The organism is Streptomyces sp. NPDC058274, assembly GCF_042881375.1.
Taxonomy (GTDB): domain Bacteria; phylum Actinomycetota; class Actinomycetes; order Streptomycetales; family Streptomycetaceae; genus Streptomyces.
In genome coordinates this window covers 1-56,537 of sequence record NZ_JBHVXW010000020.1, presented here as the reverse complement: position 1 = coordinate 56,537, position 56,537 = coordinate 1, and the positions used below count along the sequence as shown (strand labels likewise).

General features: G+C 72.1%; 49 protein-coding genes, 1 rRNA gene and 3 pseudogenes (1 of these 53 running past the window's edge). 15 read left to right on the top strand and 38 right to left on the bottom strand.

The features are described from left to right. Positions 1 to 494 carry the 3' end of a cytochrome c oxidase subunit I gene (ctaD, locus tag ACFVYF_RS30530; protein ID WP_389460524.1) on the top strand. It extends 1,237 nt beyond the left edge of the window, so 494 of the gene's 1,731 nt are visible here — the last part of the coding sequence; its start codon lies off the left edge, out of view; the stop codon is at positions 492 to 494. Here ctaD and ACFVYF_RS30525 read toward each other — a convergent pair. From ACFVYF_RS30525 to ACFVYF_RS30505, 5 genes are all read right to left on the bottom strand, one after another. Next, positions 403 to 1,413, bottom strand: a complete 1,011-nt coding sequence (locus ACFVYF_RS30525) for a helix-turn-helix transcriptional regulator (protein ID WP_389460522.1) — start codon at positions 1,411 to 1,413, stop codon at positions 403 to 405. The genes ctaD and ACFVYF_RS30525 overlap by 92 nt on opposite strands. Positions 1,414 to 1,511: 98 nt before the next feature. Further along, on the bottom strand, positions 1,512 to 2,363 hold the full coding sequence (locus ACFVYF_RS30520; protein WP_389460520.1) for a hypothetical protein: 852 nt from the start codon (positions 2,361 to 2,363) through the stop codon (positions 1,512 to 1,514). Further along, entirely contained in the window at positions 2,363 to 3,631 is a 1,269-nt protein-coding gene (locus tag ACFVYF_RS30515) for a glycosyltransferase family 4 protein (RefSeq protein WP_389460518.1), read from the bottom strand. Before ACFVYF_RS30515 ends, ACFVYF_RS30520 begins: the two co-directional genes overlap by 1 nt. Positions 3,632 to 3,783: 152 nt before the next feature. Continuing rightward, on the bottom strand, positions 3,784 to 5,055 hold the full coding sequence (locus tag ACFVYF_RS30510) for an ABC transporter substrate-binding protein (protein WP_389460516.1): 1,272 nt from the start codon (positions 5,053 to 5,055) through the stop codon (positions 3,784 to 3,786). Between the two features lie 5 nt (positions 5,056 to 5,060). Next, entirely contained in the window at positions 5,061 to 5,645 is a 585-nt protein-coding gene (locus ACFVYF_RS30505; RefSeq protein WP_389460514.1) for a hypothetical protein, read from the bottom strand. 121 nt (positions 5,646 to 5,766) lie between these two features. Here ACFVYF_RS30505 and ACFVYF_RS30500 point away from each other — a divergent pair, with 121 nt between their 5' ends. Genes ACFVYF_RS30500 through ACFVYF_RS30490 form a run of 3 tightly spaced genes read left to right on the top strand, consistent with a single transcriptional unit; the run spans position 5,767 to position 10,021 of the window. Further along, positions 5,767 to 6,249 carry a hypothetical protein gene (locus tag ACFVYF_RS30500; RefSeq protein WP_389460512.1) on the top strand — a complete coding sequence of 161 codons (483 nt, stop codon included), beginning with the start codon at positions 5,767 to 5,769 and terminating at the stop codon, positions 6,247 to 6,249. After that, a complete protein-coding gene (locus ACFVYF_RS30495) occupies positions 6,249 to 9,278 on the top strand; it encodes an ATP-binding cassette domain-containing protein (protein ID WP_389460510.1) in 3,030 nt (1,009 codons plus the stop codon). Before ACFVYF_RS30500 ends, ACFVYF_RS30495 begins: the two co-directional genes overlap by 1 nt. Beyond that, positions 9,275 to 10,021, top strand: coding sequence for an ATP-binding cassette domain-containing protein (locus ACFVYF_RS30490; protein WP_389460509.1), 747 nt, complete (start codon positions 9,275 to 9,277; stop codon positions 10,019 to 10,021). Before ACFVYF_RS30495 ends, ACFVYF_RS30490 begins: the two co-directional genes overlap by 4 nt. Here the strand turns inward: ACFVYF_RS30490 and ACFVYF_RS30485 are convergent. Both ACFVYF_RS30485 and ACFVYF_RS30480 read right to left on the bottom strand, forming a co-directional pair. Beyond that, on the bottom strand, positions 9,909 to 10,586 hold the full coding sequence (locus ACFVYF_RS30485; protein WP_389460507.1) for a transglycosylase family protein: 678 nt from the start codon (positions 10,584 to 10,586) through the stop codon (positions 9,909 to 9,911). The genes ACFVYF_RS30490 and ACFVYF_RS30485 overlap by 113 nt on opposite strands. A gap of 115 nt (positions 10,587 to 10,701) precedes the next feature. Further along, a complete protein-coding gene (locus ACFVYF_RS30480) occupies positions 10,702 to 11,364 on the bottom strand; it encodes a transglycosylase family protein (protein WP_389460505.1) in 663 nt (220 codons plus the stop codon). 539 nt (positions 11,365 to 11,903) lie between these two features. Between ACFVYF_RS30480 and ACFVYF_RS30475 the strand changes: the two genes are divergently transcribed. After that, complete coding sequence (locus tag ACFVYF_RS30475; protein ID WP_389460504.1) at positions 11,904 to 12,677, top strand: hypothetical protein; 774 nt, start codon at positions 11,904 to 11,906, stop codon at positions 12,675 to 12,677. A gap of 181 nt (positions 12,678 to 12,858) precedes the next feature. Beyond that, positions 12,859 to 13,260 carry a hypothetical protein gene (locus ACFVYF_RS30470; RefSeq protein WP_389460502.1) on the top strand — a complete coding sequence of 134 codons (402 nt, stop codon included), beginning with the start codon at positions 12,859 to 12,861 and terminating at the stop codon, positions 13,258 to 13,260. Positions 13,261 to 13,311: 51 nt separating this feature from the next. Here ACFVYF_RS30470 and der read toward each other — a convergent pair whose 3' ends face one another. From der to ACFVYF_RS30440, 6 genes are all read right to left on the bottom strand, one after another. Further along, positions 13,312 to 14,784, bottom strand: a complete 1,473-nt coding sequence (der, locus tag ACFVYF_RS30465) for a ribosome biogenesis GTPase Der (protein ID WP_389460500.1) — start codon at positions 14,782 to 14,784, stop codon at positions 13,312 to 13,314. Positions 14,785 to 14,861: 77 nt separating this feature from the next. Further along, positions 14,862 to 15,593: a lysophospholipid acyltransferase family protein gene (locus ACFVYF_RS30460; RefSeq protein ID WP_389460498.1), complete on the bottom strand. Its 732-nt coding sequence runs from the start codon at positions 15,591 to 15,593 to the stop codon at positions 14,862 to 14,864. Then, on the bottom strand, positions 15,551 to 16,246 hold the full coding sequence (cmk, locus tag ACFVYF_RS30455) for a (d)CMP kinase (RefSeq protein ID WP_389460497.1): 696 nt from the start codon (positions 16,244 to 16,246) through the stop codon (positions 15,551 to 15,553). The genes ACFVYF_RS30460 and cmk overlap by 43 nt, the downstream gene beginning before the upstream one ends. Before the next feature lie 470 nt (positions 16,247 to 16,716). After that, a complete protein-coding gene (locus ACFVYF_RS30450; RefSeq protein ID WP_389460495.1) occupies positions 16,717 to 17,802 on the bottom strand; it encodes a prephenate dehydrogenase in 1,086 nt (361 codons plus the stop codon). Further along, positions 17,799 to 18,161 (bottom strand): chorismate mutase, encoded by a 363-nt coding sequence (aroH, locus tag ACFVYF_RS30445; protein ID WP_054234458.1) that lies wholly within the window; start codon positions 18,159 to 18,161, stop codon positions 17,799 to 17,801. Before aroH ends, ACFVYF_RS30450 begins: the two co-directional genes overlap by 4 nt. A gap of 115 nt (positions 18,162 to 18,276) precedes the next feature. Continuing rightward, on the bottom strand, positions 18,277 to 18,735 hold the full coding sequence (locus ACFVYF_RS30440) for a YidB family protein (RefSeq protein ID WP_389460493.1): 459 nt from the start codon (positions 18,733 to 18,735) through the stop codon (positions 18,277 to 18,279). 194 nt (positions 18,736 to 18,929) lie between these two features. On the opposite strand from ACFVYF_RS30440, the gene ACFVYF_RS30435 reads away from it, so the two are divergent. From ACFVYF_RS30435 to ACFVYF_RS30420, 4 genes and pseudogenes are all read left to right on the top strand, one after another. Continuing rightward, positions 18,930 to 19,586 carry a hypothetical protein gene (locus tag ACFVYF_RS30435; protein ID WP_389460491.1) on the top strand — a complete coding sequence of 219 codons (657 nt, stop codon included), beginning with the start codon at positions 18,930 to 18,932 and terminating at the stop codon, positions 19,584 to 19,586. Positions 19,587 to 19,611: 25 nt separating this feature from the next. Continuing rightward, positions 19,612 to 20,196, top strand: a complete 585-nt coding sequence (locus ACFVYF_RS30430) for a DUF6529 family protein (RefSeq protein WP_389460490.1) — start codon at positions 19,612 to 19,614, stop codon at positions 20,194 to 20,196. After that, entirely contained in the window at positions 20,193 to 20,630 is a 438-nt protein-coding gene (locus ACFVYF_RS30425) for a Rieske (2Fe-2S) protein (protein WP_389460488.1), read from the top strand. The genes ACFVYF_RS30430 and ACFVYF_RS30425 overlap by 4 nt, the downstream gene beginning before the upstream one ends. Before the next feature lie 22 nt (positions 20,631 to 20,652). Beyond that, positions 20,653 to 21,369: pseudogene (locus ACFVYF_RS30420) on the top strand (DNA polymerase beta superfamily protein); the annotation flags it as partial. Here the strand turns inward: ACFVYF_RS30420 and ACFVYF_RS30415 are convergent. The 12 genes and pseudogenes from ACFVYF_RS30415 to ACFVYF_RS30360 all read right to left on the bottom strand — a co-directional run bounded on the left by ACFVYF_RS30415 (position 21,322) and on the right by ACFVYF_RS30360 (position 35,301). Next, positions 21,322 to 22,070: pseudogene (locus ACFVYF_RS30415) on the bottom strand (DNA polymerase beta superfamily protein). The pseudogenes ACFVYF_RS30420 and ACFVYF_RS30415 sit on opposite strands and share 48 nt — an antisense overlap. A gap of 3 nt (positions 22,071 to 22,073) precedes the next feature. Next, positions 22,074 to 23,096, bottom strand: a complete 1,023-nt coding sequence (locus ACFVYF_RS30410; protein WP_389460486.1) for an ADP-ribosylglycohydrolase family protein — start codon at positions 23,094 to 23,096, stop codon at positions 22,074 to 22,076. Further along, positions 23,093 to 23,854: an NUDIX domain-containing protein gene (locus ACFVYF_RS30405; protein ID WP_389460484.1), complete on the bottom strand. Its 762-nt coding sequence runs from the start codon at positions 23,852 to 23,854 to the stop codon at positions 23,093 to 23,095. Before ACFVYF_RS30405 ends, ACFVYF_RS30410 begins: the two co-directional genes overlap by 4 nt. A 337-nt stretch (positions 23,855 to 24,191) precedes the next feature. Then, the gene (locus tag ACFVYF_RS30400) at positions 24,192 to 25,361 is read right to left on the bottom strand and encodes a pseudouridine synthase (RefSeq protein WP_389460482.1); all 1,170 of its coding nucleotides are present in this window, start codon (positions 25,359 to 25,361) and stop codon (positions 24,192 to 24,194) included. Next, positions 25,361 to 26,017, bottom strand: coding sequence for an SMC-Scp complex subunit ScpB (gene scpB / locus ACFVYF_RS30395; RefSeq protein ID WP_389460481.1), 657 nt, complete (start codon positions 26,015 to 26,017; stop codon positions 25,361 to 25,363). Before scpB ends, ACFVYF_RS30400 begins: the two co-directional genes overlap by 1 nt. Further along, the gene (locus ACFVYF_RS30390) at positions 26,014 to 27,219 is read right to left on the bottom strand and encodes a segregation/condensation protein A (RefSeq protein WP_389460479.1); all 1,206 of its coding nucleotides are present in this window, start codon (positions 27,217 to 27,219) and stop codon (positions 26,014 to 26,016) included. Before ACFVYF_RS30390 ends, scpB begins: the two co-directional genes overlap by 4 nt. Positions 27,220 to 27,237: 18 nt before the next feature. Then, positions 27,238 to 27,798: a hypothetical protein gene (locus tag ACFVYF_RS30385; RefSeq protein WP_389460478.1), complete on the bottom strand. Its 561-nt coding sequence runs from the start codon at positions 27,796 to 27,798 to the stop codon at positions 27,238 to 27,240. After that, a complete protein-coding gene (locus ACFVYF_RS30380) occupies positions 27,783 to 28,910 on the bottom strand; it encodes a ParA family protein (RefSeq protein WP_389460476.1) in 1,128 nt (375 codons plus the stop codon). The genes ACFVYF_RS30385 and ACFVYF_RS30380 overlap by 16 nt, the downstream gene beginning before the upstream one ends. A gap of 388 nt (positions 28,911 to 29,298) precedes the next feature. After that, positions 29,299 to 30,423 (bottom strand): alanine dehydrogenase, encoded by a 1,125-nt coding sequence (gene ald, locus ACFVYF_RS30375; protein WP_389460474.1) that lies wholly within the window; start codon positions 30,421 to 30,423, stop codon positions 29,299 to 29,301. Between the two features lie 161 nt (positions 30,424 to 30,584). After that, entirely contained in the window at positions 30,585 to 32,666 is a 2,082-nt protein-coding gene (locus tag ACFVYF_RS30370) for a tetratricopeptide repeat protein (protein WP_389460472.1), read from the bottom strand. 242 nt (positions 32,667 to 32,908) lie between these two features. Beyond that, a complete protein-coding gene (locus tag ACFVYF_RS30365) occupies positions 32,909 to 33,535 on the bottom strand; it encodes an NUDIX domain-containing protein (protein WP_389460471.1) in 627 nt (208 codons plus the stop codon). Positions 33,536 to 33,621: 86 nt separating this feature from the next. Beyond that, a complete protein-coding gene (locus tag ACFVYF_RS30360) occupies positions 33,622 to 35,301 on the bottom strand; it encodes a CTP synthase (protein WP_389460711.1) in 1,680 nt (559 codons plus the stop codon). Between the two features lie 501 nt (positions 35,302 to 35,802). Between ACFVYF_RS30360 and ACFVYF_RS30355 the strand changes: the two genes are divergently transcribed. From ACFVYF_RS30355 to ACFVYF_RS30345, 3 genes are all read left to right on the top strand, one after another. Continuing rightward, positions 35,803 to 37,611, top strand: a complete 1,809-nt coding sequence (locus ACFVYF_RS30355) for a glycoside hydrolase family 15 protein (RefSeq protein WP_389460709.1) — start codon at positions 35,803 to 35,805, stop codon at positions 37,609 to 37,611. A 123-nt stretch (positions 37,612 to 37,734) separates the two neighbouring features. After that, complete coding sequence (locus tag ACFVYF_RS30350) at positions 37,735 to 39,117, top strand: FAD-binding oxidoreductase (protein ID WP_389460469.1); 1,383 nt, start codon at positions 37,735 to 37,737, stop codon at positions 39,115 to 39,117. Positions 39,118 to 39,282: 165 nt separating this feature from the next. Beyond that, on the top strand, positions 39,283 to 40,911 hold the full coding sequence (locus tag ACFVYF_RS30345; RefSeq protein ID WP_389460467.1) for a PucR family transcriptional regulator: 1,629 nt from the start codon (positions 39,283 to 39,285) through the stop codon (positions 40,909 to 40,911). A gap of 10 nt (positions 40,912 to 40,921) precedes the next feature. Here the strand turns inward: ACFVYF_RS30345 and ACFVYF_RS30340 are convergent, their stop codons facing one another. The 6 genes from ACFVYF_RS30340 to ACFVYF_RS30315 form a co-directional block, all read right to left on the bottom strand. After that, positions 40,922 to 42,058 carry a glycosyltransferase family 4 protein gene (locus ACFVYF_RS30340; protein ID WP_389460465.1) on the bottom strand — a complete coding sequence of 379 codons (1,137 nt, stop codon included), beginning with the start codon at positions 42,056 to 42,058 and terminating at the stop codon, positions 40,922 to 40,924. A gap of 337 nt (positions 42,059 to 42,395) precedes the next feature. After that, positions 42,396 to 43,202, bottom strand: a complete 807-nt coding sequence (locus ACFVYF_RS30335) for a hypothetical protein (protein WP_389460707.1) — start codon at positions 43,200 to 43,202, stop codon at positions 42,396 to 42,398. Positions 43,203 to 43,332: 130 nt separating this feature from the next. Further along, positions 43,333 to 45,051, bottom strand: a complete 1,719-nt coding sequence (gene recN / locus ACFVYF_RS30330; protein WP_389460705.1) for a DNA repair protein RecN — start codon at positions 45,049 to 45,051, stop codon at positions 43,333 to 43,335. A 238-nt stretch (positions 45,052 to 45,289) separates the two neighbouring features. Beyond that, positions 45,290 to 46,195, bottom strand: coding sequence for an NAD kinase (locus ACFVYF_RS30325; RefSeq protein ID WP_389460464.1), 906 nt, complete (start codon positions 46,193 to 46,195; stop codon positions 45,290 to 45,292). Then, positions 46,192 to 47,007, bottom strand: a complete 816-nt coding sequence (locus tag ACFVYF_RS30320; RefSeq protein ID WP_389460462.1) for a TlyA family RNA methyltransferase — start codon at positions 47,005 to 47,007, stop codon at positions 46,192 to 46,194. Before ACFVYF_RS30320 ends, ACFVYF_RS30325 begins: the two co-directional genes overlap by 4 nt. Before the next feature lie 7 nt (positions 47,008 to 47,014). Next, positions 47,015 to 47,350, bottom strand: a complete 336-nt coding sequence (locus ACFVYF_RS30315) for a hypothetical protein (RefSeq protein WP_389460460.1) — start codon at positions 47,348 to 47,350, stop codon at positions 47,015 to 47,017. Between the two features lie 42 nt (positions 47,351 to 47,392). Here ACFVYF_RS30315 and ACFVYF_RS30310 point away from each other — a divergent pair, with 42 nt between their 5' ends. Further along, positions 47,393 to 47,740: an SCP2 sterol-binding domain-containing protein gene (locus ACFVYF_RS30310; RefSeq protein WP_389460458.1), complete on the top strand. Its 348-nt coding sequence runs from the start codon at positions 47,393 to 47,395 to the stop codon at positions 47,738 to 47,740. Between the two features lie 123 nt (positions 47,741 to 47,863). Here the strand turns inward: ACFVYF_RS30310 and ACFVYF_RS30305 are convergent, their stop codons facing one another. The 4 genes from ACFVYF_RS30305 to ACFVYF_RS30290 all read right to left on the bottom strand — a co-directional run bounded on the left by ACFVYF_RS30305 (position 47,864) and on the right by ACFVYF_RS30290 (position 52,094). Next, a complete protein-coding gene (locus tag ACFVYF_RS30305) occupies positions 47,864 to 48,784 on the bottom strand; it encodes an ABC transporter ATP-binding protein (protein WP_389460456.1) in 921 nt (306 codons plus the stop codon). Then, the gene (locus ACFVYF_RS30300) at positions 48,781 to 49,824 is read right to left on the bottom strand and encodes a FecCD family ABC transporter permease (protein ID WP_389460454.1); all 1,044 of its coding nucleotides are present in this window, start codon (positions 49,822 to 49,824) and stop codon (positions 48,781 to 48,783) included. Before ACFVYF_RS30300 ends, ACFVYF_RS30305 begins: the two co-directional genes overlap by 4 nt. Then, positions 49,821 to 50,864: a FecCD family ABC transporter permease gene (locus tag ACFVYF_RS30295; RefSeq protein ID WP_389460452.1), complete on the bottom strand. Its 1,044-nt coding sequence runs from the start codon at positions 50,862 to 50,864 to the stop codon at positions 49,821 to 49,823. The genes ACFVYF_RS30300 and ACFVYF_RS30295 overlap by 4 nt, the downstream gene beginning before the upstream one ends. 201 nt (positions 50,865 to 51,065) lie before the next feature. Further along, on the bottom strand, positions 51,066 to 52,094 hold the full coding sequence (locus ACFVYF_RS30290) for an HAD hydrolase-like protein (protein ID WP_389460451.1): 1,029 nt from the start codon (positions 52,092 to 52,094) through the stop codon (positions 51,066 to 51,068). A 72-nt stretch (positions 52,095 to 52,166) separates the two neighbouring features. On the opposite strand from ACFVYF_RS30290, the gene ACFVYF_RS30285 reads away from it, so the two are divergent. After that, positions 52,167 to 53,459, top strand: coding sequence for a DUF1015 domain-containing protein (locus ACFVYF_RS30285; RefSeq protein WP_389460449.1), 1,293 nt, complete (start codon positions 52,167 to 52,169; stop codon positions 53,457 to 53,459). Between the two features lie 113 nt (positions 53,460 to 53,572). On the opposite strand, the gene ACFVYF_RS30280 is transcribed toward ACFVYF_RS30285, so the two are convergent. From ACFVYF_RS30280 to rrf, 3 genes and pseudogenes are all read right to left on the bottom strand, one after another. Beyond that, on the bottom strand, positions 53,573 to 54,481 hold the full coding sequence (locus ACFVYF_RS30280; protein ID WP_389460703.1) for a hypothetical protein: 909 nt from the start codon (positions 54,479 to 54,481) through the stop codon (positions 53,573 to 53,575). 150 nt (positions 54,482 to 54,631) lie between these two features. Continuing rightward, positions 54,632 to 55,576, bottom strand: a pseudogene (locus tag ACFVYF_RS30275) (hypothetical protein); the annotation flags it as partial. Between the two features lie 635 nt (positions 55,577 to 56,211). Further along, positions 56,212 to 56,328 (bottom strand): 5S ribosomal RNA (rrf, locus tag ACFVYF_RS30270). Positions 56,329 to 56,537 lie beyond the last annotated feature (209 nt).

The following is a 56,537-nucleotide window of genomic DNA, read 5'->3' as shown; positions in this document are numbered from 1 at the left end:
CGAAATTCACCGGCAAGATGCTCGACGAACGGCTCGGGAAGATCCATTTCTGGACGCTGTTCGTGGGGTTCCACACGACGTTCCTGGTGCAGCACTGGCTGGGCGCCGAGGGCATGCCGCGCCGTTACGCGGACTATCTGGCCGCCGACGGTTTCACGGCGCTCAACACCGTCTCGACCATCGGCGCCTTCCTGCTCGGCATCTCGACGCTGCCGTTCCTCTACAACGTCTGGAAGACGGCCAAGTACGGCACGAAGGTCGACGTGGACGACCCCTGGGGCTTCGGACGGTCCCTGGAGTGGGCGACCTCGTGCCCGCCGCCGCGGCACAACTTCGTCACACTGCCCCGGATCCGCTCCGAGGCCCCGGCGTTCGACCTGCACCATCCGGAGTTCGCGGCGATCACTCCGCCGCAGACCCGCTCCGGCCAGGAGAAGAGCCCGCAGATCCGCTTCGGTCAAGAGCGTTCGTCAGACGGTCCCGGGCCGTCCTGATCGCGTCGATGAGCCCGGCCGGCTCAAGCACCTCGAACTCGAAGCCCATCAGCATCACGTGAATCACCATCACGTCCAGGCTCGCCGCCCCCGTGCGCAGCAGGCAGCTCCGCTCGCCCTCCGCCTCCAGCGTGCCGGCGGAGGGCGAGACGCGGTCTGCCGCCTTCTGGAGCGGCACATGCAGCCGGATCACCGCGTGCGAGGCGTACGCGCGCGTGGAGACACCTCGGGAGACATAGGCGGCCAAATCCTCGGCGGGTGGTGTACGGGGCGCGAAGCGGGGTCCGTGCGGCGGCGTCGGCGTGATGCGGTCCACCCGGAACGTACGCCAGTCGTCGCGGTCGACGTCCCAGGCGACCAGGTACCAGCGGCGCTCGGAGCACACCAGGCGGTGCGGCTCGGCGGTGCGCCGGGTCGACGAGCCGCCGTGGTCGCGGTACTCGAAGCGCATCCGCTCGAAGTCCCGGCAGGCGTTGGCGAGTTCGGTGAGCACCTCGGGGTCCACGGCGGACGGCTGAGCGGCGCGCAGCATCGGCACCGTGAAGTCGTTCAGGGCGCCCACGCGGCGGCGCAGCCGGTGGGGCAGGACCTGTTCGAGCTTGGCGAGGGCGCGCACGGAGGTCTCTCCTATGCCCTCGATGCCCTGCCCGGCGGACTGGCGCAGCCCGACCGCCACGGCCACGGCCTCGTCGTCGTCCAGGAGCAGCGGCGGCAGTTCGGCCCCCGCGCCGAGCTGATAGCCGCCGCCCGTGCCCGGGCTGGCGTTGACCGGATAGCCGAGCTCACGCAGCCGGTCCACGTCCCGGCGGATGGTCCTTGCGGTGACACCGAGCCGGTCCGCCAGGTCCGCGCCCGACCATTCGCGGTGGGCCTGCAGCAGTGACAGCAGGCGCAGCAGCCGTGCCGAAGTCTCCAACATGAGGCCGAGTCTGCCAGGCCCTGCGGACAGCAACTGTCCGCAAGGGTGCCCCGGCGTCGGTTCGCGGCAGCCTCCGGCCGACGGCAGCCGCGAGTTGTTCAGGCCGTCGCGGTGACCGGCTCCTCGGGTCTCTCGGTGACCGCGACGGACAGGTCGTTGTCCCGTGTGTAGTACGGCCAGGCCGCCGCCGGGCCGTACTCCGTGGTCAGAGCGACCTTCGGGTAGGTGAAGATCGGCTTCTTGTCGGCGATGTCGTCGAGCAGCCGCGCGATCCTGACCCGCGGCCCTGACTCCCCCGCCGGCCGCAGCCAGACATCCCAGACCCCCGGCGCCAGCGTCCCGTACCGGACCGTGAAGGTGAACTCGGCCTGTTCGGCGGTCACTTCGGTCCGTACGACGAGCCCGCCCGGTGACCGGCCGCGCAGCTCGACGTACGCGTCGGGGCCGAGTCCGGTGCCGAACACCCGGGCCCGCACTCCCAGTTCGCCCTCTTCTATGCGCAGTTCACCGGCCTCGGCATGCGGGGCGCGCAGCCAGCTGCGGACGGTCAGATTGCCGTTCTTGGTCGCGTACGGGATGCGTACGGCGACGTGGCCGCGGGAGCCGCTCGGCATCCGGTCGACGAGGGAGCGCAGGTCGTTGACGCCGGGCACCAGGCGCTGCGGCTCACCGCCGGCGACCTGGGCGTAGGCGTCCCAGCGGCCCTCGGGCAGGGCGACGCTGCTGGGCAGCGCGGCCCGCAGCCGGCCGTCCGCGGCCGGGGTCAGCGGCAGGCTGACCTCCTCGTGGCCCTCGCGGCGGCGCAGCACCAGGAGCGCGTCACCCGGCTCGCCCGTCTCCGTGATGTCGAAGGTGAGTCCACCCGCGGAGTCGGCGATGCAGTCGGCACGCGGCGGCATGGCGGTGTCCTCGTCGGAGTGCTGGTGCGTGGTCCCCGGAGCCAGCGTCATCACGCGGTGCGCCCCTTCTTCTGTGTCGTGCGTCCGGCATCCCGAACCGCATACGCGCCGCCGAGCAGGGCTCCGCGGGTGCGGTGCAGCGACCCGCGCATCCGGCCGCCGAGGGTCGAGCCGCCGCGGGTGGCGAGGCCGGAGAACATCGACTCGTAGCGCTCGGCGATCCTGGCCGGGTCGAAGCGCGCCGAGTCCCTGAGCGCGGCCTCGGCCATCTGCAGCCGCAGCGCGTCGTTGTTGATCAGCTCCAGCAGGCCCTGGGCGATGGCGTCGGCGTTGCCGACCTCGACGAGCCGCCCGTCCACGCCGTTGTCGATGATCTCGCCCGGGCCGTGCGGGCAGTCCGTGGACACCACCGGCAGGCCGCAGCGCATGGCCTCGACGATCGTCATGCCGAAGGACTCCAGGCTGGAGGTGACGGCGGCGATGGAGCCCTTGGCCCACTCCGGTTCGATGGGGTTGGCCGGGCCCATCAGATAGACGTGGTTGTAGAGGCCGAGCTCGTCGATGAGCGCCCGCAGCTTGTCCTTCTGCCGGCCGCCGCCGTAGATCCGCAGGCGCCAGTCGGGCCGCTGGGCGCGCACCCGGTCGAAGGCCTTGATCAGCAGGTCGTAGCGCTTCACGGGGGCGAGCCGCCCGGCAGCGACGACCCACTTCCCGGAGCCGTCCGCGGGCTCGATGCCGGGCGCGGGCACGGAGTTGGGCACGGCCTGCACCCGGACGCCGGGCAGCCGCATCCTGTCGCGGTACGCGCGGGCGTCGGCCTCGGTGGTCGTGGTGAGCGCGTCGAGGCGCGGGTAGACGGCGCGCAGCTCCCTGCGCAGCCCCGGCGAGTGGCTGTCGAGCGTGAGGTGCTCCTGGCCGACGCGGAGCGGTCCGCGCCGGGCCTGCCGGGCCAGATGGACGTTCAGGCCGGGCCGGGTACCGACCACGACGTCGGCGTCGACCGCCGCGAGGTGCTCGGCGATCCGCCGGTCGGTGAGCGCGTTGTACTGCCCGTAGCGGCCCTCGCCGCGTGGGAAGACCCGGGCCGGGCGGTGGTAGTCGGGGTCCCCGCCCTCGTATCCGGCGGTGTCCTCGCGGATGTCGACGAGATGCCGCAGCCGGATGCGCGGGTCGGGCGCGAAGACCGGCTCGTCGCGGTGGCGGAAGACCGACACGATCTCGACGTCGTGCTGCTGGGCCAGGGTGTTGGCGAGGTTGTACGTAGTCCGAATCGTCCCCCCGATTCCATACGCGTTGTGTATCAAGAAAGAGATATGCATGCGTCCCCGAATCCCCTGTTTCCCCGTATCGTCCGCCTACCGCATGGTTAGACCATCGACTACCGGCATGGGTTGGGCACCATCACCATCTTGTTCCCCAAAGGTTGCGTTATCGGAAGGCGACTTCGGGAACCTTTCGGCCACTGCTCGCATCAAGGGCTGTACGACAGCTGCGGCACCTCGAAACAGGTGCTGTTCATGTCGCCCTGGGCGACCCAGCCCTGACCGTCTTTCCAACGGGCCACCGACACGCACGTCCTGCGGGTCCTCGGGGGCTGTGCCAGGTGTTCGTAGGTGACGGGAAGCAACAGTCCGCCGGCCGTGTACGGGCCGCCCTCGTCCAGGAAACCGTCGACACACGCGCGCGTGACGCCCGTCGGCGCACAGGCCCGTGCCGCGTCCGTGAACCACATGGCGGCCGCCCAGCCCTCCAGCTGCCACTGGGAGTGCGTGGTGAGGCTCTTCGTGGCCTCGCGGAACGTCCGTACGGCCGGGTGCCCGGTGTCCTCGTAGTTGCGGCTGGAGCCGGTCGCCCACAGGGCGTTGCGGCAGCGCGGCGAGTCCTTGTAGTCCTCGGGGACGGTGGACGTCCAGTTCTGCACATTGGTGACCTTGGCGGTGACCTCGGCGCCCACCGCGTCCATCGCCTTGCACAACTGGGCGTTGCCATGGGTGTCGAGAGCGTCGAAGACCAGGTCGGCACCCTGCTCCTTCAGGTCGGCCGCGGCGGCACGGAAGTTGGGCAGCGCGAAGTCGACCTGCTCGGTGACGACCCGGTAGCCCTCGGCCTTCAGGCCCCGGGCGACGAGCCGGGCGTAGGCGGCCGACGCGGACTGGTTGTAGGAGACGACGGCGGCCGTACGGGCGCCCTGTTCGCGCTTGAAGTAGCGGTAGACCTCGATGCCGCCGTACAGCTTCCCGTCCCAGCCCGGCGTGCCGGTCCGGGGCGCGAGGCTGCCGTAGATCCCGTAGAGGTGCGGGTAGGTGTCGTACGCGGGTCCGATCGGCTGGCCGCCGATGTCGGGCACACGCGCGTGGGACACGCGGGCGGCGCCCGCGTAGTCGAGGGCGGTGGTCGCGACGAATGCGACGACCTTGTCCTCGTCGACGAGCCGGTGCACGCACTCGTTGTTGCCGACGCCGCTGCCACCGTCGTCGCAGGTGCGCACCTCGACCCTGCGCCCGGCGATGCCGCCGCCGGCGTTGAGCCGGTCGAAGTAGGCCTTCGCGCCGTCGCGCGGCCCGGTGAACGCGGAGCCCCCGACCGGGCTGGTGACGCTGGTGACGATGCCCACCCGGATCGGGGCGGCCTGCCGGCCAGTGGGCGTCGGCCGGTCCTCGAAGTCACTCTCCGGGAGGCGGCTGCCGCAGGCCGTGCCCACCAGGAGCAGCAGGCCCGCGGCGAGGGCTCCCTTGCGGCGCACGCCGGTCAGCAGCCCGGCCCGGGGGACGCGTTGCCACTCAGCTGGACCAGCGCGCAGAGCGTCTTGACGGACACCTTCCAGGTGCCGTCCTGCTCGACGGACGTACCGGACGCCCCCGGCAGGGCCGTCGCGCCCTTGAGGGTCAGTGAGTACGTCACGTCGGCCCCGGTGGGCGAGGTGAACTCGACCTTCTCGACCTTCGCCTTGACCTCCTCACCCCGCTTGTCACCGTTGAAGCTGTCCAGGACCTCGGTCATCTTGTCGCCGTTCTCCAGGACGGCCCGTTTGTCCTTCGCGGAGACAGCCGGGTCGAAGAACTTCTCCCAGTTCCGCGTGATCTCCTGCTCGGCCGCCGCGGGATCGGAGGGAGCCGTCGGGCTCGCCCCGGCTTTGCCCGGCTTCTCCACCGGGGGTGTGGGCGGCGCCGTGCTCCCGCCACCACTGTCGTCGCTGCATCCCGTGAGGGCCGGTCCGAGGGCCAGCGCGGCGACGGCGGCGGCCACCGCCACCCGCCATGGCCTGCCGGTCCGCTCTCCGGGGCCGCGCCCCCGCCTGCTCTTGCCCTGCCTGAGGTCGCTCCCGAGAACCATCTGGCTCACCACCGGGTGTCGGACCGGGCCAGGTGCGCCCGGTGCTTTCAGGGTCAGCTTGCAGAAGGCATAGTGCAAGCCATTGGCTGACATGGACAGACACACGACGTGGGAGCCCCGGATGCGGACTGCTCGACTGCGGACTGTGCACCCCGCCCTCTGGGCCGGGTGGGCCGCGCTCGCCGCCGGAGCGGTGTTGTGCGTCATCGGCTGGTACGGCATCTCGGGCGAGCGGTACGCGGAACGGCAGTTGCCGTATCTGGCGTCCTGCACGGTGCCCGGAGCGGCGCTGATCATCGCGGCCGCGGTGCTGCTCACCCACGGCAGGAGCGCCCTGGCCGCGGCACGGGTGGAGGAGCTGTTCGGCCTGCTGGTGGCGGCCGGGCCCGCGGACGTGGACGAGTCCGGGCAGGCGGCTCACGCGCCCGTCGCCGTGAGCGACGAGCTGCTGATGGTGCCGGGCGGGACGCTCTGGCACCGCGCGGACTGTCCCCTGGTCGCCGGGAAGGCCGAGGCGGTACCGGCGGACGCGGAGGTCCTGGCGCGTGGCGACCTCGGCCCGTGCCCGATCTGCGAACCGTCCCCGGCCGCCCGGGGAGACTGATGGCGTCCCTGACGTACGACCTCACGCTCGCGGGGCTCTCGGTCGGCAGTGCGGCCGCCCTCACCGGGATCGGGCTGATCGTCACGCACCGGGCGACCGGTGTGCTCAACTTCGCGCACGGTGCGATCGCGATGGTGTGCGCGTATCTGCTGCGCCAGTTCACCGTCGAGTGGCACTGGCCGCTTCCTGTCGCCGCGGCCGTCGTCCTGCTCGTCGTCGCCCCGGCCACCGGCCTGGTCCTGGAGCGCTTCGTGTTCCGCCCGTTGTCCGTCCTCGGCGGTGATCCGGCACAGACGCTCGTCGCGTCCATCGGCGTCTTCGTGCTGCTGGTCGGCGGGGCCGCTCTGGTCTGGGGCCCCGGAGCGCGCGCCGACGTGCCGACGCTGGTGTCCGCGGATCCGTGGGGGCAGCTGGCGGTGGCTCTGCTGCTGGCGGCGGCCGTCGGGGCGGTCACGCGCTGGACCCGGTTCGGCAGGGAGTTGCGGGCCGTCGTCGACGACCGCTCGCTCGCGGTGCTCGGGGGCATCGACGCGGACCGGGTGGCCGCGGCCGGCTGGGCCTTCGGGTCATTCACCGCGGGCCTGACGGGCGTGCTCCTCGCACCGTACGTGCGCCTCGACCCGTACGGCATGCCGCTCCTCGTCATGGAGGTGATGGCGGTGGCGGTGGCCGCCCGGATGCGCAGTCTGCCGGTCGCCGTCCTGGTGGCGCTGGGCATCGGGGTGGCGCAGAGCCAGCTGACCCGGCTGCATCCGTCGGGCTGGGCCGAGCCGCTGCTCCAGGCCGTGGGCGCGAACCTCTTCGTGGTCGCGCTGCTTCTCGCCGCGCTCGTCCTGCCCGGCATCGGCACCCGCGACGCCCTCCCCCGCGCCGCCGCGCCCCGGACGGCGCTGCCCTCCGGCGGCCGGATAGTGGCGGTGGTCCTCTTCCTTCTCCCCCTCGGCTTCGCGGGCTCGGACCTGCATACGTCGGTCCAGGTCCCGGCGCTCGCGGTGGTACTGCTCTCCCTGGTCGTCGTGACGGGCCGCGGCGGCCAGCTCTCGCTGGGGCAGGCGGCGTACGCCGGTCTGGGCGCCCTGTTCACCGCGCTGCTCGCGGCGGGCCGCTTCCCGGGCCTGCCGGAGCTGCCCGAACTCGCGGCCCTGGCCGTTGCCGTCCTCCTGGTGGCCCCGCTGGGTCTGCTGACCGGCTGGCCCGCGATCAGCCGGCACGGGCTCGCCCTCGCGCTGGCGACCTTCGCGGTGGGGGTCGGCGTCAGCCGCTTCGTCTTCGCCCAGCCGTACGCGACGTCGGGACTGTCGCTCGGCCGCCCGGCGGGCTTCGAGGGCGACCGGGCGTACTACGTCCTCGAACTCGCGCTCCTGGCCGGGGCGTTACTGGCGGTGACCGCGCTGCGCCGGGGTCGCACCGGCCGGGCGCTGGCGGCCATGCGCGACCACGAGTCGGGGGCGTCGGCCGCGGGGGTGCCCGTCCCGGCGCTGAAACTGACGGCCTTCGTGGCCGGCGCCGCGCTGGCGGCCCTGGGCGGCGGTCTCCTCGGCATGGGCCTGCGCGCTTTCGACCCCGGCGCCTTCGACCCCGTCCGCGGCCTCCTCTGGTTCGCCGCGGTCGTCGTCCTCGGCGCCGACAGCGTGCTCGGGGCGCTGCTGGCGGCGGCGCTCCTCGTGGGGCTCGACGCGGGAGCGCGGGGCGGGGTGGCGGCCGCGCTGATCGGCTTCCTCGCGGTCTTCGTCGGGCGTTTCCCCGCCGGCCCCTACGAGGCACTGCGCACGGCGGCCGGCCGCCCGCGCCGCGAGTCGGCCCTCACGCCGCTGGGGGTCCGGGTGCGCGAACGACTGCGGAACGCTGACACGACGGCGCCCCGGATCCGGCCCGCTGCGGCGGGCGCGACGGCGCCACGGATCCGGCCCGCTCCGGCGGGCGCGACGGCGCCGACGGGCGCGTGGACGGGTACGGCAGGTACGGCGCGTGCGCTGCGTGCGCTGCGTGCGCTGCGTGCGCCGAGCGCGCCAGGTGCACCGGGAGCGCCGAGTGAACCGGGAGCGCCGAGTGCGCCAAATGCGCCGAGTGCGCCAAATGCGCCGGGTGCGCCAAATGCGCCGGGGACGATCGGCGTCTCGCGCCGGGACACACTGGCGCGTACCCCGGCGGAACGGCCCGCGCCGCCACGGAGCGCGAACCCTACGCCCCCGCCGCCCGGCACCCCTGCCGCCCCGCCCCCAACTGCCCTTCCGCACAGGCGAGTCACCGCGCCGCCGAGCCCCGCCGCCCGGCCCGCGCGGTCGGCGGCGGCACGCGATACGCGCGCCCCTGTCGCACCGGGACCGGCCCAGGACGCCCTCACCCCGCTGCTGAGGGCCCGGCACCTCCACGTGGCCTACGGCGGGTTCACGGCGCTCGACGGGGTCGACCTGGATGTGCGTGCCGGGCGGATCACGGCGGTCGTGGGCCCCAACGGAGCGGGCAAGAGCACCCTGTTCCACTGCCTCGCCGGAACGCTGCGTCCCACGCGCGGACGGATCCTCCTCGGCGAGCGCGACATCACGAGGCCGGCCGCCCACGCGCGGACCCGGCTCGGCATCGCGCGCACCTTTCAGCAGCTGGCCGTTTTCCCGTCGTTGACGGTGGCCGAGAACGTCCGGGTCGGCGCGGAGCAGGGCCGGGTCGTCGATCCGGCCGCCGTGGAGCGGGTGTTGCGGCTGCTCGGGCTCGACGGTCCGGTGCGGTCCCGTCCGGCGGCGGGGCTGCCGACCGGGACCCTGCGCCGCGTCGAGCTGGCCCGCGCGCTCGCGGGCAGCCCGCGCGTGCTGCTGCTGGACGAGCCGGCCGCGGGACTCGACAGCGCCGAAGTGGCCACCCTCAGCCGGGTGTTGCGGGCCCTCGCCGCCGACGGCATGGCCCTGCTCGTCGTCGAGCACGATCTCGACCTGGTCGCGGACCTGGCCCACACGGTGCACGTCATGGCGGCGGGACGGATCGTCACGTCGGGGCCCGCCGGCCGGGTACTGGACACGGCGGGTGAGGCATGAGCATCGCCCTGTGCCACGCGCGCGTGCGCTACGGCCCCCTGGAGGCACTGCACGGCGTGTCCCTCCTCGCGCCCGGCCCCGGTCTCACCGTGCTGCTCGGCCGCAACGGCTCCGGCCGTACGACCGCGCTGCGCGCCCTGGCCGGCTCCGTCCCCCTCTCCGGTGGCGCCGTCGTCTGGGACGGCACCGACGTGACCCGCCTGCCGGCGTACGAGCGGGCCCGGCGCGGCTTGTGCCTGGTTCCGGAACGGCAGGCCGTCTTCGACTCCCTGACCGTGCGCGAGAACCTCGAACTGGCGGCAGCGCGGCGGACCACGGCCGCAGCCTTCGAGGCGGCGCTCGACGCCTACCCCGCCCTCGAACCCCTGCTTCTCCGTCGCGCGGGCACCCTCTCCGGCGGCGAGCAGCGCATGCTCGCGCTCTCCCGGGTTGTGCTGGCACGCGCGCGCGTGGTGCTCGTCGACGAGCCGGCGCAGGGCATGTCACCGGCGGTCGCGGCACGGACGTACGAGCTGCTGAGCGGTCTCGACGCGTGCGTGGTCGTCGCGGAACAGCGGCTGCCGCCCGGACTGCGCGCCACGGCGCCGGCGACGACGTACGTCCATGAACTGCGCCGCGGGACGGTCGTGTTCAGCGGAGAGGCGGCCGAGGCGGCAGAGGTACGGACGACGGGCCGGGCGTCCGGGGCGGGCCGAAGCGGGCACGGGCCGTCGCCAGGACGCGGCCGGAATCCTTTGGGATGAGCAGCATCGTGCCGATGTTCAGCCGGTCCGGACGGCTCCCGATCATCTGCCGGTTGGCCCGGTAGAGGGCCTGCCAGCCGCCCTTCAGGGCGTACTTGCGGGCGATCGACGACAGGGTCTCGCCGGCCTTCACCACATGCACCCGGCCCGCGAGCGCGTACCGCTTGGAACAGTCGGGCCACGCCTCCCACCCCTGGACGGCCAGGACGTTCTTGGCGACCTTGATCTGCTCCTCGCGCGTGGCCAGATCGGCACGCGGGGCGTAGGCGAGTCCGCCGAACTCCTTCCACGTGGGCTGCCAGAACTGCAGTCCCCCGTAGAAGCCGTTTCCGGTGTTCGCGTTCCAGCGGCCGCTGCTCTCGCACTCGGCGAGACAGCCCCAGGGCCACTGGTCCGTCGCACAGTCGTACGGTACCCGCGCTGTCTGCGGATCCGGAAGCGGTGGCGGTGGCACGGCCGTTGCCCGCGAGGGGGCGAGGGCGGCGAGGGCGGCGGCAAGCACCGCCGCGTACCGGACACGCCGGAGCGGAAGGAGAAGCGACGCGAGGGACGGGGCGGGGTACATCGGCCCACGCTAAGCAGCGTGGGCTCCGGGGCCCGCGAGCCGCGCCCGGGGCGGACGGGGCCCCACCCGGTCGGACGACCGGGTGGGGCCCCCGTGCCGGAGCACGGTGAACGGCTCAGACGGCGAGCCGCTGTCCGACCACGATCAGATCGGGATCGGCGCCGATGACAGCCCTGTTGGCGGCGTAGATCTTCCGCCAGGCGGTCCCGTGCCGCGCCGCGATTCCGCTCAGGGTGTCGCCGTCACGGACGGTGTAGTTGCCGCGTGCCGAACCGCGGTTGGTGTGGCCCGTCGGCCGTGCCGGCGCCTTCGACGGCTTCGCGGTCTTCGACGGGGCCGACTTGGGCGCCGGCTTGGTGGTGGCCGACCCTCCGGCCGACCCGGCGCCCGAGGATGCGGGCGCCCCTCCGGACGCTCCGGCGCGCGCCGAGCAGGTGGGCCATGCGCCCCATCCCTGCGCGCGCTGGACCTTGGTGGCGACGGCGATCTGCGCGGACCTGGACGCCTTGTCGGCGGTCGACGCATAGGCCGAACCGCCGTACGCGCGCCAGGTGCCGGCGGAGAACTGGAGCCCTCCGTAGTAGCCGTTGCCGGTGTTGATGTGCCAGTTTCCACCGCTCTCGCACTGGGCGATGCGGTCCCACACTCCGTTGTCGGCCGCGGCGGCGTTGCCGGTCGCTGCGAGCAGTCCGAGCGGGGCGAGCAGCGCCGCCCCGGTGAGGACCGCCGCCGTACGAGTCGTACGGGCCTTACGAGTGTTCTCGGCACATTCGGTCATTTAGTTCCCTCTCGAAGGACCCGGGATCCCCCAAGGCGGGGCACGGCTCCCGTCGTACAGAACGCGGGCGCCGCGCTCCTCCCCGTCCGCCGGACGTGGTGCTGCGAGCTGGCTGTGATGCGGTCGGCGGACGTACCCGAGCGGTGCTAGTTGCACACGGCGGAGGAATCTAGGGAGCTGGTCCATCCGGTATCAACCACATCCTTGTCATTCCAGGCCAGTTGACTGTTACCGGGGGTATCAACGAGATTCGGCCACCCACTTCATTGGGTGATTTCCGGATTTGTCGACCTGTCGGTCTGGTGATCTGTGACCCACTTCACCGCCTCAACTTCCTTGGGGATCCGAGTAGTTGGCGTGGAGTGACGGATTCCGGGTGCTCTCTCACCCTGTGCTTCGGATGGTTCGATTCCGTTCGCTTCCGGGCGTGACTCCGGCCACAGATCGTCCGTTGTCTTCTTCATGAGCCGGGGACCCCCCGCGTTCATGGGCCGGGAGCCACCCGGCATCGCCACGCACCGCATCCCGAGGAGCCACCCGTGCCGCGCATGCTCGACGTCAGCGACGACGTACGCGCCGAGATCGGCGACGAAGAAGCCGACCGGCTGCTCGCCGGAGAGAACGCCCCCGGCAGTTACGACTGCACGTCCTGCCGCACCCCGGGCGACTCGGAACAGGAGCGCACCAGCACCGTCCTGTTCATCGGCGACGAGACCGCCGTCCTCGCCTTCGCCCACGCCGGCTGCCTGCCCTCCCAGGTCGTCCAGGTCACCGAGGAGCAGCTCCAGGGCGCCGTCCGCTCCATCACCGCCGACGGCGGCCCCGCCACGGCCGCGCCCGAGCAGGCCGTGCTCGGTGTCACCAGCGGACTCGTGCTGATCAACGGCGAGCTGCACCCGGCGCTCGTCGTCGAGCCGACCGGACCGATCGTGCGGCCGGGCACGACCGGGGCCGGCGACGACTTCCTGCCGCTGCTCATCGAGCAGGGCTTCATGCCGGTGACCGAGCTGACCGAGCCGCCCTCCGTGCTGCACGGCTGGTCCGTGCTGCTCGCCATGGGCCAGCTGCACGCCGTGCTGCAGCCGGGCACCGGCGGCGGCTCACCGGTCGCCTGGTGGCAGGCGCACCAGCCGCTCCAGGTCACCGAGAGCTGGCGGGCAGCGGCCAACAAGCACCAGCAGGTCCTGCTCTTCGCGGCCCCGGCAGGCTCGATCGGCCGGCAGCCCCGCGAGGACCTGCTGCGCGACGCCCTCGACAAGGCGGCCGCCAACGGCAAGCTCGTCGCGAGCGCCATGCCGCTGGCCGGTACCTGACCCGGCTCCACCAGGCGCCCGGAGCAACGGCTCCGGGCGCCCGCCCATGTCGCGCCCGGCCCGTCTCGCGCCGTCGCGCCCCGGCTTCCTCATGCGCTCATGCGCCGAGCACACTCCTGCTGACCTGCGAAATCCGCGGCCCGGACCGCATCCGTTGGGCAGCGGGGTCGTTGGCACATACGTGCACACCTACGACGCCCCCCGCCGCCAGCCCTTCCAGTCGATCCCGTCCGCGCGACCGGCCCAGGACCCCCCGGGCGGCCCCTCCGCCACGCCGATCTACGACGCGCTCTATGCCGAGTGGGTCAGATCCTTCAGGGCGCTGCCCGGCGACCGGCGCGGGGAGGACGAAGGGGACTTCGCACCCTTCGGCAGCCTGCCGCACGGCTCCCACGGGTACGGCTCGTCGTACGGCGGGTACAGCTCGTACAGCGCGGGGGCGTCCTCGGCGCGCAACGGCGGTACGCAGCACGGGCACACCGCGACGACCACCGCCATCTGGCAGACGGGCAGCCGGCAGCACAGCACCGGTATGCACCACATCCCGGCCGCGCTGCCGCCGGCGCCCCGCCGCGGGATCTGAGACACGGGAAAGGGGCGGCTTCGCGCGAAGCCGCCCCTTTCCCGTGTCCCGTTACTTCTTCTTGCCGCGCTTCTCGCGCACCCGCACGGAGATGTGGATCGGCGTCCCCTCGAAACCGAACTGCTCGCGCAGCCGGCGCTCGATGAAGCGGCGGTAGCCGTGCTCGATGAAGCCGGAGGCGAAGAGCACGAACCGCGGCGGCTTGGTGCCCGCCTGCGTACCGAAGAGGATGCGGGGCTGCTTGCCGCCGCGGACCGGGTGCGGGTGGGCGGCGACCAGCTCACCGAGGAAGGCGTTCAGCCTGCCGGTCGGGACGCGGGTCTCCCAGCCGTCCAGAGCAGCCTCGATCGCCGGGACGAGCTTCTCCATGTGCCGGCCGGTACGAGCCGACACGTTCACCCGGGGCGCCCAGGCGACCTGGAGGAGCTCGGTCTCGATCTCGCGCTCCAGGTAGTAGCGGCGCTCCTCGTCGAGGCTGTCCCACTTGTTGAAGGCGAGGACGATCGCACGGCCGGCGTCGACGGCCATCGTGACGATGCGCTGGTCCTGGACGGAGATGCTCTCGGACGCGTCGATCAGGATGACGGCGACCTCTGCCTTCTCGACGGCGGCGGCTGTGCGCAGCGAGGCGTAGTAGTCGGCGCCCTGCTGGAGGTGGACGCGCTTGCGGATGCCCGCCGTGTCGACGAACTTCCAGGTGACACCGCCGAGTTCGATCAGCTCGTCGACCGGGTCACGGGTGGTGCCCGCGACCTCGTTGACGACCACGCGGTCCTCGTTGGCCACCCTGTTCAGCAGCGAGGACTTGCCCACGTTCGGGCGGCCGATGAGGGCGATGCGGCGGGGGCCGCCCACCGCGGTGCCGAAGGTCTGCGCCGGGGCCTCGGGCAGGGCCTCCAGGACGGCGTCCAGCATGTCGCCGGTGCCGCGGCCGTGCAGCGCGGAGACGGGGTGCGGCTCACCGAGGCCAAGGGCCCAGAGATACGAGGCGTCGGCCTCGCCGCTCAGTCCGTCGACCTTGTTGGCGCACAGCACGACCGGCTTGCCGGCCTTGCGCAGCAGTCGTACGACCGCCTCGTCGGTGTCGGTCGCGCCCACCTTGGCGTCGACGACGAAGACCACCGCGTCGGCGGCCTCGATCGCGTACTCGGCCTGGGCGGCGACGGAGGCGTCGATGCCGAGGACGTCCTGCTCCCAGCCGCCGGTGTCGACGAGCTTGAAGCGGCGGCCCGCCCACTCGGCCTCGTAGGTGACGCGGTCGCGGGTGACGCCCGGCTTGTCCTCCACGACGGCCTCGCGGCGGCCGATGATGCGGTTCACCAGGGTCGACTTGCCGACATTGGGCCGGCCGACGACGGCGAGGACGGGCAGCGGACCGTGGCCCGCCTCCCCGATCGCGCCCTCGACGTCCTCGATGTCGAAGCCTTCTTCCGCGGCGAGCTCCATGAACTCCGCGTACTCGGCATCGCCAAGTGCCCCGTGCTCGTGCTCAGCCGAGCCGTCGGGCTGGATGTGGTCGTTCATGAAGTCCGTACCTCGTCGTTCATCGTGGTGATCGGTGGACCATCCGCATATCGGGTGATCCACTACTCAAGTGTCGCCTACTGCTCGGCGGGGCGCCCGGCGTTTTCCCGGTGTCCGGTCAGCCGCCTGGCGTTCTCCAGGTGCGCCGTGAGCTGCTTCTGGATGCGCACGGTCGCCTCGTCCAGCGCCTTGCGCGTACGTCGTCCACTGCCGTCGCCCGCCTCGAACGGGTCGCCGAAGACGACGTCGACCCGGCTGCGCAGCGGAGGCAGCCCCTTTATCAACCGACTGCTCTTCCCGGAGCTTCCCAGCACCGCCACCGGGACGATCGGGGCGCCACCGCGGACGGCGAAGTACGCGAGCCCCGCGCGCAGCGAGGCGAAGTCGCCCTCGCCCCGGGTGCCCTCCGGGAAGATGCCGAGGGCCCCGCCGTTCTGCAGGACCCCGAGGGCCCGGGTGATGGCGGTGCGGTCGGTGGTGTCACGGTCCACCTTCAGCTGCCCGATGGCGAGCAGGAAGGGGTCGAGCGGACCGATGAATGCTTCCTTCTTGATCAGGAAGTGCGTCGGCCGGGGCGCCACGCCCATGACCATCGGGCCGTCGATGTTGTGCGAGTGGTTGACGGCGAAGATCACCGGGCCGGTCGCGGGGACCTTCCAGGCGCCCAGGACGCGCGGCTTCCAGAAGCCGTACATCAGGCCGACGCCGATGCGGCGGCCGACGTCGGCACCCCGGACGGACGGTGCCTGCACGGAGGGAGCTTCGCTCACTTCGCGGCCCGCTTCTCCTCGACGAGGGTGACGACGCACTCGATGACCTGCTGGAGCGTGAGGTCGGAGGTGTCCACCTCGACCGCGTCGTCCGCCTTGGCGAGCGGGGAGGTCTTGCGGCTGGAGTCCGCCGCGTCCCGCTTGATCAGGGCCTCGCGGGTGGCGTTGATGTCCGCGCCCTTCAGCTCACCGCTGCGGCGGGCGGCCCGCGCCTCGGGGGAGGCGGTGAGGAAGACCTTCAGGTCGGCGTCGGGCAGCACGGTCGTACCGATGTCACGGCCCTCCACCACGATGCCCCCCTCCGCGGACGCGGCGATCGAGCGCTGGAGCTCGGTGATCAGGGCCCGGACCTCGGGCACCGCGCTGACCGCGCTCACCTTGGAGGTGACCTCCTGGGTGCGGATCGGGCCCGCGACATCGGTCCCGTCGACAGTGATGGCCGGCGCGGACGGGTCGGTGCCGGAGATGATCTCCGGCTTCCCCGCCACGGCGGCGATCGCCGAGGGGTCCGTGATGTCGATCCCGTTGCTCACCATCCACCAGGTGATCGCCCGGTACTGCGCACCGGTGTCCAGGTAGCTGAGCCCCAGCTGCGCGGCCACGGCCTTCGACGTGCTCGACTTGCCCGTGCCGGAGGGGCCGTCGATGGCGACAATCACTGCCGGGGCGGTCCGGGCGGCGCCGTTTTCCACGGTGAGGACACCTTCCTGGTGCGAGGTGGAGGTCTGTACGGGACACGAGCGCGCCCCGCACAAGGTTACTGGGTGCGTCGAGCCGCCCAGTACCGGTAAATCCCAGCGCAGGAAATCAGCCCCTCCGGCGTTTGAGGAGCGGGGGTCCAGGGGGCAGAGCCCCCGGCGGGGTCCGGGGCGGAGCCCGGAACGGGAAGGGCAGCGGCGGAGGGGGCGATCCACCCCTCAGCGGCACCACCGCAAGCCTCAGCGGCACCGCCGCAGGCCGCCACCACGGGCCCCAGGCCGCCACCGCAGGCCGCGCCACGGGCCCCAGGCCGCCACCGCAGGCCGCACCACGGGCCTCAGGCTGCACCGCCGCGGGCCGCACCGCGGGGGCCGCACCCGGGCCGCAGACCCACACGCGGGCCCCGCAGGGGCCACCACAGGCCGCCGCAGGCAAGGGCATCGCGGACCCGCCCCCGGCGGGGCTACTGCCGCAACGCCCAGCCCCGCTCCCGCAACGCAGCGCCCAGCACCGGCGCCGCCTTCGGCTCCACCATCAGCTGCACCAGACCGGCCTGCTGCCCGGTGGCGTGCTCGATCCGCACGTCCTCGATGTTCACCCCGGCCATCCCGGCGTCCGCGAAGATCCGGGCGAGCTGGCCCGGCTGGTCGTCGATGAGGACGGCCACGACCTCGTAGGCACGCGGAGCGGAGCCGTGCTTGCCGGGGACGCGGACCTGGCCCGCGTTGCCGCGGCGCAGGACGTCCTCGACGCCGGTGGCACCCTCACGCCGCTTGGACTCGTCCGAGGACTGCAGCGCCCGCAGGGCCTGAACGGTCTCGTCGAGGTCGGCGGAGACGTCCGCGAGGAGGTCGGCCACCGGGCCCGGGTTCGCGGACAGGATGTCGATCCACATCCGGGGGTCGGAGGCCGCGATCCGGGTCACGTCACGGATGCCCTGCCCGCAGAGCCGTACCGCCGCCTCCTCCGCGTTCTCCAGTCGCGCGGCGACCATGCTGGACACCAGATGCGGCATGTGGGAGACGAGGGCGACGGCCCGGTCGTGGGCGTCCGCGTCCATGACGACCGGCACGGCACGGCAGTGGGACACCAGCTCCAGGGCGAGGTTCAGCACCTCGGTGTCCGTGTCCCGGGCGGGCGTCAGGACCCAGGGGCGCCCCTCGAAGAGATCACCGGTGGCGGCCAGCGGGCCGGACTTCTCACGGCCCGACATGGGGTGCGAACCGATGTACGAGGAGAGGTCGAGCCCCAGCGCCTCCAGCTCGCGGCGCGGACCGCCCTTGACGCTGGCCACGTCCAGATAGCCGCGCGCCACCCCGCGGCGCATCGCGTCGGCGAGCGTGGCCGCCACGTGCGCGGGCGGGGCGGCCACGATGGCGAGATCGACGGGCCCCTCGGGCGCCTCCTCCGTGCCGGCGCCCAGCGCGGCCGCCGTACGGGCCTGTTCGGGGTCGTGGTCGGTGAGGTGCACGACGACGCCGCGTCCGCTCAGCGCCAGCGCCGCCGACGTGCCGATCAGCCCGGTCCCGATGACGAGTGCGCTTCTCACTGGGCGATGTCCTTGCGCAGTGCGCCCGCGGCGCCCAGGTAGACATGCGCGATGTCGGCCCGGGGCTTGTCGGACTCGATGTGCGCGAGGACCCGGACGACCCGGGGCATCGCGCCCTCGATGTCCAGCTCCTGCGCGCAGATCAGCGGTACGTCGACGATGCCGAGCTTGCGGGCCGCGGCCGCCGGGAAGTCGCTGTGCAGATCGGGCGTCGCGGTGAACCAGATGCTGATCAGGTCGTCCGTGGTGAGACCGTTGCGCTCAAGGACGGCGGTCAGCAGCTCGCTGACCTGCTCGTCCATGTGCCCGGCCTCGTCCCGTTCCAGTTGGACGGCGCCCCGGACCGCTCGTACCGCCACGGTGATGCTCCTCGCTGATCTGCGTACACGTCTTGTCACACCAGCGTAGTCAGGCCGCAATGCGCCGGTGCGCGGCGCCCGCCTGACGAGACGGCCGCCGCGCACCGGGCACGGCTCAGAGCTGCTGCTCCTTGACGAGGTCCGCCAGGGACCCGGTGGGGATCCGCCCCTCGGGGGTGAGCTTGTCGACCGCCTGGGGCAGGGACTGCGCGAGATGGTCCGCGGCCTGCTCGGGCGTGACGCCGGCCTGGTCGGCGACCTTCTGGAGCGTGCCGTCGGGCAGCGCCTGCTGGACCTGCTCGCCGGTCACGGGCTTGTTCTCGCCGGTACCGACCCACGACTGCGCCTGGTCGGCCAGTCCGGACTTGGCCAGCATGTCCAGGAGGCCGCCCAGCGGGTTGCTGCCGTTGCCGACGGTGCCGCCACCGCCCAGGGACTGGAGCAGCGCACCCAGGACGTTGCCGCCGCCGGAGGCCCCGCCCTGGCCGCCTCCGCCGAGGAGGCCGCCGAGCAGACTGCCGAGATCGTTACCCGCCATGGTCACGCCTTTCGAGACGGGCCGGGGATCGGTCACCGCCCGGCCTCAGACCTTGCCAATGTCACTCGAATCGCCCTATTCCGCCACTTGTAGTGAGAACGCACCCGTGTGCCTCTGGACGCGGGGGCGCGGGTCCGCTGTCATGGCAGGAAGCTCGCGGCACACGCTTCGTGACCCACGGCTCGTGGCCCAAGTCCCGCGGCGGAAGGCCCGATTCGGGGGAGAAACACATGAGGCGCGCCGGACCCCTGTTCACCCTTCTTGCCGGCCTGCTGCTCGGCCTGTTCATGCTGTCGCTCAACGCGACGACGGGGACGAAGGGTTCGTCGTACGAGAGCGAGCCGACGCCGAGCGCGACCCCGTCACCCTCCACCGCGTCCCCTTCTCCCTCGCCGACGCCGACTCCGTCGAAGAGCGCCCCGCCCAACGCCGACTATGCGGGCCGCACCGACGACGACTCCTCCGCGGTCGCGGTCTCCCTGCGCGACGGCAAGGCGATCGCGTACTTCTGCGACGGCCACGACAAGGAGTCGTGGCTGAAGGGCGACGTCAAGGACGACGGCAGCATGAAGCTCAGCGGCAAGCACGGCGCGAAGCTCAACGGCACGCTCGAGGAAGGCCGGCGGATCCGCGGCAGCGTCGACATCGACGGCGGGCACTACGGGTTCACGGCGGACAAGGCGATCAAGCCGTCCGGGCTGTACCGGGCGACGGCGACCGTGCGCGGCGCGAAGCTCGACGGCGGCTGGATCGTGCTGCCGGGCGGCAGGCAGGTCGGCCTCCTCACCCGCGACGGCAAGGCCTCGGCCGCGCCCCGGATCGACCCGGAGACCGGCGCCGTGACGATCGACGGCAAGCGGCTCACCGCCCGGCCCGTCACCCCCTGACCGCCTCTTCCGCAGGGAGCCGTTCATGACCGTGGACCCGAACGCCGCCACCCAGGGTTTCCCCTCTCCCCAGCCGGCCCACCGCCGCCCGAGTGCGGCCCGCTATCTCGTCCCGGCCCTGGTCGCCGCGGCGGTCGCGGTCGGCCTCGGTGTGTACGGGAAGGTGCACGACCCGGCCGGCACCGCCTTCAACCTCGCCGGCTTCAGCAGCTCGGGCGCGGTGAAGACCTGGCTGGCGACAACGGCGTTCGGCTTCGCCGTCGTCCAGCTGGTATCGGCGTTCATGGTCTACGGCAGGCTCCCGGGGCCGAGCTGGTCGGGGGTGCTGCACCGCTGGTCGGGACGGGTCGCCTTCCTGGTGGCGGTGCCGGTGGCCGTGCACTGTCTCTACGCCTTCGGCTATCAGACGTACGAGCCGCGCGTGCTGTGGCACTCGCTTCTGGGTTGCTTCTTCTTTGGGGCATTCAGTGCCAAAATGCTCCTGCTCCGCTCGGAGCGACTGCCCGGCTGGCTGCTGCCGATCGTCGGAGGAATCGTGTTCACCGTCCTCACGGTCATCTGGCTGACGTCGGCTCTCTGGTTCTTCCGCACGTTCGGAGTGACGACATGACGTACCCCTCGGCGCGACGCACGGTTCTCGCGACGGGCGCGGCCGCCCTGCTCACGGGATGCAGCAACTACGACGACAACAACGACAGCGGCAGCTCCCAGGAGGCGTCCTCCCCCGGGTCGTCGAAGGCGGGGGCCTCGGCCGGCGGCGAGGAGCTCGCCAGGACGACCGACATCCCGGTCGGCGGCGGCAAGATCTTCAAGGACCAGAAGATCGTCGTCACCCAGCCCGGCAAGGGCGAGTTCAAGGCCTTCTCCGCGGTCTGCACGCACGCGGGCTGCACGGTGGGCAGCGTGTCGGACGGCACCATCAACTGTCCGTGCCACGGCAGCAAGTACCGCATCGCGGACGCCTCGGTGGCCCACGGACCGGCCACCCGTCCGCTGCCCGCGGAGAAGATCACGGTGGAGGGAAACTCGATTCGCCAGGCGTGAGGCGGCGCGTACGCTCCGGGGCATGGATCCCGAGGCCCTGGTACGCGACCACACGATCTACGCCTGTGTGATGGGTTCCCGTGCCTTCGGCCTGGCCACGGACGGCAGTGACACGGACCGTCGGGGCGTGTTCCTCGCCCCGACTCCCCTGTTCTGGCGCTTCGACAAGCCCCCGGCCCACGTCGAGGGCCCGGCCGAGGAGCAGTTCGGCTGGGAGCTGGAGCGTTTCCTCACCCTTGCCCTGCGGGCCAACCCGAACGTCCTGGAGTGCCTCCACTCCCCCCTCGTCGAGCACATCGACGCCACGGGCCACGAACTGGTCGCGCTCCGGGAGGCGTTCCTCTCACGACAGGCCCACGAGACGTTCACACGCTATGCCCTGGGCCAGCGCAAGAAGCTCGACGCCGATGTGCGCCAGTACGGTGCTCCCCGCTGGAAGCACGCCATGCACCTGCTGCGCCTGCTGATGAGCTCCCGGGACCTCCTGCGCACCGGCGTCCTGACGATCGACGTCGGCGAACAGCGCGAACCGCTGCTCGCGGTGAAGCGGGGCGAGGTCTCCTGGCCGGAGGTCGAGGCGTGGATGAGCCGGCTGGCGGAGGAGGCGGACGCGGCCTCGGCCAGCAGTCCGCTGCCGCCCGAGCCGGACCACGCGCGCGTCGAGGACTTCCTGGTCCGCACCCGCCGCACGTCAGCCCTGCAGACGGACCCGGACGACGAACTCGTGCAGAGCGTCGTACACCGCCGGCGCGTGGGCAGCACTGAGCCCTCCTGCGCCTCGTCCAGCACGGCGTGCAGCCGCTCCACGTCGTCCCGCACGCGCGCGTGCGGGACGACCGCCGCGCCGTGTTCCCGCTCCGCCTTGGCGGCGATCAGGTCCGGCAGATACGCCGGAGCGTCGACCTGTCCGATGAGCGTGGGCAGATGCGCCTGCACCTCACCGCTGCGCATCAGATGGATACCGGTGAGCAGCACCCGGAACGTGTAGAGCAGCGGCTTGAGTTCACCGGTCTTCTCGAAAAGACGCCACTGCGTCGTCGCGAATCCCCGGTAATGGTGGGCGTGATGGCCGGTGAGGACGCCGGGGGCCAGCGCGACCAGTTCCGCGTGCTCCTCGCTCGTGTGCACGACGAGCGGCGAGAGGAGCTGCTCAAGGACGTAGCCGTTGCGCCGCAGCATCAGCCGTACGAACTTGCGCACGTCGTGGGTGACCAGGTCCATCTCGACGCCGTCCCGGTCCCACATCCGCGACCGGGTCTCCTCCGGTTCGCGCAGTCCGACCAGGTCGGCCGCGGGCAGCAGATGAACGCCCCGCAGGTCGACGTCCGAATCACGGGACGGGAATCCGTACAGGTGCGCGCCGGAGACGGTGGCGAACAGCACGGGGTCGGGCTGCTCGGCCACCACGGGCGTCAGATCGATGTCCAGGGCGGTGATCATGGCTCAAGCGTCCCAGAGGGCGCCGAGGGAGACGAGGTCGCTCTGGTACTCGATGCGGTCGGCCCACTCCGTCGGCCAGGCGTCCGAGCCGTGGTGGGCGCCCGCGAAGGCGCCCGCCAGACAGGCGATGGAGTCGGAGTCGCCGGACGTGCAGGCGGCCCGGCGCAGCGCGGTGACGGGTTCGTCGACGAAGAGCAGGAAGCACAACAGGCCGGTGGCGAGCGCCTCTTCGGCGATCCAGCCCTCGCCGGTGGCCAGGCACGGGTCGGTCTCCGGCGAGACGGTGCGCACGGCTTCCCGGAGCCGGTCCAGGACGGCCAGGCACTCGTCCCAGCCGCGCGCGATGAAGTGCTCCGGCGTCGGGGCGTCGCTGCGGGTCCACAGGTCGCCGAGCCAGCGGGAGTGGTAGCGGCCGCGGTTCTCGTACGCGTACGAGCGGAGGAGTCCGATCAGCCCGGTCGGCTCGGCGCCCTGCGCGAGCAGCCGTATCGCGTGCGCCGTGAGGTCGGACGCGGCGAGCGCCGTGGGGTGGCCGTGGGTGAGCGCGGCCTGCAACTGCGCGGCGCCCGCGCGCTGTTCGTCGCTCAGCCCCTGGACGAGGCCGAGGGGCGCGACCCGCATGTTGGCCCCGCAGCCCTTGGAGTGGATCTGGCTGGCCTCCTGCCAGGGGCGGCCCTCGGCCTTGAGCAGATCGCAGGCGACCAGGCAGGTCCGGCCGGGCGCGCGGTTGTTGTCCGGCGACTGGTACCAGTCCACGAACTCCTCGCGCAGCGGCCGCTCCAGCCGCTTCGGCCCGAGCAGCCCCCGGTCCATCGCCGTACGCAGTCCGTGCCCCACCGCAAGGGTCATCTGCGTGTCGTCCGTGACGATCGCGGGCCTGGGCAGCTCCATCTGCCGCCAGGGCCCGCACTTGGCGAGGATCGACGGCACGTCGTTGAACTCGGTCGGGAAACCGAGCGCGTCACCGAGGGCGAGCCCGATCAGGGATCCGGTGGCGGCACGTTTCGCGAGGGTCGTGGTGGTCATGAGGGCCGTCCTTCCGGGGCGGGGCGCAGCAGGGGTGGATGCAGGGCGGTGGCGTCACCCGCGCGGTACAGCGCGGCCGGCTTCCCGCGGCCGCCGGTCAGCCGCGCGGCACCCGGGACCGGCGCGACGAAGCCCGGCGTGGCCAGGACCTTGCGCCGGAAGTTGGGCCGGTCGAGGGCGGTGCCCCACACGGTCTCGTAGACCTGCTGCAACTCGCCGAGCGTGAACTCCGGCGGGCAGAAGGACGTGGCGAGACAGGTGTATTCGAGCTTGGCGCCGACGCGTTCGTGGGCGTCGGCGAGGATCCGGTCGTGGTCGAAGGCGAGCGGGTCGAGCGCGTCGTACCGCAGCCACCGGGCCTGCGCCGCGTCACCGCCGCCGCGCGGCTCGGGAGCGTCGGGGAGCAGGGCGGCGAAGGCGACGGAGACGACCCGCATCCTCGGGTCGCGGCCGGGTTCGCTGTAGGTGCGCAGCTGCTCCAGATGGAGCCCGGAGAGGTCCGACAGGCCGGTCTCCTCGGCGAGTTCGCGCCGGGCGGCCGCCTCCGCGGACTCGTCCGGCAGGACGAATCCGCCGGGCAGCGCCCAACGGCCCGCGTACGGCTCGTGCCCCCGCTCGACGAGCAGCACCTGGAGCGCGCCGGCGCGCACCGTGAGCACGGCCAGGTCGACGGTGACCGCGAAGGGCTCGAACGCGTGCTTGTCGTACCCCTCGGGCGCACTGCCCCCGGGTGCCCGGCCCTCGTCGCTTCCGCGCACGCACCCGCCCCCCTTTAATAGTCAGTACGACTATAAAGAGCGCGGGTTGGCTGCCGCAACCCCCTGGGCGTGGACAGGCCGGCGTAATTCCCTGGGCACCCAGGGAGGGCAGGGGTTCCCAGCGGCTCCCCCAGGCGCTTCTCCCGGCCTACGGGGCTCAGCGGGCAGCCCGGGGCCCCCTCCGCCCTCCAGGGCCGTCAGGCACGTACGCACGGCGATCCTGCCGGGCGCAGGCGCTCGGCCCAAGGCCGTACGGATCCGGCGGGGCGGTGAAAACGAATCGGCCGGTCCCGGGAACAACCCGGAACCGACCGAAGGAGTGCGCGAACGCCGGAGGCTAGAGGTCGACCTCCTGCATGAGCATCCCGACCTCGGTGTTCGACAGGCGGCGCAGCCAGCCCGACTTCTGGTCGCCCAGGGTGATCGGGCCGAAGGAGACGCGCACCAGCTTGTCGACCGGGAAGCCGGCCTCCGCGAGCATGCGGCGCACGATGTGCTTGCGACCCTCGTGCAGGGTCACCTCGACCAGGTAGTTCTTGCCGGTCTGCTCGACGACACGGAAGTGGTCCGCCTTCGCGTACCCGTCCTCGAGCTGGATGCCGTCCTTGAGCTGCTTGCCCAGGTCGCGCGGGATCGGGCCCACGATGTGCGCGAGGTAGACCTTCTTCACGCCGTACTTGGGGTGAGTCAGCCGGTGCGCGAGCTCACCGTGGTTGGTGAGCAGGATGACGCCCTCGGTCTCGGTGTCGAGCCGGCCGACGTGGAAAAGCCGCGTCTCGCGGTTCGTCACGTAGTCACCGAGGCACTGACGGCCCTCGGTGTCCTCCATGGTCGAGACGACACCGGCGGGCTTGTTCAGCGAGAAGAACTGGTACGACTGCGTGGCCACGGTCAGCCCGTCGACCTTGATCTCGTCGTTCTCCGGGTCGACGCGCATGCCCTGCTCGAGGACGATCTCGCCGTTCACCTCGACGCGGGCCTGCTCGACCAGCTCCTCGCAGGCGCGCCGGGAGCCGTAGCCCGCGCGCGCGAGCACCTTCTGCAGGCGCTCGCCTTCCTGCTCGGCGCCGGGGTGGGTCTTGGGCGTCTTGATCTCGGGCTTGCCCGCGTACCGGTCGCGGTTGCGCTCCTCGGCCCGCGTCTCGTACTCGCGGGAGCGTGCGGGCTCCGTACGGCCGCCGCGCTGCTGGCTCTGCTTGGGGCCGCCCTTGGCGCCGCCGCGGGCCGCGTTGCCGCGCCCCGACTTCGGGCCTTCGTGGGACGCGGCGGGACCCACGTCGTAGCGGCGCTCCTCGGGACGGGGCTTGCCTGCGCGCTTCGGCCTGTCGTCACGCGCTCCCCCGCTCCTCGGCTGGGAGCCGCCCCCACCGGACCCGCGGGGGTTGCCCCCACCGGTCCCGCGAGAGGCACCGCCCCCGCCGGACCCGCGGGGGTTACCGCCCCCACCGGTCCCGCGGGGGTTGCCGCGCCCGCTGTTCCTGCCACTGCCGCTGCCACTGCTTCGCATCAAAGTTCCGTCGTCGTCGTGTCGTCTGCATCTGCATCCGGTGCGTCCGGATCGAACGACGGGACCCCTTCCAGCGTCTCAGCCTCGATCGCGTCCGCCTCGGGGAGGAAGGGCGCGAGCTCCGGGAGCTCGTCCAGGCCGCGCAGGCCCATTCGCTCCAGGAAGTAGTTCGTCGTCGTGTACAGGATCGCACCTGTTTCGGGTTCCGTGCCCGCCTCCTCGACCAGACCCCGCTGGAGGAGGGTGCGCATCACGCCGTCACAGTTCACTCCGCGCACCGCCGAGACCCTGGATCGGCTGACCGGCTGGCGGTACGCGACGACCGCGAGGGTCTCCAGTGCCGCCTGGGTGAGCCGGGCCTGCTGCCCGTCGAGCACGAAGCGTTCCACGGCCGCCGCGTACCCGGGCCGGGAGTAGAACCGCCAGCCGCCGGCGATGAGCCGCAGCTCGAAACCGCGGCCCTGGACGGTGTACTCGTCGGCCAGCTCCCGCAGCGCGTCCGCGATCTGCCGTCGCGGCCGCTCCAGAATCTTCGCGAGGTGTTCCTCGGTGGCCGGCTCGTCCACGACCATGAGGACGGCTTCCAGGGCGGGCCGGAGATCGAGTCCGGCGACGGTGTCCGGCCCGGCCGGGGTCTCGGTGGTCTCCTCGCTCACGCCTTCTCCTCCTTGACCGGCTCGGGCGGCCTGTCGAACTCGTCCGTCACCGTCGGCTGCTCGTCGCTGTCGCCGCCCGTCCAGCGCACCATCAGCTCGCCCAGCGCCTCCTCCTGGTCCAGGGCCACCGCCTTCTCCCGGTAGAGCTCCAGAAGGGCCAGGAACCGGGCCACGACCGTGAGGGTGTCATCGGTGTCCTCGACGAGGACGCGGAAACTGACCTCGCCCCGTTCCCGCAGCCGCGCCACCACGATCTCCGCCTGCTCCCGCACGCTGACCAGCGGCGCGTGGATGTGATCGACGTAGACCTGCGGCTTGGGCTTGGGCTGCATCGCCTTCACGGCGAGCTTGGCGAAGCCCTCGGCCCCGATGCTGATGACGACTTCGGGCAGCAGCTCGGCGTGATGCGCCTCCAGCCCGACGGTACGGGGGTAGCGGCGGGCCTCTTCCTCCAGCCGCGTGTTGAAGATCTCCGCGATCTGCTTGTACGCGCGGTACTGGAGCAGTCGCGCGAAGAGCAGGTCCCGTGCTTCGAGGAGCGCCAGATCCGCCTCGTCCTCGACCTCGGCGGCGGGCAGCAGCCGCGCGGCCTTGAGATCGAGCAGCGTGGCCGCCACGACCAGGAACTCGGTCGTCTGGTCGAGATCCCAGTCCGGCCCCATCGCCCGGATGTGCGCCATGAACTCGTCGGTGACCTTGGAGAGGGCGACTTCCGTGACGTCGAGCTTGTGCTTCGAGATCAGCTGGAGCAGCAGGTCGAAGGGCCCCTCGAAGTTCGAGAGCCGCACCTTGAAGACACCGTCGTCGGGCTCGGGCTCGGGAGGCTCCGGCTCCGCGCCGGGGAACTCGGCCTCGGGCTCGGATTCCGGAGGCTCCGGCTCCGCGCCGGGGAACTCGGCCTCGGGCTCCGCCACAAGGGGCTCAAGCACAGCGGGCCCAAGTTCAGGCTCCGCCGCAAGAGGCTCAGGCACAGCGGGCTCAGGCGCCGACGGCTCAAGCTCGGGTTCCGCCAGAGACAGGCCGGACTCCGGACCAACCGCAGCAGCCTCGGGCCCGGGCTCCGCCTCCACCGGCGATTCGACCGGCTCCTCAGCGGGAACCGGCGCGGGAACCGGAGCGCGACCCACCCCCGGCCCCCGCCCCAGCGCACGCCGCCGCCCGGCGGAGCCGGCGGCGGAGGAAGGCAGGTCGTTCGAGGTCATAGCCGTCGCAGGCTACCGCTACCGCCCGCGAAGCCGTCGTACGAGGATGCTCGCGTCCCCGCGCGATTCCAGATCGGCGAGGACGACGGCGACCGCCTCACGGACGATCCGCCCCCGGTCGACCGCCAGCCCGTGCTCACCGCGGAGCACCAGGCGGGCGTGCTCCAGGTCCATGAGCTCTTCGGCGGACACGTAGACCGTGATCTTCTCGTCGTGCCGCTCCCGTCCACTGGGCCGGCGGTTGGCGCCCCGCCCGCGCTTGCCGCGCGCGGGCTGCCCGGAGGCAGAACCTTCCTGCGCGGGCTGACGCCGCCGCTCGGGGGCCGCGCCCCGGCTGCGGGACTCGCCCCCGTCGGAGTCGGCGTCGGCCGCCACATGCTCGTCGCCCTCGCCGTCGCCGCCCTGCACGGGCACCGACTGCGGCGCGTCCTCGGCGGCGGCGGCCGCGTCGCTCTCGCCCGCTGGAGCCGGCACCCGGGCCTCGCCGTTACGACGCGAGGGCGAGGACGCCTGGAGCGCCATTCCCCCGGTGGTACGGAACAGTTCGTCGGCCCCCGGCAGACTCACTCGGCGTGACACCGGGCGAGCACCTCCCTGGCGAGCTGGCGATAGGCGGCGGCACCGACGGAGTTGGAGGCGTACGTGGTGATCGGCTCACCGGCGACGGTGGTCTCCGGGAAGCGAACGGTCCGGCCGATCACCGTGTGGTAGACGTGATCGTCGAAGGCCTCCACCACGCGTGCGAGCACCTCACGGCTGTGCACCGTGCGGGAGTCGTACATGGTGGCGAGGATGCCGTCGAGCTCCAGCTCGGGGTTGAGCCGCTCCTGGACCTTCTCGATGGTCTCGGTGAGCAGCGCGACACCGCGCAGCGCGAAGAACTCGCACTCGAGCGGCACGATCACCTTGTGAGCCGCCGTCAGGGCGTTCACGGTGAGCAGGCCGAGCGAGGGCTGACAGTCGATCACGATGTAGTCGTAGTCGGCCATCAGCGGCTTGAGCGCCCGCTGCAGCGTGGACTCGCGCGCGACCTCGGACACCAACTGCACTTCGGCGGCGGACAGGTCGATGTTGCTGGGCAGCAGGTCCATGTTCGGGACCGCCGTCTTCAGGAGCACCTCGTCGGCCGCCATGCCCCGCTCCATGAGCAGGTTGTAGACGGTGAGGTCGAGCTCCATCGGGTTGACGCCGAGGCCGACCGAGAGCGCGCCCTGCGGGTCGAAGTCGACGAGCAGGACCCGGCGTCCGTACTCCGCGAGCGCGGCACCCAGGTTGATGGTCGACGTCGTCTTGCCCACGCCGCCCTTCTGGTTGCACATCGCGATGATCTTCGCGGGGCCGTGGTCGGTCAGCGGGCCGGGGATCGGGAAGTACGGCAGCGGGCGCCCGGTCGGGCCGATGCGCTCACGGCGCTGACGGGCCGCGTCGGGCGCGAGTGTGGCCGCGTACTCGGGATCGGGCTCGTACTCGGCGTCGGGGTCGTAGAAGTGCCCCTCGGGCAGTTCGTCGTAGTCGGCGAAGTGGGTGTGGTTCTCGCCACTTCCGTTGCCGGCCATGGCGTTCACGTGATGGCCATCCATGCTCTGGTGTGCTGTCTGAGTCATCCGGGGACTCTTTTGCGCTGCGAAGGTTCGGACAGCGACGGAGCCGACAGCCTCGAGCCCCGTGGGGCCCTGGCCCCGCGCCGGCATTCCTGGTTGACCACCCCCGGGAGTAAATGTCGACTCATTCACAAGTCGTCTTACCTCCTTGGTGACCAGGAAACTTCTAGATAGGTCAGCGTGGCACCATGCCGACGGTTGGCGACTCTATGGCGTGTCACCGGTCCGCAGCAACACAATCCGCCGGACCCGACCCGATGTGTCGGCAACCGAACACCCCTCTGTCAAGGGCGTAAGGCCGTCGCACGGCAGGTTTCCCAGGTGTGCGAATCGGTTAAAGAGTTACGTTCGTGGCGAGTTGAACGAGTGTCGCAAAGTGACCCGACACACATCCGGCCGGACCTTGTCGGGCAAGGTCCGGCCGGGTGCGCGCTGTTGACGACCTCTGTTGACGTATCGCCTTTTACCAGCTGATGACTTAACCGAGCAGGGTCTCGAGCTCGACGTGCTCAAGGCCGTGCGACTCGGCGACCTCACGGTAAACGACCTTGCCGTCATGCGTGTTGAGACCCTTCGCCAGCGCGGGGTCACGGCGCAGCGCCTCGACCCAGCCGCGGTTGGCGAGCTCGACGATGTACGGCAGCGTGGCGTTGGTCAGCGCGTACGTCGAGGTGTTGGGCACCGCGCCGGGCATGTTGGCGACGCAGTAGAAGACCGAGTTGTGGACCGGGAAGGTCGGCTCGGCGTGGGTGGTGGGACGCGAGTCCTCGAAGCAGCCGCCCTGATCGATCGCGATGTCGACAAGAACACTTCCCGGCTTCATCCGCGACACGAGCTCGTTGGTGACCAGCTTCGGGGCCTTGGCGCCCGGGATCAGCACCGCGCCGATGACGAGGTCGGCCTCGAGGCAGGCCTTCTCCAGCTCGAAGGTGTTGGAGACGACGGTCTGGATCTTCGTACCGAAGATCTTGTCCGCCTCCTTGAGCTTGTTGATGTCACGGTCGAGCAGGGTCACGTGGAAGCCCATGCCGATGGCGATCTGCGCGGCGTTCCAGCCGGAGACGCCACCGCCGATGACGACGGCCTTGGCCGCCAGCACACCCGGGACACCGCCCGGCAGCACGCCGCGGCCGCCATTGGCGCGCATCAGGTGGTAGGCGCCGACCTGCGGAGCGAGGCGGCCCGCGACCTCGGACATCGGGGCGAGCAGCGGCAGCGCGCGGCTGGGCAGCTCGACCGTCTCGTACGCGATCGCCGTGGTGCCGGACTCCAGGAGCGCGTCCGTGCACTCCTTGGAAGCGGCCAGGTGCAGGTACGTGAAGAGCGTCTGGTCCTTGCGGAGACGGTGGTACTCCTCCGCGATGGGCTCCTTGACCTTCAGCAGCAGGTCGGCGGCGGCCCAGATCTCGTCGGCGGTCTCCAGGATCTGGGCACCGGCCGAGATGTACTCGTCGTCCGTGATCGAGGAGCCGACACCGGCGTTGCGCTCGACGACGACCTGGTGGCCGTGGCGCACCAGTTCGTGCACGCCGGCGGGGGTGATGGCCACCCGGAACTCGTTGTTCTTGACCTCGCGGGGGATACCGACCTTCACGTCGATCACGGTCCTTGGCTCAGAGGGTTCTGGGGCTATGCGTGCCGGGGCGATCAAGCCAGGCATTGCATGACATACCCGACGCACGGGAGCACACCGGGAGACACCACGAAAGGACGCGGCGGAGCCAGTCTAATGAAGGGATTCTCTCTGTCTAGCCTTTCAATGCATCAATCTTCAGTGGATGTACTACGGATTTCGCAGGCGTTAGCGCCTTGTTCCTTGGCCGATGTGGTCTCCGGCAGCTCATCTCCCAGCATGCGCTCCGCAGCACTGCGGTGCAGCTGGGCCGCCACCGGGTCGCCGAGCCGGTCCAGGGTGTCGGCGAGCCTGAGCTGCAGCGCGGCCTGCAGGCGTACGTCTTCCGCGCGGCGGGCCAGGTCGACCGCCTCATGGCACGTGTACAGCGACTCCTCGGGCCGGCCCGCGTACTCCTGGACCCGCGCCAGCTCGCTCAACGCCCTTGCCTGGGCCGCGACATCGCCGTTCCTCCGATGCCCGGTGACGGCCGAGCGCCAGTTGCGCAGCGCCTCGCCGTAGCGACCCGCATAGGTGTGCGCGCCGGCGATCCGGCCGTACAGCCGGGCCGCTTCGACCCGCTCGCCGCGCGCGAGGCGCTCGGCGAGCGCCCTGCCGTACCAGTCCGCGGCCCGGTCGTAGTCCCCCAGCTCCTGATGGGCGCCGCCTACGGATTCCATCGCGCGGCCGGTCGCATACGGGTCGTTCGCCTCGCGTCCGGCGTCCAGCGCGGCCCGGTAGCGGGTGAGCGCCTCGGCCGTACGGCCCGTCTGCGCGTCGAGATCAGCGAGGTTCAGCAGCGCCGCGGCCTGCTCCCGGGGCAGACTGCGCCGCTCGGCGACATCCAGGACGAGCCGGTGGATGCCGTACAGCTCGGGCGCGGCCGCCTGCGTACCGACGTGCGCGACCATGGCCCGGACGAGGGCGGCCATCAGGCGACGGGCCAGCGTGTCCAGCTCACCGTCGGCCACCGCCGTGCGGGCCGCGGCGAGCAGCGCGGGCTGCCGGATGCGAAGCCAGTCGGCGGCGGCCCGTGGGCTGGGAAAACGCAGGTCGCGGGGCAGACCGGAGAGCTTCTCGCGGGCCGGCGGGTTGTCCGTCTCGGTGATCGCGCGGCAGGACACCAGCAGCCGTACGGTCCGCTCGAGCATCCGGGCGCGGGCCAGCTGAAGCTCCGCCGGGCGATCCTGGCTCTCGGCGAGGGCGCGCAGCAGCGGCAGCAGACAGCCGGGGACCTCGAACTGGGGCAGCGGCGACTCCACCGGCCGCAGGAGGCCGAGCTTGGCGAAGTCCTCCAGGGTGGTGCGGGCCGCGTGCAGGGTGGAGCCCGCCAGCGCGGACGCCGAGTGCGGGTCGACGATGCCGGCCGGGGCGAGGGAGAGCAGGCGCAGCATCCGGGCCGCTGCGCTGGGCAGCGAGCCGTAGACGAGCCGGAAGACACGGGCCAGCGGCGTCCCCTCGTCGCTCTCGGTATGCAGGTGTTTGGCCAGGTCGGCGACGGCCGCCTTGGGCCGGGAGGCGAGCCAGCCCCCGGCGAGCACGAGGGCGGCCGGCTGCCCGGCGCAGATCTCGACCAGGCCCTCGGCGGCGCTCGGGTCGACGGTGATGCGGACCGAGCCGGTGAGCCGCCCGAGCAGTTCCAGGGCGGACTTGGTGTCGAGGCCGCCCAGGGTGCAGGGCCGGACGTCCGCGATGCCGGTCAGCGGGCCCTCGGAGACCGCGACGACCAGGCAGTCCGGGGTGTCCGGCAGCAGGGCGTCGACCTGCTCGGCGGTCGCCGCGTCGTCGAGCAGCAACAGGGCGCGGCGGTCGGCCAGGGCCCCGCGCAGCGCCTCGGTGAGGTCGTCCTCGGCGGCGCCCGGCGGGGTGGCGACGTCCAGCGCTGTGAGCAGGGCCCGCGCGCTGCGTTCGGTGGGCACCGGTGTGCCGTCGGGCTCGGTGAGCCGGGCGCGCAGGACCCCGTCGGGGTAACTCTCGGCGACCTGCCGCACGAGCTCCTCCGCGAGCGCCGTACGGCCGAAGCCGGGCCGGCCCGCGATGAGCAGCACGCGTGCGCGGGGTGCCTTGCGCCCGGACAGAGTGTCCAGTCCCGCGCGCTCGATGTCGACCCGGAGTTCCTTCAACTCTCTTGTACGGCCCAGGAACTGATCCCCCGTGGGAACGGACTCGGCAGCCGGGCACTCCTCCTGTGCCGACACGTCCGTGCCGTCGGTGTCCACTCCCTGATCCGTCACGGGCCACACTCCCGTCCCACTGCGCGCGCCAGCCCGCCGGGACTCCGGACGGGGCGTTTTCAGAGCCTAGTTCACGCTCTGCGACGATCCGGGCGGAGCGCGGCGGCGAGGTCCCCCGATCGGATCAGGCGATCGTCACACCGGGGTCCCCCGGATGGGTGCGTGGACGCGTCCGATCCCGGGACCGGGCGCTTCGGACTCCGGCGCCGGGCGCTTCGGACTTCGGCCGCGACGTGGCGGACTCAGGCCTCGAAGGGCCGGGCCGGCCAGGGCGCCTCCGCCGGGCGCAGCGCGTCGAGTCCGTCGCCGCTGCGGGCGGCGACCAGCGACAGGACGCCCACGACCAGGCAGTTGTTGTGCAGCTCACCGGCGAGCACCCCGTGCACGAGTTCGTCGACGGTCACCCGCGAGAGTTCCATGTCGGCCTCCTCGTCCTCGACCTCGAAGCGCTGTCCCTCGGCCTCGGACAGATCGCGGGCGAGGAAGATGCGGACGGCTTCGTCGCAGCCGCCGGGGGTCGTGTAGACGTCGGCCAGCACGCGCCAGTCCTCGGCCTTGACGTGCGCCTCTTCGTAGAGCTCGCGCTGGGCGGCGTGCAGCGGGTTCTCGCCGGGGATGTCGAGCAGCCCGGCCGGGATCTCCCACAGCTTGTGGCGGACGGGGTGGCGGTACTGGCGGATCACCAGCACGCGCCCCTCGTCGTCGAGGGCGAGGACGGCCACGGAGCCGGGGTGGACCTGGTAGTCACGGCGGGCGACCGACCCGTCGGGCATGACCACGTCGTCGGTGCGAACCGAGGTCTTGTTTCCCACGAAGGGGGTCTCGGTGGCCCTGACCTGCCACTCCTCGGCGGAGTCCTTGATCGTCATGTCGCCCTGTTCCTCCTGCACACCAAACGAAAACCGGGGCGCGCCTCCCAGAAGAAGCGCACCCCGGCAACCGTACAACCCTTGTGTTACCCGGCCGTCCCACCGCCGGTCTTGCGCTCGACGGCGGCCTTCACCAGGCCCGCGAAGAGCGGGTGCGGGCGGGTCGGGCGCGAGCGCAGCTCGGGGTGCGCCTGGGTCGCCACCAGGTAGGGGTGCACCTCGCGCGGGTACTCGACGTACTCCACGAGCTTGCCGTCCGGAGACGTGCCGGAGAACTGCAGACCGGCCTTCTTCTCCAGCTCGGCGCGGTAGGCGTTGTTCACCTCGTAGCGGTGACGGTGGCGCTCCTCGACGTACTCCTTGTTGTCGTACACCTCGCGCACGATGGAGCCCTCGGCCAGCTTGGCGGGGTACATGCCCAGCCGCATCGTGCCGCCCATGTCGCCCTCGCCGGCCACGATGTCGAGCTGCTCGGCCATGGTGGAGATGACCGGGTGGCCCGTCGCGGAGTCGAACTCGGTGGAGTTGGCGTCCGGGATGTCGGCCAGGTTGCGCGCGGCCTCGATCACGATGCACTGCAGGCCCAGACAGAGGCCGAGCAGCGGGATCTTGTTCTCGCGGGCGTACTCGATGGCGCCGACCTTGCCGGACACACCGCGGTCGCCGAAGCCGCCGGGGATGCAGATCGCGTCGACATCGCCGAGCTGGCTCGCGGCACCCGCCGGGGTCTTGCAGTCGTCCGACGTGACCCACTTGATCTTCACGCGGGCCTTGTTCGCGAAGCCGCCGGCGCGCAGCGCCTCGGTGACCGAGAGGTAGGCGTCGGGCAGGTCGATGTACTTGCCGACCAGCGCCATGTTGATCTCGTGCGCGGGGTTGTGGACGCGGTCGAGCAGGTCGTCCCAGGTCGTCCAGTCCACGTCACGGAACGGCAGGTCCAGCTTGCGGACGACGTAGGCGTCCAGGCCCTCGGTGTGCAGGACCTTCGGGATGTCGTAGATCGACTTGGCGTCGATCGCCGCGACCACGGCCGCCTCGTCGACGTCGCACATCAGCGAGATCTTGCGCTTGATGGCGGTGGGCACCTCGCGGTCGGCGCGCAGCACGATCGCGTCCGGCTGGATACCGATGGCCCGCAGCGCCGCAACCGAGTGCTGGGTCGGCTTCGTCTTCAGTTCCCCGGACGGGCCGATGTACGGAAGGAGCGAGATGTGGACCACGAACACGTTGTCGCGGCCGACCTCGTGACGGACCTGGCGGACCGTCTCCAGGAACGGCAGCGACTCGATGTCGCCGACCGTGCCGCCGACCTCGGTGATGACGACGTCGACGTCGTCGGTGGCCATGCGGCGGATGCGGTGCTTGATCTCGTTGGTGATGTGCGGGATGACCTGCACGGTGTCGCCCAGGTACTCGCCGCGCCGCTCCTTGGCGATGACCGTCGAGTACACCTGCCCTGTAGTGACGTTGGCGGTGCCGTCCAAGTCGACGTCGAGGAACCGCTCGTAGTGTCCGATGTCCAGGTCGGTCTCGGCTCCGTCGTTGGTGACGAACACCTCACCGTGCTGGAACGGGTTCATGGTGCCGGGGTCGACGTTCAGGTACGGGTCGAGCTTCTGCATCGTGACCCGCAGACCGCGCGCCTTCAGCAGCGCACCCAGGCTGGAGGCCGTCAGGCCCTTGCCGAGGGAGGAGGCGACACCCCCGGTGACGAAGATGTGCTTGGTCGTCGTGGCTGTGCTGTTTCGAAAAGCAGCGGGCGGCATGGCCAAGAGGGGGCTCCCGTGGTCGCGGTCTGGGGTGCGTACCGGCGGTCCGGCCCGGAAGGAAGTACCGGGATTTTCGGAGGCGCCGTCGCTGCGGTTCGGGGGTTTCTCGCCCACCGGTCCACGGGCTACCAGGGTATCAGCGACAGGACCAGAGTGCTCCCGGCCACGCTCCGCGCACACACCGACACGGAGCTCGCACGGTCGCACGCACCGCTCACAGGCCGGTCACCTCTTGCTCACTCGTTCGGCCCAGTCGGGTTGCCAAGAGCGGCGCGCGGATCATCGAGGTGCGTCGTATCCTGCTCGGACACTCGCTGCCGAGCCCGGCCCGCAAACGGCACTACCCCCGCCCGTATCCCGGAACACGAGAGCTCGTCAGTTCGTTTCGCAACGACATTCGCAAAAGCCTTCTGACGTTTCGCAACGACGCTTTACACCGACCCCTTGACCGCAAAGAGCGACCGCCCCTCGGGGGGCGACGTGGCCGTTCGACTGGAGATGCACGTGGCCGGGCGCATCGAGGACTACGCACTCATCGGAGACATGCAGACAGCCGCGCTGGTCTGCCGGGACGGCACAGTCGACTGGCTGTGCCTGCCCCGCTTCGACTCGCACGCCATCTTCGCCGGCCTGCTGGGCACCGAGGAGCACGGCTTCTGGCGGCTCGGGCCTGCGCACGCGGCGGACGCCGAACCGCCGACGGCGGCCCGGCGCACGTACCGCGGCGACTCACTGATCCTGGAATCCGAGTGGGACACCCCACGCGGCACGGTCAGGGTGACGGATTTCATGCCCCCGCGTGACGGCGCGCCGCAGCTGATCCGGATCGTCGAGGGCGTCACCGGCCGGGTGCCGATGCGCTCGGCCCTGCGCATGCGTTTCTCGTACGGGCGGGTCGTGCCCTGGGTGCACAAGCACGAGGGGCGGACGGTGGCCGTCGCCGGTCCCGACTCCGTGTGGTTCGACACAGCCTGCGAAACCTACGGCAAGGACCTCACGACGTACGCCGACTTCACGGTGGCGCCGGGTGACCGGATCGCGTTCACCATCTCCTGGGAGCCCTCGCACCGGCAGCCGCCCGCGCTGCCGGAGCCGGAGCAGTCCCTGGAGGCCACCGAGGACTTCTGGCGCGAGTGGGTCGAGCAGTGTACGTACCACGGGCCCTACCGCGAGGCCGTGGTGCGCTCCCTGATCACCCTCAAGGCCCTGACGTACGCCCCGACGGGCGGCATCGTCGCCGCGCCCACCACCTCGCTCCCCGAGGAGATCGGCGGTGTCCGCAACTGGGACTACCGCTACACCTGGCTGCGGGACGCGGCGATCACCCTCTCCTCCCTGCTGCGCACCGGCTACCGCGAGGAGGCCCGGGCCTGGCGCGAGTGGCTGCTGCGCGCGGTCGCCGGTGACCCGGAGAACCTGCAGATCATGTACGGCATCGCGGGGGAACGGGAGTTGGGCGAGGCGGAGCTCGACTGGCTTCCCGGGTACGAGAATTCAAGCCCCGTGCGGGTCGGCAACGGCGCAGCGCACCAGCTCCAGCTGGATGTGTACGGCGAGGTCACCGAGGCCCTGCACCTCGCGCACATGACGGGTCTGTCCCGCAACGACTACGCGTCCCTGCTCCAGTTGAAGCTCATCCGCTATCTGGAGGACCACTGGGACCAGCCGGACGAGGGCATCTGGGAGGTGCGCGGCCCGCGCCGCCACTTCGTGCACTCCAAGGTGATGGCCTGGGTCGCGGTCGACCGCACCATCAAGCTCATCGAGTCCGGCGACGCCGACGGACCGCTGGAGAAGTGGCGCGAGCTGCGCGACGACATCCACCGGGACGTCTGCGAGAAGGGCTACGACCAGGAGCGCAACACGTTCACGCAGTCGTACGGCTCCAAGGAGCTGGACGCCTCGCTGCTGCTCATTCCGCAGATGGGCTTCCTGCCGCCGGACGACAAGCGCGTCATCGGTACCATCGAGGCGATCCAGCGCGAGCTGTCGACGCCCGACGGGTTCATCCTGCGGTACCCGACGACCGGTGAGCACGCGGGCGTGGACGGCCTGGAGGGCGACGAAGGGGCGTTCCTCGCCTGCTCGTTCTGGATGGCCGACGACCTGGCGATGATCGGGCGGGTCGACGAGGCCCGCAAGCTCTTCGAAAAGCTGCTGGACCTGCGCAACGACCTCGGTCTGCTCGCCGAGGAGTGGGACCCCCGCCTCCAGCGCCAGGTCGGCAACTTCCCGCAGGCCTTCAGCCACGTCCCCCTCATCGACACGGCCCTGCGCCTGACGGCGAGCGGGGCGTACGGCGGCTGACCGCGTCCGCGGGCTGCTTCGCACCGGCACGCTCCGTCCACGGGACGTGCCGGCAGGCGCCGGTGCGAGGACAGGGCCTAGGCTGAAAGCAGTTCTGTCCCCTGCTGAGAGGGGGCGGCTGCGATGGCTCCCCTTTCGAAGGCGGGCGCGGCTCTGGCCGCGCTCCGCGCGGATCTGACCGGCGACGTCTTCGCCCCGCACGATCCGGGGTACGACGAGGCGCGGGCGGTCTTCAACACGATGATCGACCGGCGCCCGGCCGTGATCGCCCAGTGCACGAACGAGGCCGATGTCGTCCGCTCGGTGCGCTTCGGACGCGAGCTGGACCTGGCGATCGCGGTCCGCGGCGGCGGCCACAGCGTGGCGGGCATGTCCCTCAACGACGGTGGCCTGGTCGTCGACCTGCGGCGTATGCAGGGGGTGACGGTGCATCCCGGGTCCTCGTCGGTGCGGATCGAGGGCGGTGCCACGATGAGCCACCTGGACCGGGCCACCGAGCCGTACCGGCTGGCGACCACCGGCGGGCGGGCCTCGACCACCGGGGTCGGCGGCTTCGTGCTGGGCGGCGGCACCGGCTGGCTGGACCGGCTGTTCGGCCTGGCGGTCGACAATCTGCTCGGCGTCGAGCTGGTGACCGCGGACGGGACGACGGTCCTGGCGAGCGCCGAGGAGAACCCCGAGCTGTTCTGGGCGCTGCACGGCGGCGGCGGGAACTTCGGTATCGCCACCGCGCTGACCCTCAAGCTGCACGAGCTGCCCGAGTTCTCGTTCGCCATGGTGATGAGCCTGCCCGAGACCGGCCCCGACGCGGTCCGCACCTACCGCGAGATCATCGCTCACGCTCCAGTGGAGGCGAGCGGCGGTGTGATCTATCTGACCGGGCCGCCCGAGCCGTTCATCCCCGAGCACCTGGTGGGCGAGCGCCTGTGCGGCTCCCTTCTGGTGTATGCGGGCGGCGAGGAGGAGCTGCGCAAACTCGCCGAGCCGCTGCTCGCGCTGCCGCACGAGGTGGAGGTCGTCACCGCCGTCCCGTACGCGGACTTCCAGACCATGTTCGACGACCCCTGGGGCATGCGTAACTACTGGTCCGCGGAGTATCTGACCGGTCTGCCGGACGAGCTGGCGGACGTCTTCTGCGCCCTCGGCGACGCGCTGCCGGTGCCCACGGGGACGCAGCACGTGCTGTTCCCGCAGGGCGGCGCGATCGCCTCGGGTCCCGGCGAGTTCCCGGTGCCCTACCGGGACGCGCCCTGGGCCGTGCACCCCTTCGGCATCTGGGAGGACCCGGCGGACGACGAACGCTGTATCCAGTGGGTCAAGGACGTCCGCGCCGGCGTCCGCCCGTGGAGCACCGGCGCGGTCTATCTCAACTTCATCGGCGACGAGGGCGCGGACCGGGTCGTGGCCGGCCTCGGCGCCGAGAACACCCGCCGCCTGGCCGCGGTGAAGGCCCGGTACGACCCGGACAACGTCTTCCGGTTCAACCACAACATCGCGCCGACGTAGTGGCCGGGATCAAGGCCGCCCCGGCCGTGACGCACACCACAGCCGACAACAGGCCGTGCAAGTGCGGCGCGGGCGCGACGGATTGTCCCGCGCGGGAGGCCCGTGATCGTCTCCATGACGGGTCGGAGATGTCACCGGAACGTGTGCGCCGGTAGCGTCCGTCGCATGGAGAGCCGTTACGACACCCAAGGGGCCGGGATCACCGTGCAGCGGGCGCTGGAGCTGCCCGGGCTGCGCAGCGGGCTGCCGGAGATCCTCGCGGGCGCCGACCGGCTGCAGCGCACGGTGCGCTGGGTGCACGCGGGCGAGGTCCCGAACATCGCCTCGCTCCTCAAGGGCGGCGAACTGCTGCTGACCACGGGATACGGCCTCGGCACGCGCCCGGCCGAGCAGCGCGCGTTCGTGCGCACCCTGGCCGAGCGCGGCATCGCGGCGCTGGTCGTGGAGCTCGGTCCGCGCTTCACCCGGCTGCCCGCCGCCCTGGTGGAGACGGCCCGCACCACCGGCCTTCCGCTGGTCCAGCTGCACCGCGAGGTGCCCTTCGTGACCGTCACGGAGGAAGTGCACACGGAGATCGTCAACGGCCACTACGCCCTGCTCCAGCAGGCCGAGGAGGTGCACCGGCGCTGTACGGAGGCCCTGCTCGGCGGTGGCGGGGTGCCGCAGGTGCTGGGCATCCTGGCGGACTTCGGCGGCAATCCCGTCTTCCTCGAGACGGCGGACGGACAGCTCCTGTACGCCGCCGGGGCCGGTCCCGCGGGCGCCGACCCGCTCCAGGTCTGGGAGGGGCTGCGCGGCCAGCACAAGGACGAGCCGCCCGCCGGGACGACGATCGTGGACGTGCCCGGCGGCGGCCCCGGCACCGGCTCGGTCCGCGCCCGGCTGGTCCTCACGCCGGTGAGCACTCCGGTGGCCCCGGTGCACCGGATCGCGGCGGAGCGGGCGGCGGGCATCCTGGCCGTGGTCCTGATGCAGGCCCGTCAGGAGGAGGAACTCGCGGCGCGTGGCCGCGGCGATTTCCTCACGGACCTCGCCGAGGGGCGGATCCGGGCCGAGGACGCGCCCGCGCAGGCCCGCGTGCTGGGTTTCAGGCCGGGTGGCAGCCCGCTGCTGCCGGTCGTCATGCGGCTCGCGGACGGCCTCGCCCCGGGCGGGGGCTGGGCCGTCCTGGCCCGCGCGGTCGCCGAGGAGCTGGCCTCGGTCGGGGTGCCCGTGCTGCTGGGTGTACGTCCCGTCGAGGGCCGTGTCCCGCTGCTGCTCGGCCTGCGCTCGGAGTCCGAACGCGCGGCCGTCGCGGACCGGGTGGCGGCGGCGCTGCGGGCGGGCGTGGAGCGCGCCGGCATGCAGCGGCCGGGCGCTCAGCCTCCGGTCGTGGTGGTCGGGGTGGCGGGCGGCTGGGCGGCGGCCTCGGCGGGGCTGCGGCACGCGGCGGAGACGGCGACGGCGGCACAGGGCCTGTCGGACCGCCCCTGGTACGACGCCCGGCGCCTCGACATCGATCTGCTGCTGTGGCGCCTGCGCGAGCACCCGGACCTGGCGGCGTTCGTGGACCGTGCGATCGGCCCCCTGCGCGACCACGACAACCGCTCCAAGCCGCCTCTCCTGCCCACGCTGCAGACGTACTTGGCGCACGCGGGCCGCAAGGCGGAGACGGCCCGCGAGCTGCACCTCAACCGGCAGACGCTCTACAACCGCCTCGCCCGTATCGGTGAGTTGCTGGGCACGGATCTGGACGACCCGCAGACGGTACTGGCGTTGAGCCTGGCCCTGCGGGCGCGCCGGCACGTGCCGTAGAGGGTGCCGCCTACGCGAGCGGCCGGGGCTGGGTCAGTTCGTCGTAGACGCAGAGGACTTGGGCGACGGTGTCGTCCTCGGTCGGCCAGGTCGCGGCTTGCTGTGCGCCCTTCTCCTTGAGCAGCTCCCGGCGTGCCGGGTCGTCGAGGAGGCGTACGACGGCCTCGGCGAGCGCCTCCGCGTCTCCGTACGGGACGAGCTCGGCCGCGTCGCCCACCAGCTCGGGGATACCGCCGACCCGGGTCGCGACGAGCGGCACGCCCGCGTGGAGGGCCTCCTGGGCGAGGACGGAGCGCGATTCCCAACTGCTGGGCAGCAGCGCGATGTCGGCGGCCGCGAGGAGCTGGGTGATGTCGTCGCGCCGGCCGACCAGGCGCACCGGCAGCCCTTCGTCCTCGATGCGTTGCTGGAGGAACGGCCGCAGGGGCCCCTCTCCGGCGATCACGAGCAGCGGGGCCGGGTTGAGGCGGCGCCACACGCGGGTGGCGTCCAGCAGCGTGTCGTAGCCGCGGTGCCGGTCGAGGGAGCCGACGGCCATGAGCAACGGGCGGCCCGTGGCACCGAGTTCGGCCCGCGCCTTGTGTCCCAGGCGGTCGGGGTCGTCCTGCTCGGCGGGCTTGCGCGGCGCGGGAAGGGCGACGGCGGCGAGCCGTGCGTCCCGCGCTCCCCTGCTGCGGGCCCGGTCGACCAGGTCGGACGACGTCCCGAGGACGACGGCGGCGGCCTTGGCGACCCGCCGCTCCAGCAGGCGCAGCAGATGGGCCCTGGTCCCTTCCGCGTGCGAGCGGGTGTGCCAGGTGACGACCAGCGGGGTGCGGCGGCCGCTGAGCGCGAGCGCGGCCCGCAGAGCGGCGTGCAGTCCGTGCGCGTGGACGAGGTCCGCGTCGGCGCAGACGGTGCGCAGCGCGGCGACGGAGGCGGGGTCGCTGCTGCGGGGCACGGGGACGTGCTGGGCGCCGACACCGGTGAAGTCGTAGACACGATTGGCCTCGGAGGGGGCGCACACGGTGACGCGCACGCCTCTGGCGACGAGGCCCGACGCCAGGGACCGCACATGGGCACTGCTGCCCGCGCTGCCGCCACCGAGCACCTGCACGGTGCACAGCGGCGACTGCCCGTGCGGTGAGTGGCTGCTCACGAGGCTCACGTGGCCGGGGCTCCTGGTTCGGCGTCGGACGGTCACGAAGAAACGTACAGAAGGATCGTGCAGAGGGGGGTGTACCGCACGTCGTACTCCGCGTACTACGCCAAGGATGCCAGGACACCCCGCCGTTCGGGCACCACCGAGGAGACGCGACCACACCGGTGTGGGCAAACCGTGGGGCGCGGTCACTCACACGAGTGAGGGACGGCGGGCCTTCGGACAGGCGTGTGAGGGCGGGCCCGGAGACGTGAGCGCGGGCCTGGAGGCATTCGGACAGGCGCAGGGGCGGACATGGGGGCGCGAGGACGGGACACGCTCCGTGGAGCGCGCGCTTCGGCGCTCAGTCAGGAGTGCACTCCGGCGCGCGCGCCGCCGCACGCGCCGGCCTGCGCGCCAGCTCGCTCACCTTCTCCCCGTACGCCGCCGCGGCCACGAGCACCGCGGCGTGGGCGACCAGTCCCGCCCGCCCGTTACCGGCGACGACGGCGGCGCCCAGTGCGGCGCCGAGCGCGTGGGCTCCGGTGTCGCCGATCATCGCGCGCTCCCCCAGATCGTCGGGGAATACGGCGGCAGCGGCTCCCATGACCCCGGCGGACAGCTCTCCGGCCGTGCCGCTGCGCAGCAGCCCGGGCGCCCCCAGGGCGAGTACCGCGCCGGCGGCCCTCCCGGGGCGCACATCCACGAGATTGACGAGGTGCGCGGTCCCGGCGATCACCACTCCCGCCAGCACCTTGTCCAGGGCCCGTTCCTTGAGCAGCGACCCGGCCACCAGGCCCGCGGCCGAGATCCCGAACAACTTGACCGCGCCGCTGGTCACTTCGCCCCGGCGCAGGGCACCGAGATGCGCCCGGAACCCGCGCCGGGGGTCACCGGCTCCGGCGACGTCGTCGTACGCGCCACACGCGCCGGCGGCGAGGACGGCGAGCCCGGCTGCACGATGGGCCCGTCCGGCCGCGAGAGCCGCACCCAGGGCCGTGGCGGGACCCGCGTACAGCTCGACGGTCCGCCCCGCGTAGTTCTCGCGCTCCCAACGCCCCCGCCCGCCGGGCGCCTTGGCGCGCAGGGCGACGATCCCCGCGCGCGTGACGCCCGCGGCAAGCCCGAACGCGACGGCGGTACGCGCGCGTGCGGCGGCCGCCGGAGTCATGCGTGTGCTGATCATGGACGTCACCCTACGGACCCCGGGAAAGCCCCCGTCGGGGGCCAGGGACCCGGCGCGGGCCGGTCGTGACGGGGCACACCGGAGGACGCGCCCCGAGGCAGCAGGGCGCCCGGGTCTAGCCGTCCGCCCGTGCCGTGGCGAGCAGTTCCTCCGCGTGGGCCCGAGCCGTCTCCGAGTCCTCCTGGCCGGCGAGCATCCGGGAGAGCTCGCGGATGCGGTCCTCGCCCTCCAGGACCTTCACGCCGGACCGGGTGACCGACCCGTCGTTCGTCTTCTCGACGAGCAACTGCCGGTCGGCGAACGCGGCCACCTGGGGCAGATGCGTGACGACGACGACCTGCGCGGTCTTGGCGAGACGCGCGAGGCGGCGCCCGATCTCGACCGCGGCCTTGCCGCCGACACCCGCGTCGACCTCGTCGAAGAGGTACGTCGGGACGGGGTCGGTGCCGGCGAAGACGACCTCGACGGCGAGCATCACGCGGGACAGCTCACCGCCCGAGGCGCCCTTGGCGATGGGCCGCGGCGGCGCACCGGGGTGCGGGGCCAGCAGCAGCTCGACCTCGTCGACGCCCGCGGGACCGTACGCGACCGTGCGTCCGCCGACCTCCACCCCCTCCGGGTCGTCGGTCTGGCGGATCTCGAACGACACGCGCGCGTGGGGCATCGCCAGCGAGGCCAGCTCGGCGGTCACGGCGGCGGCGAAGCGTTCGGCGGCCTCCCCGCGGGCGTCCGTCAGCCCCTGGGCGAGTCCGCCCAGTTCGCCCCGGAGCGCGTCCCGCTCGGCGGTCAGCTCGTCGAGCCGCTCGTCGTCGCCGTCGAGGTCGGTGAGCCGGGCGGCGCCCTGCTCGGCCCAGGCGAGGACGGCGTCGATGTTCTCGCCGTACTTCCGGGTCAGGTGGGTGAGCGCGGCGCGGCGCTCCTCGACCGCGGCCAGCCGCAGCGGATCGGCGTCGAGATCGTCGGCGTACCCCGCCAGCTCCCCCGCCACATCGCCGAGCAGAATCCCGATCTCGCCGATCCGCCCGGAGAGCGCGGCGAGGGCGGAGTCATGGGAGCGGACCGCTTCGAGGGCCCGGTGCGCGCCCGCGACGAGGGTCGTGGCGTCGATGTCCTCCGGGTCCTCGGGATTGCCCGCGAGCGCGGCGTGCGCGGCCGTGGCGGCCGACGCCAGCGCCTCCGCGTGGCCCAGCCGCTCGGCCTCGGCGGCCAGCTCCACGTCCTCACCGGCCCGCGGCTCGACGGCCGCGATCTCGTCGAGTCCGAAGCGCAGCATGTCGGCTTCCTGGGCGCGTTCCCGCGCGCGCGTGGTGATCTCGTCCAGCTCGGTCGAGATCGCGCGCAGCCGGCGGTACGCGCCCGTGTACTTGGCCAGCGGCACGGCGACGGCGTCGCCCGCGTACCGGTCGAGGGCCTGCCGCTGCCGGGACAGCTTGAGCAGCCCCTGCTGGTCGGTCTGGCCGTGCACGGCGACCAGCTCGTCCGCGAGTTCCGCGAGCACCCCCACGGGCACGGAGCGTCCGCCCAGGTGGGCCCGTGAGCGCCCTTCGGCGGAAACGGTACGGCTGATCAGCAGCGCCCCGTCGTCGAGCTCGGCGCCCGCCTCCTCCGCACGCACGACCGCCGTGCCGCCGGGGGGCACGGTGATCCGCCCCTCCACGACCGCGGCCTTGGCGCCGATCCGTACGAGGGCCGCGTCCGCGCGTCCGCCCAAGAGCAGGCCGAGGCTCGTGACCACCATCGTCTTGCCCGCGCCGGTCTCACCGGTCACAGCGGTGAAGCCGGGCGACAGCTCGACCACCGCGTCGTCGATGACTCCGAGCGACCGTATCCGCATCTCCTCCAACACGGACACGACCTTACGAGGTCCACGACCCCCTGTGCGACGGGGCCCGCTCCACAAGGGCGAAGGCGCAGGTGACAGAGACACGCCGAACACACATATCACCCACGGGAGGGACCGCGTCCCCGAAAAAGCGCAGGGGACCGCGCGGCCGGCCACGGACAGCCCTCAGCCGCCCGTCACACGCAGTCCCCCACGGAGCGCCGTACAGCGTCCCGGCCGCGGAGGCGCCCTAGTGCGGCGCCCCTCGCCACCCGGAGACGGGCAACGCGAACTTGGCCACCAGCCGGTCGGTGAACGACGCGTGGTGCAGCCGGGCGAGCCGGACCGGGACGGCGCCGCGTCGCACCTCGACCCGGGCCCCCGGCGGGAGTTCGACCGTGCGCCGGCCGTCGCACCACAGCACACCGGGCGGAATGTGCGGCAGGACCTCCACGGCGAGCACGGAGTTCGGCGAGGTCACCAGCGGCTTCGCGAACAGGGCATGGGCGCTGATCGGCACCATGAGCAGGGCCTCGACCTCCGGCCACACCACGGGCCCGCCCGCGGAGAACGCGTACGCCGTGGAGCCGGTCGGGGTCGCGCAGACGATGCCGTCGCAGCCGAAGCCGGTCACCGGGCGGCCGTCGATCTCGAGCACCACTTCGAGGAGCTTCTCGGCCGAGACCTTCTGTACGGCGGCCTCGTTCAGCGCCCAGTCGGTGTGCACGATGTCGCCGTTGCGGTGCACCACGACGTCGACGGTCATGCGCTCCTCGACCTCGTACGCCTTCGTGACGACCCGGTCGACCACCTTGTCGAGGTCGTCACGCTCGGCCTCGGCGAGGAAGCCGACGCGGCCGAGGTTCACGCCGAGCATCGGCACGCCGGAGGCGCGGGCGAACTCGGCGCCGCGCAGCAGCGTTCCGTCACCGCCCAGCACGATCAGCAGCTCGCACCCGTCGAGGCACTGCGGAGTCGCCTCCTTGACCAGTTGCACCGTCGACGGCAGCGGCAGGTCGGCCGCCTCCGCCTCCAGCACACGCACGCCGATCCCGGAGCGCAGCAGCCCCTCGACGACCAGCTCCGCGCTGCGGATGGCCGCCGGCCGCCCGGTGTGGGCGAGCAGGAAAACAGTACGAGCTCGGGTCTCTGTCAACGCGGCCCCTCCGCCACTGCACGGTCAACGTCGGCCGGGTCCAGTGCGGGTGCCCCGGCACGCAGCCACAGAAAGTACTCGACATTGCCCGAGGGCCCCGGCAGCGGACTGGCGGTGACACCCCGGACACCCAGTCCCAGCTCCCAGGCGCGCGCGGCCACCCCGCGCACGGTCTCGGCCCTCAGCTCAGGGCTGCGGACGACACCGCCGCTGCCCAGACGTTCCTTGCCAATTTCGAACTGCGGCTTGACCATCATCACCAGATCGGCGTCCGGCGCCGCGCACCCCACGAGGGCGGGCAGCACCAGTCCGAGCGGGATGAAGGACAGATCCCCCACCACAAGATCCACGGGCTCCCCATCGATCGCCTCCAACGTCAACTCGCGTACGTTCGTACGGTCCTTGACGGTGACGCGTTCATCGCTCTGCAGCGACCAGGCGAGTTGACCGTAGCCGACGTCCACGGCGACGACGTGGGCGGCGCCCGCGCGCAGCAGTACGTCGGTGAAGCCTCCGGTGGACGCGCCGGCGTCCAGCGCGCGCCTCCCCTCGACCTTCAGGCCCTGCGGCACGAAGGCCTCGAACGCGCCGGCGAGTTTGTGCCCGCCGCGCGAGACGTAGTCGGGGTCGCCGTCGTCCTGGGCGACCAGGATCGCCGCGGCGGTCTCCACCTGGGTGGCGGACTTGGTCGCGAGGGTCTTGCCGACGGTGACCCTGCCCGCGGCGATCAGCTGGCCGGCGTGCTCGCGCGAGCGGGCGAGTTTCCGGCGGACCAGCTCGGCGTCGAGGCGGCGGCGTGCCACTCCTGCCACGTTCGGTTCAGCTCCTGGGTTCGTACGAAGAGGTGGGGGCCGCCGGGGACGACGGCACCGGGGGCCCTTGGCGCGCGTCGAGCGCGGTCAGCGCGTCTCGCAGCCCCCGGTGTACATCCTCGTACACCTCGACGTGTCCGTCGGTCGCGAGGTGGTCGGCGTCGGCCAGCCGGCCGAGCAGCGCGTCGGCCTCCGCGTTGCCGGTGGGGACACGGGGCACGTTCAGCGGCGACGGGGCGGCGGGGTCGTGATCGGCCACGGTCTCCGGCTCCGGCATCTCCTGTGCGGGCTCCACTGCCGCCGCCTGCGGCGGGACCTCGGCCTCGGGAACTGAGTCGCTCATGCCCCGACGCTACCGCGAAGCGCTGCGGTACCGTCGATCACGATGGCGACGATTGAGGAGTGCCGAGCCGCACTCGACAAGCTCTCGGACAACCTGGCGGGCGCCGGCGGGGACGTACGCAGCGCTGCGTCCCTGGACCGCTCGCTGAGCTGCCATATCACCGATCTGGACGCCACCTTCGTCGGCCGGCTCAGGGACGGCCGGATCCAGGTGCTGGACACGCTGGCGGGACCGCCGCGGGAGAAGGCGCAGATCCGGCTCGTCATGAAGGGCGACGACCTCGTCTCGATGGTGAACGGCGAGCTGAACTTCGCGAAGGCCTGGGGTTCGGGCCGGGTGAAGCTGGAGGCCGGCCTCCGCGACCTGCTCCGCCTGCGGACCCTGCTCTAGGTCCTGTCCGGGGGATCACGCGGTAGGCCGCGGGGTGCGGCACGCACATCCGCGGCGTTGCCGCCGGCGCTCGCCGCGCGGTGCGGGCACGCACACCGCGGCGTTGCCGTCGGCCGCCGGCGATCAGCCGTCGGCGCCCTGCGCCGCCACCCCGACCGCCTGACCGGCCCGGCTCACGCGCGCCTTCCGCGCGGCGGGCACCACCAGCGGGGTCCCCGTCTCCGGGTCGTCGATGACCTGGCAGCGCAGTCCGAAGACATCCTCGACCAGGTCGGCGGTGACGATGTCGTTCGGGGCGCCCTCCGCGATGACCGCGCCGTCCCGCAGGGCGATGAGATGGGTGGCGTACCGGGCGGCGTGGTTCAGGTCGTGCAGTACGGCGACCAGGGTGCGGCCCTGCTCCTCGTGGAGTTCGGCGCACAGGTCGAGCACGTCGATCTGGTGCTGGATGTCGAGGTAGGTGGTCGGTTCGTCGAGCAGCAGCAACGGGGTCTGCTGGGCGAGTGCCATGGCGATCCAGACACGCTGGCGCTGGCCTCCGGAGAGTTCGTCGACGTAGCGCTCGGCGAGTTCGGCGACGCCGGTCGAGGCCATCGACTCCTGCACGACCCGCTCGTCCTCGGACGACCACTGCCGCAACAGCCCCTGGTGCGGATACCGGCCGCGGCCCACCAGGTCGCCGACCGTGATCCCGTCCGGCGCGATGGACGACTGGGGCAGCAGCCCGAGGGTCCTCGCCACCTTCTTGGCGGGCATCGACTGGATGGCGTGGCCGTCGAGCAGCACCCGCCCCTGCGACGGCTTGAGCATCCGCGAAAGGGCGCGCAGCAGCGTGGACTTGCCGCAGGCGTTCGGTCCGACGATCACGGTGAAGGAGTTGTCGGGGATCTCCACCGACAGGTTCTCCGCGATGACGCGCTGGTCGTAGCCGAGGGTGACCCGGTCGGCGGACAGGCGGTTCACAGTGCTGGTGCTCCTCTTGGTGTTGGTGTTCGAGCCCCCGGAGGTGTTGGGGGCGGCGCTGCCGGGCCGGCCGGCGCTCATATCCGGCCCGCCTTGCGCTCGGTGACCAGCAGCCAGAGCAGATAGACGCCGCCGAGGACGCCCGTCACGACCCCGACCGGCAGCTGGTCGGCGCCGAAGACCCGCTGCGAGGCCCAGTCCGCGACGATCAGCAGGGTCGCGCCCATGCACATCGAGGGGACCAGGTTCGGTCCCGGTGAGCGGGTCAGCCGACGGGCGAGCTGCGGCGAGGTGAGCGCCACGAACCCGACCGGGCCCGCGGCCGCGGTGGCGCCCGCGGTGAGCAGCACGGCGGCCAGCATGAGCAGCAGCCGCGTCCGCTCGACCCGCACCCCGAGCGCGTACGAGACGTCGTCGCCCATCTCGATCATGCGCAGCCCCCGCGCATTGCCCAGCACGAGCGGTACGAGAACCGCGCACATCACGAGCAGCGGCCAGACCTGCGCCCAGTCACGGCCGTTGAGGGAGCCGGTCATCCAGACGACCGCACGGGCCGCGTCGACCATGTCGGCCTTGGTGAGCAGATAGCCGTTGACCGCCGTGACGATCGCGGAGACACCGATACCGACCAGGACCAGGCGGTATCCGTGCACGCCCCGCTTCCACGCGAGTACGTAGAGGGCGAGGCCGGTCGCCAGTCCGCCGACCAGCGCCCCCAGCGCGACCGCGTTCGGCTTGCCCGAGAAGAGCACGATCATGACGAGCGCGCCGGCCGTCGAGCCCTGGCCGAGGCCGAGCACGTCCGGACTGCCCAGCGGATTGCGGGAGATGGACTGGAACAGCGCCCCGCCGAGGCCGAGCGAAGCGCCCACGAGCAGGCCGACGAGAACGCGCGGCAGGCGGAGCTCGTTGACGATGAACTCCTGCCCCGCGTCGCCGTTGCCCACCAGGGTCTTGAGGACGTCGGCGGCCGGGATCGGGAAGTCGCCGGTGCCGATGAGGACGACACTCGCGGCCAGCATGGCCACCAGCAGCAGGACGACGACCGTGAAGGCGCGGACATCGAGCCGGACCGAGAAGCCGCCCTTGGTCCGGAGGGCCGGGTTGTGGGGGGCCTTCACAGCTGCGCCGTCCTCCGCCGTCGTACGAGATAGATGAAGACCGGGCCGCCCAGGACCGCGGTGACGATGCCGACCTGCAGTTCGGCGGGGCGGGCGACCATCCGGCCGAGGACGTCGGCGCCGAGCAGCAGCACGGGCGACAGGACGGAGGCGTACGGCAGGATCCAGCGCAGGTCGGGGCCGGTGAAGGAACGCACGACGTGCGGCACCATCAGCCCGACGAACACGATCGGTCCGCAGGCGGCGGTCGCGGCACCGCACAGCACGGTGGCGGCGCCCATGGCCAGCGCGCGCGTGCGGTTCAGATGCGCGCCGAGCGCGCGGGCGGTGTCGTCGCCCATCGCCATGGCGTTGAGCGGCCGGGCCAGCGCCAGCGCGACGATCATGCCGACGGCCAGGAACGGCAGTACCTGCCTGATGGTCGCGCCGGTCGCGGAGGCCAGCGATCCGACCGTCCAGAAGCGCATCTTGCCGAGCGCCGCGTCGTCCGTGATCATCACGGCCTGCAGATAGCCGTAGAGCGCGGCACTGATCGCGGTGCCCGCGAGCGCGAGCCGCACCGGGGTCGCACCCCGGCTGCCGCCCAGGAACCAGACGAGCGCGCCGACCGCGGCCGCACCGAAGAAGGCGAACCACACATAGCCGCTCAGGGATCTGACACCGAAGAACGTGATGGCGGTGACGACCGCGGCGGACGCGCCGGCGTTGATGCCGAGCAGCCCGGGATCGGCCAGCGGATTGCGGGTGAGCGCCTGGAGCACGGCACCGGAGAGGCCGAGCGCGGCCCCGACCAGCAGTCCGAGCACGGTACGCGAGATCCGCCCGCCGACGACCACGTCGCTGTAGGTCCCCGAGTCGTGGAACAAACCGTGCCAGACCTGGTCCATCGGGAGGGCCTTCGCGCCGATCGCGATGCTCGCCAGGGCGACGAGCAGCAGCACGGCCACGGACGCGAGCAGCCCAAGGGACCGTATCGCCCGGCGGGTTGGGGGCGCGGGAGCGGTTTCCGCGCGCTGTTCGGGAGGACTGTCGACCAACACGTGGTTAGGTTAGCCTACCCTCGCCCGAAGATACGATCCTGGCCCATCCCGGCGCCTCTCTCCGCGCCCGCCTCAGCGGCCGTCGCTGGGAGCGGCCGCGGCCGCCTTCGGCCACCCCGGGGAAACCGGGCCGTCCGAAGGCGGAGCCAGGCCCAAGCCAAACCCCGGCCCCAGGTCAGAAGGTCGGAGCCCCAGCCGAGCTCAGAGCCCCAGCCGTGCCAGCGCCTTCCCCCCGTCGAGCTCGCACTTCCCGTCCCCGGCCGCCGTCCACGCCGCCGCGCACAGCGCCCGCAGCCCGTCGATGGCCTCGCCCTCGCCCTCCAGCTCCAGTCGCTCCCCACCCGCCGTCGCCGTCCAGCCACCGCAGCCGAAGCCCTCGCCGGCCTCCTCGATCTCCGGCTGGCCGGTGAGCAGGCCGCGCAGATCGGCGTCGACATACGTCGGCCGGTGCTGCGGAGGTGCCGCCAGGAGCTGCGCGCCGTCCGTCACGCCGGTCAGCACGAGCAGTGAGTCCACGTCGCCGTTGAACGCGCCCTCGATGTCCGTGTCCAGCCGGTCGCCGACCACCAGCGGCCGCTCGGCCCCGGTCCGCAGGATCGTCTCGCGGTGCATCGGGGGCAGCGGCTTGCCGGCCACCTGCGGCTCGGCGCCCGTGGCGATACGGACGACCTCCACCGCGGCGCCGTTGCCCGGCGCGATGCCCCGCGCGCTCGGGATCGTCAGGTCGGTGTTGGACGCGAACCACGGCACGCCGCGCGCGATGGCGTAACACGCCTCCGCGAAGCGCCCCCAGGCCAGCTCGGGCCCGCCGTACCCCTGGACGACCGCCACCGGCTCGTCCTCGGCCGACTCGACCGGCTCCAGCCCGCGCTCGCGCAGCGCCACCCGCAGCCCCTCCCCGCCGATGACCAGCACCCGCGCCTTGGCCGGCACCTGTTCACTGATCAGCCGCGCCACGGCCTGCGCCGAGGTGATCACGTCCGAGGCCTCGGCCGGCACCCCGAGCTCCGTGAGGTGCGCGGCCACGGCGTCCGGCGTCCGCAGCGCGTTGTTCGTCACATACGCGAGATGCATACCGCCCGAGCGAGCCGTGCCGAGCGACTCCACGGCGTGGGCGATCGCGCTCCCGCCCGCGTACACCACCCCGTCGAGGTCGAGCAGCGCCGTGTCGTACGCCTCATTCAGGGACTGCCCGCTGCCGGCGGGCCGTGTCCTGACGGTCTGGCTCATTGCGCATCGCTCCTCGTTCGATCCCTTTCCCCCGATCATCGCGCATGCCACGGACACACTTACGATGCCTCAATGAATATTGCAGGTCCCGCGGAGGGAACCCGGGCGCGCAGCGGCCTCGAACTGGCCCCGTTCCGGGGCCTGCGCTACGACCCCGACCGGGTCGGCAGCCTGGCCGCCGTGACGTCGCCGCCGTACGACGTCGTCGTACGGCCCGACGGTCTGCTCCACCTCGAATCCGCCGACCCGCACAACATCGTCCGGCTGATCCTCCCCCAGGACACCACGCCCGCCGCCCGCAACCAGCAGGCGGCGGACACCCTGGACGACTGGCTGTCCGAGGGCGTCCTGACCACGGACCCCGAGCCGGGTCTGTACGTCTACGAACAGCGCGACGGCGGCATGCTGCAACGCGGCGTCATCGGCGCCCTGCGCCTGTCGGAGCCCTCGGACGGTGTGGTCCTCCCCCACGAGGACGTCATGCCGCACGTCATCGCGGAGCGCGCGGCCCTGATGCGTGCCACCTCGGCCAATCTCGAACCCCTGCTGCTGACCTACCGCAGCACCGGGCCGGTGACCGGCACGGCGGCCGTCGTCGAGCACACCGTCCAGCGCGAGCCCCTGCTCGCCACGACCACCGAGGACGGCTTCAGCCACCGGCTGTGGGCCATCACGGATCCCACCGATCTGGCCGCGGTCCAGGCGGACCTCCGCCGCCACCAGGCCCTCATCGCGGACGGCCACCACCGCTGGGCGACCTATCTGCGCCTGCGCGCCGAGCACCCCTCCCCGAGCCCCTGGGACTACGGCCTGGTGCTCCTGGTCGACACCGCCCGCTACCCGCTCCGCGTCCGCGCGATCCACCGCCTCCTGCACCAGCTGCCGGTTGCCGACGCCCTGGCCGCCCTCCAGGGCCTCTTCCGGGTACGTCACCTGGACGTTCCCCTCGCCGAGGCCCTGGAGGCGCTCGCCGAGGCGGCGGCCGAGGACAACGCCTTCCTGCTGGCCGGCGACGGCACCTTCCACCTCGTCGACCGCCCGTCCCCCGACCTCCTCGCCCGTACGATCCCCGCGGATCGCCCGGTGGCCTGGCGCACCCTCGACGCGACGGTCCTGCACGCCGCGCTCCTCGACCACGTCTGGGGCATCCCGGAGGACTCCCCGGCGCACGTCGCGTACATCCACGACACCGCCGCCACGGTCGAGAAGGCGGAACGCGACGGCGGTACGGCCGTCCTCATGCACCCGGTCCGCGAGGAGGTCGTACGCGATCTGGCCCGGCAGGGCGTGACGATGCCGCGCAAGTCGACGTCGTTCGGCCCGAAGCCGGCGTCGGGACTCGTCCTGCGGGCACTCTCCCGTTGAAACGCCGACGGGCAGCACGCCTCCTCTGAAACGCCGACGGGCGGGACTCCTTCCGGAATCCCGCCCGTCGTTCCTGCTCCGCTCACTGCGCCCGCCGGCGCGGACGCGTGACGTCAGCGCCGAGAAGCTTCCTCGGGACCACCTTCGTCGTCCCCATCGGCCACGTCGACCACGTCGACCACGTCGACCACGACGTGATCGTCGTCCGCGACCGGGGGCTGCTCGGCCGTCGGGGTCTCGTCCTCGACGTCGTCTTCGAGATCGCCTTCGCGGTCAGCGTCGGCCTCGGCGTCGACGTCCTCATCGAGGTCGGCCTGGTCCTCGACCTCGGTGTCCGTGCCGGTCTCGGCAGCCACCTCGGTCTCGGTCACGGTCTCCGCGCCGTCCTCGACCAGTGCGTCGACGAACTCGACTCCGTCCAGCTCGGCGAGACGGTCGGAGGCGTCCGTGCTGCCGTCCTTGTCCGACTCTATGGCCTTCGCGAACCACTCGCGCGCCTCGCCCTCGCGGCCGGCGGCCAGCAGGGCATCGGCGTACGCGTACCTCAGTCGCGCCGTCCAGGGCTGTACGGAGCTGGAGGCCAGCTCCGGGCTCTGGAGGGTCACGATGGCCGCATCGAGCTGGTCCATGTCCCGCCGAGCACCCGCGGCCACGAGCCGCATCTCGACCTGGCCGGCCTTGTCCAGCTTGTGCACCTCGGGGGCACCGGCCATGTCCAGCGCCTTCTCCGGCCGGCCCATACCCCGCTCGCAGTCCGCCATGACGGGCCACAGGTCGACGTTCCCGGTCATCCGCCGCGCGGCCCGGAATTCGGCGAGCGCCTCGCTGTACTTCTGGCTCGCGTACGCGGCGAAGCCCGCCGCCTCTCGTACGGCAGCGACGCGAGACGCCAGACGCAGGGCCACCCTGGAGTACCCGTACGCCCCCTCCGGGTCCTCGTCGATGAGCCGGGCGACCATCACCAGGTTCCTGGCGACGTCCTCGGCAAGCCCCTTGGGCAGGCTCAGCAGCTCCTGCCGCACGTCCTTGTCGATCTCCTCGCCCGTGACGTCATCGGGGATCGGCAGCCGCTTGATCGGCTCACGGTCCCGCTCCCGCTCGTCACGGAAGCGCCCGCCACCTCGTCGGTCGTCGCCCCGACTGTCGTCACGGCCACGGAAGCCACCGGGACGGCCACCCCGGTCGTCACGCCCCCGGTCATCGCGACGGAAGCCGCCACGGTCACCGCCACCACGGTTGTCGTCACGCCGGAAAGCGGGACGGTCGCCCCCACCACGGCTGTCGTCACGCCGGAAAGCGGGACGGTCCTCACGGCGGTCGCCGCCCCGACGGTCATCACCACGGTCGTCACGGCGGAATCCGCCGCGGTCGCCGCCACCACGGTTGTCGTCACGGCGGTCGTCGCGTCGGAAGGGGGGACGGTCATCGTCGCGACGGGGGCCGCTCGGACGGTCATCACGGCGGAAGGGCGGACGGTCGCCGTCACGACGCGGGCCACTCGTGGGCCGGTCGTCACGGCGGAAGGCCGGACGGTCCCCATCACGACGCGGGCCACGGTCGTCGCGACGGTCATCCCGGCGATCGTCACGGCGGAATCCGCCGCGGTCGCCGCCACCACGGTTGTCGTCACGGCGGTCGTCGCGCCGGAAGGGGGGACGGTCATCGTCGCGACGGGGACCACTCGGACGGTCATCACGGCGGAAACCGCCGGCACTACGGCTGTCATCGCGCCGGAAGCCGCCACGGTCACCGCCACCACGGTTGTCGTCACGACGGTCGTCGCGCCGGAAAGCGGGACGGTCATCATCACGACGCGGGCCGCTCGGACGGTCATCACGGCGGTCGTCCCTGCGGAAACCGCCGGCACTCCGGCTGTCGTCACGGCGGAAGCCGCCGCGGTCGCCGCCACCACGGCTGTCGTCACGACGGAAGCCGCCACGGTCACCGCCACCGCGGTTGTCGTCACGACGGTCGTCGCGCCGGAAAGCGGGACGGTCATCATCACGACGGGGGCCACTGGGACGGTCGTCACGGCGGACAGCCGGCCGGTCGCCGTCCCGGCGGAACCCACCGCCGCGGTCGTCACGGCGGGGACCGCTGGAACGGTCATCACGGCGGGGACCCGCCGGGCGGTCGTCACGCCGGGGCGCGGAGGACCGGTCATCGCGCCTGAACGGCGGACGCGCACCGCGGTCTCCGCCCTCGCGACGGTCGTCACGGCCGCGGAAGCCGCCGCCACCACGGTTGTCACTGCCACCACGAGAATCGCCACCACCGCGATTGTCATCGCGCCGGAAGCCGCCGCGGTCGCCACCACCGCGATTGTCGTCACGGCGGAAGCCGCCGCGGTCGCCACCACCACGGCTGTCGTCACGCCGGAAGCCGCCACGGTCGCCACCACCGCGATTGTCGTCACGACGGTCGTCGCGCCGGAAAGCGGGACGGTCATCATCACGACGGGGGCCACTGGGACGGTCGTCACGGCGGTCATCGCGCCGACCGGCGCCGGCACGGTCGTTGTCACGACGGTCATCGCGGCGCGGGCCCCCGCGGTAGCCGCCGCGGTCACCACTGTCCCGGCCTCGCTGGTCGCGCTCCGGTCGCTCATCGGGAGAGTTGGTGGACATGGTGACTCCTGTCTTCGGTACCGCAAGTCATTCTCGCGCAGCCGGGTACCCGGCGCGCTTCGGAAAAACAAAAAAGGACCTCTGGTCCCCAGCGAGTCGCTGGGGACCAGAGGTCCTCAAAGATTGTTCGGCGGCGTCCTACTCTCCCACAGGGTCCCCCCTGCAGTACCATCGGCGCTGAAAGGCTTAGCTTCCGGGTTCGAAATGTAACCGGGCGTTTCCCTCACGCTATGACCACCGAAACCCTTTCAGACACCCCGTCATAAACGGGGCCTCGAACGGGCAGCGAACTAGCACACTATTCAATTGATTAGTGAAACTGTTCAGCCAGCACAACCGTTCGTTGTCTGGGAACTACACAGTGGACGCGAGCAACTGAGGACAAGCCCTCGGCCTATTAGTACCAGTCACCTCCAGCGGTTACCCGCCTTCCAGATCTGGCCTATCAACC

What these genes read in the sequence shown, in the direction of transcription:
- ACFVYF_RS30345 (WP_389460467.1), top strand. Translation starts at nt 39,283, where the DNA reads ATGGAGAGCCGTTACGACACCCAAGGGGCCGGGATCACCGTGCAGCGG.
- ACFVYF_RS30425 (WP_389460488.1), top strand. Translation starts at nt 20,193, where the DNA reads ATGACGTACCCCTCGGCGCGACGCACGGTTCTCGCGACGGGCGCGGCC.
- ACFVYF_RS30285 (WP_389460449.1), top strand. Translation starts at nt 52,167, where the DNA reads ATGAATATTGCAGGTCCCGCGGAGGGAACCCGGGCGCGCAGCGGCCTC.
- ACFVYF_RS30410 (WP_389460486.1), bottom strand. Translation starts at nt 23,096, where the DNA reads ATGACCACCACGACCCTCGCGAAACGTGCCGCCACCGGATCCCTGATC.
- ACFVYF_RS30355 (WP_389460709.1), top strand. Translation starts at nt 35,803, where the DNA reads ATGCACGTGGCCGGGCGCATCGAGGACTACGCACTCATCGGAGACATG.
- ACFVYF_RS30290 (WP_389460451.1), bottom strand. Translation starts at nt 52,094, where the DNA reads ATGAGCCAGACCGTCAGGACACGGCCCGCCGGCAGCGGGCAGTCCCTG.
- ACFVYF_RS30435 (WP_389460491.1), top strand. Translation starts at nt 18,930, where the DNA reads ATGAGGCGCGCCGGACCCCTGTTCACCCTTCTTGCCGGCCTGCTGCTC.
- ACFVYF_RS30485 (WP_389460507.1), bottom strand. Translation starts at nt 10,586, where the DNA reads ATGTACCCCGCCCCGTCCCTCGCGTCGCTTCTCCTTCCGCTCCGGCGT.
- ACFVYF_RS30350 (WP_389460469.1), top strand. Translation starts at nt 37,735, where the DNA reads ATGGCTCCCCTTTCGAAGGCGGGCGCGGCTCTGGCCGCGCTCCGCGCG.
- ACFVYF_RS30390 (WP_389460479.1), bottom strand. Translation starts at nt 27,219, where the DNA reads ATGACCTCGAACGACCTGCCTTCCTCCGCCGCCGGCTCCGCCGGGCGG.
- ACFVYF_RS30490 (WP_389460509.1), top strand. Translation starts at nt 9,275, where the DNA reads ATGAGCATCGCCCTGTGCCACGCGCGCGTGCGCTACGGCCCCCTGGAG.
- ACFVYF_RS30505 (WP_389460514.1), bottom strand. Translation starts at nt 5,645, where the DNA reads ATGGTTCTCGGGAGCGACCTCAGGCAGGGCAAGAGCAGGCGGGGGCGC.
- ACFVYF_RS30400 (WP_389460482.1), bottom strand. Translation starts at nt 25,361, where the DNA reads ATGCGAAGCAGTGGCAGCGGCAGTGGCAGGAACAGCGGGCGCGGCAAC.
- ACFVYF_RS30315 (WP_389460460.1), bottom strand. Translation starts at nt 47,350, where the DNA reads ATGAGCGACTCAGTTCCCGAGGCCGAGGTCCCGCCGCAGGCGGCGGCA.
- ACFVYF_RS30500 (WP_389460512.1), top strand. Translation starts at nt 5,767, where the DNA reads ATGCGGACTGCTCGACTGCGGACTGTGCACCCCGCCCTCTGGGCCGGG.
- recN (WP_389460705.1), bottom strand. Translation starts at nt 45,051, where the DNA reads ATGCGGATACGGTCGCTCGGAGTCATCGACGACGCGGTGGTCGAGCTG.
- ACFVYF_RS30520 (WP_389460520.1), bottom strand. Translation starts at nt 2,363, where the DNA reads ATGACGCTGGCTCCGGGGACCACGCACCAGCACTCCGACGAGGACACC.
- ACFVYF_RS30310 (WP_389460458.1), top strand. Translation starts at nt 47,393, where the DNA reads ATGGCGACGATTGAGGAGTGCCGAGCCGCACTCGACAAGCTCTCGGAC.
- ACFVYF_RS30430 (WP_389460490.1), top strand. Translation starts at nt 19,612, where the DNA reads ATGACCGTGGACCCGAACGCCGCCACCCAGGGTTTCCCCTCTCCCCAG.
- ACFVYF_RS30360 (WP_389460711.1), bottom strand. Translation starts at nt 35,301, where the DNA reads ATGCCGCCCGCTGCTTTTCGAAACAGCACAGCCACGACGACCAAGCAC.
- ACFVYF_RS30335 (WP_389460707.1), bottom strand. Translation starts at nt 43,202, where the DNA reads ATGACTCCGGCGGCCGCCGCACGCGCGCGTACCGCCGTCGCGTTCGGG.
- ACFVYF_RS30515 (WP_389460518.1), bottom strand. Translation starts at nt 3,631, where the DNA reads ATGCATATCTCTTTCTTGATACACAACGCGTATGGAATCGGGGGGACG.
- ACFVYF_RS30365 (WP_389460471.1), bottom strand. Translation starts at nt 33,535, where the DNA reads ATGACGATCAAGGACTCCGCCGAGGAGTGGCAGGTCAGGGCCACCGAG.
- der (WP_389460500.1), bottom strand. Translation starts at nt 14,784, where the DNA reads ATGAACGACCACATCCAGCCCGACGGCTCGGCTGAGCACGAGCACGGG.
- ACFVYF_RS30495 (WP_389460510.1), top strand. Translation starts at nt 6,249, where the DNA reads ATGGCGTCCCTGACGTACGACCTCACGCTCGCGGGGCTCTCGGTCGGC.
- ACFVYF_RS30380 (WP_389460476.1), bottom strand. Translation starts at nt 28,910, where the DNA reads ATGCCGGCGCGGGGCCAGGGCCCCACGGGGCTCGAGGCTGTCGGCTCC.
- ACFVYF_RS30525 (WP_389460522.1), bottom strand. Translation starts at nt 1,413, where the DNA reads ATGTTGGAGACTTCGGCACGGCTGCTGCGCCTGCTGTCACTGCTGCAG.
- ACFVYF_RS30305 (WP_389460456.1), bottom strand. Translation starts at nt 48,784, where the DNA reads ATGAGCGCCGGCCGGCCCGGCAGCGCCGCCCCCAACACCTCCGGGGGC.
- ACFVYF_RS30480 (WP_389460505.1), bottom strand. Translation starts at nt 11,364, where the DNA reads ATGACCGAATGTGCCGAGAACACTCGTAAGGCCCGTACGACTCGTACG.